At 57.8% G+C, this 57,671-nt stretch carries 38 protein-coding genes and 2 pseudogenes (2 of these 40 only partly in view); 14 read left to right on the top strand and 26 right to left on the bottom strand.

Going from position 1 to position 57,671, the window contains the following annotated elements:
• The 11 genes from BOP93_RS12965 to arnC form a co-directional block, all read right to left on the bottom strand.
• A protein-coding gene (locus tag BOP93_RS12965) for an enoyl-CoA hydratase/isomerase family protein (protein ID WP_104502942.1) crosses the window boundary here: on the bottom strand, positions 1-903 show its 5' portion. The gene continues 201 nt to the left of window position 1, outside the view; 903 of the gene's 1,104 nt are visible here — the first part of the coding sequence; the start codon lies at positions 901-903; its stop codon lies beyond the left edge, outside the window.
• Between the two features lie 131 nt (positions 904-1,034).
• Positions 1,035-1,742, bottom strand: coding sequence for an HPP family protein (locus tag BOP93_RS12960; RefSeq protein WP_104502941.1), 708 nt, complete (start codon positions 1,740-1,742; stop codon positions 1,035-1,037).
• Between the two features lie 167 nt (positions 1,743-1,909).
• Entirely contained in the window at positions 1,910-2,086 is a 177-nt protein-coding gene (locus BOP93_RS27425; RefSeq protein WP_237140417.1) for a hypothetical protein, read from the bottom strand.
• Positions 2,087-2,377: 291 nt separating this feature from the next.
• Positions 2,378-4,000 carry an ArnT family glycosyltransferase gene (locus tag BOP93_RS12955; protein WP_104502940.1) on the bottom strand — a complete coding sequence of 541 codons (1,623 nt, stop codon included), beginning with the start codon at positions 3,998-4,000 and terminating at the stop codon, positions 2,378-2,380.
• Between the two features lie 3 nt (positions 4,001-4,003).
• The gene (locus tag BOP93_RS12950) at positions 4,004-5,383 is read right to left on the bottom strand and encodes a UDP-glucose dehydrogenase family protein (protein ID WP_104502939.1); all 1,380 of its coding nucleotides are present in this window, start codon (positions 5,381-5,383) and stop codon (positions 4,004-4,006) included.
• Entirely contained in the window at positions 5,380-5,793 is a 414-nt protein-coding gene (gene arnF, locus BOP93_RS12945) for a 4-amino-4-deoxy-L-arabinose-phosphoundecaprenol flippase subunit ArnF (protein ID WP_104502938.1), read from the bottom strand. The genes BOP93_RS12950 and arnF overlap by 4 nt, the downstream gene beginning before the upstream one ends.
• On the bottom strand, positions 5,790-6,137 hold the full coding sequence (gene arnE, locus BOP93_RS12940) for a 4-amino-4-deoxy-L-arabinose-phosphoundecaprenol flippase subunit ArnE (RefSeq protein WP_065884306.1): 348 nt from the start codon (positions 6,135-6,137) through the stop codon (positions 5,790-5,792). The genes arnF and arnE overlap by 4 nt, the downstream gene beginning before the upstream one ends.
• Positions 6,134-7,789, bottom strand: a complete 1,656-nt coding sequence (gene arnT, locus BOP93_RS12935) for a lipid IV(A) 4-amino-4-deoxy-L-arabinosyltransferase (protein ID WP_104502937.1) — start codon at positions 7,787-7,789, stop codon at positions 6,134-6,136. Before arnT ends, arnE begins: the two co-directional genes overlap by 4 nt.
• Entirely contained in the window at positions 7,786-8,670 is an 885-nt protein-coding gene (arnD, locus tag BOP93_RS12930) for a 4-deoxy-4-formamido-L-arabinose-phosphoundecaprenol deformylase (RefSeq protein WP_104502936.1), read from the bottom strand. Before arnD ends, arnT begins: the two co-directional genes overlap by 4 nt.
• Positions 8,670-10,661, bottom strand: a complete 1,992-nt coding sequence (gene arnA, locus BOP93_RS12925) for a bifunctional UDP-4-amino-4-deoxy-L-arabinose formyltransferase/UDP-glucuronic acid oxidase ArnA (protein ID WP_104502935.1) — start codon at positions 10,659-10,661, stop codon at positions 8,670-8,672. The genes arnD and arnA overlap by 1 nt, the downstream gene beginning before the upstream one ends.
• The gene (arnC, locus tag BOP93_RS12920) at positions 10,658-11,692 is read right to left on the bottom strand and encodes an undecaprenyl-phosphate 4-deoxy-4-formamido-L-arabinose transferase (RefSeq protein ID WP_057722390.1); all 1,035 of its coding nucleotides are present in this window, start codon (positions 11,690-11,692) and stop codon (positions 10,658-10,660) included. Before arnC ends, arnA begins: the two co-directional genes overlap by 4 nt.
• A 399-nt stretch (positions 11,693-12,091) precedes the next feature.
• Here arnC and BOP93_RS12915 point away from each other — a divergent pair, with 399 nt between their 5' ends.
• Entirely contained in the window at positions 12,092-12,904 is an 813-nt protein-coding gene (locus BOP93_RS12915) for a M949_RS01915 family surface polysaccharide biosynthesis protein (protein WP_104502934.1), read from the top strand.
• A gap of 108 nt (positions 12,905-13,012) precedes the next feature.
• Positions 13,013-13,927, top strand: a complete 915-nt coding sequence (locus BOP93_RS12910; protein ID WP_104502933.1) for a site-specific integrase — start codon at positions 13,013-13,015, stop codon at positions 13,925-13,927.
• Between the two features lie 14 nt (positions 13,928-13,941).
• Here the strand turns inward: BOP93_RS12910 and BOP93_RS12905 are convergent, their stop codons facing one another.
• Positions 13,942-15,138, bottom strand: coding sequence for a multidrug effflux MFS transporter (locus tag BOP93_RS12905; protein ID WP_104502932.1), 1,197 nt, complete (start codon positions 15,136-15,138; stop codon positions 13,942-13,944).
• Between the two features lie 160 nt (positions 15,139-15,298).
• Between BOP93_RS12905 and BOP93_RS28215 the strand changes: the two are divergent.
• The 5 genes and pseudogenes from BOP93_RS28215 to BOP93_RS12885 all read left to right on the top strand — a co-directional run.
• Positions 15,299-16,054 (top strand): annotated as a pseudogene (locus BOP93_RS28215) (MCP four helix bundle domain-containing protein); the annotation flags it as partial.
• Entirely contained in the window at positions 16,049-16,912 is an 864-nt protein-coding gene (locus BOP93_RS28210; protein WP_430758793.1) for a methyl-accepting chemotaxis protein, read from the top strand. The pseudogene BOP93_RS28215 and the gene BOP93_RS28210, both read left to right, overlap by 6 nt.
• Before the next feature lie 241 nt (positions 16,913-17,153).
• Entirely contained in the window at positions 17,154-18,074 is a 921-nt protein-coding gene (rbsK, locus tag BOP93_RS12895) for a ribokinase (protein ID WP_104502930.1), read from the top strand.
• A 28-nt stretch (positions 18,075-18,102) separates the two neighbouring features.
• Entirely contained in the window at positions 18,103-19,434 is a 1,332-nt protein-coding gene (fucP, locus tag BOP93_RS12890) for an L-fucose:H+ symporter permease (RefSeq protein WP_104502929.1), read from the top strand.
• A complete protein-coding gene (locus BOP93_RS12885; RefSeq protein ID WP_104502928.1) occupies positions 19,431-20,477 on the top strand; it encodes an aldose 1-epimerase family protein in 1,047 nt (348 codons plus the stop codon). The genes fucP and BOP93_RS12885 overlap by 4 nt, the downstream gene beginning before the upstream one ends.
• On the opposite strand, the gene deoR is transcribed toward BOP93_RS12885, so the two are convergent.
• Complete coding sequence (deoR, locus tag BOP93_RS12880; RefSeq protein ID WP_104502927.1) at positions 20,474-21,232, bottom strand: DNA-binding transcriptional repressor DeoR; 759 nt, start codon at positions 21,230-21,232, stop codon at positions 20,474-20,476. The genes BOP93_RS12885 and deoR overlap by 4 nt on opposite strands.
• A gap of 128 nt (positions 21,233-21,360) precedes the next feature.
• On the opposite strand from deoR, the gene deoC reads away from it, so the two are divergent.
• Together deoC and BOP93_RS12870 are read left to right on the top strand one after the other, a co-directional pair.
• On the top strand, positions 21,361-22,044 hold the full coding sequence (deoC, locus tag BOP93_RS12875) for a deoxyribose-phosphate aldolase (protein WP_104502926.1): 684 nt from the start codon (positions 21,361-21,363) through the stop codon (positions 22,042-22,044).
• A gap of 99 nt (positions 22,045-22,143) precedes the next feature.
• Complete coding sequence (locus tag BOP93_RS12870) at positions 22,144-22,773, top strand: hypothetical protein (RefSeq protein ID WP_157943500.1); 630 nt, start codon at positions 22,144-22,146, stop codon at positions 22,771-22,773.
• A gap of 323 nt (positions 22,774-23,096) precedes the next feature.
• On the opposite strand, the gene BOP93_RS12865 is transcribed toward BOP93_RS12870, so the two are convergent.
• A protein-coding gene (locus BOP93_RS12865) for an IS3 family transposase (RefSeq protein ID WP_104502081.1) occupies positions 23,097-24,247 on the bottom strand; the annotation gives its coding sequence in 2 pieces (ribosomal slippage) (positions 23,097-24,013 and positions 24,013-24,247; 1,152 coding nt in all).
• Positions 24,248-24,283: 36 nt separating this feature from the next.
• On the opposite strand from BOP93_RS12865, the gene BOP93_RS12860 reads away from it, so the two are divergent.
• Genes BOP93_RS12860 through BOP93_RS12850 form a run of 3 tightly spaced genes read left to right on the top strand, consistent with a single transcriptional unit; the run spans position 24,284 to position 29,164 of the window.
• A complete protein-coding gene (locus BOP93_RS12860) occupies positions 24,284-25,528 on the top strand; it encodes a tyrosine-type recombinase/integrase (RefSeq protein WP_237140416.1) in 1,245 nt (414 codons plus the stop codon).
• Between the two features lie 11 nt (positions 25,529-25,539).
• Positions 25,540-27,060, top strand: a complete 1,521-nt coding sequence (locus tag BOP93_RS12855) for a tyrosine-type recombinase/integrase (RefSeq protein WP_104502924.1) — start codon at positions 25,540-25,542, stop codon at positions 27,058-27,060.
• Complete coding sequence (locus BOP93_RS12850) at positions 27,047-29,164, top strand: hypothetical protein (RefSeq protein ID WP_104502923.1); 2,118 nt, start codon at positions 27,047-27,049, stop codon at positions 29,162-29,164. Before BOP93_RS12855 ends, BOP93_RS12850 begins: the two co-directional genes overlap by 14 nt.
• Positions 29,165-29,981: 817 nt before the next feature.
• Here the strand turns inward: BOP93_RS12850 and BOP93_RS27805 are convergent.
• The 7 genes and pseudogenes from BOP93_RS27805 to BOP93_RS28205 all read right to left on the bottom strand — a co-directional run.
• Positions 29,982-30,965, bottom strand: a complete 984-nt coding sequence (locus BOP93_RS27805) for a hypothetical protein (RefSeq protein WP_237140415.1) — start codon at positions 30,963-30,965, stop codon at positions 29,982-29,984.
• A gap of 165 nt (positions 30,966-31,130) precedes the next feature.
• Positions 31,131-33,158 (bottom strand): UvrD-helicase domain-containing protein, encoded by a 2,028-nt coding sequence (locus tag BOP93_RS12835; RefSeq protein WP_104502921.1) that lies wholly within the window; start codon positions 33,156-33,158, stop codon positions 31,131-31,133.
• A gap of 2 nt (positions 33,159-33,160) precedes the next feature.
• Positions 33,161-35,203: an ATP-dependent nuclease gene (locus tag BOP93_RS12830; RefSeq protein ID WP_047293610.1), complete on the bottom strand. Its 2,043-nt coding sequence runs from the start codon at positions 35,201-35,203 to the stop codon at positions 33,161-33,163.
• Between the two features lie 92 nt (positions 35,204-35,295).
• A complete protein-coding gene (locus BOP93_RS12825; RefSeq protein WP_157943499.1) occupies positions 35,296-39,249 on the bottom strand; it encodes a hypothetical protein in 3,954 nt (1,317 codons plus the stop codon).
• Between the two features lie 507 nt (positions 39,250-39,756).
• The gene (locus BOP93_RS12820; protein WP_157943498.1) at positions 39,757-40,434 is read right to left on the bottom strand and encodes a hypothetical protein; all 678 of its coding nucleotides are present in this window, start codon (positions 40,432-40,434) and stop codon (positions 39,757-39,759) included.
• Between the two features lie 34 nt (positions 40,435-40,468).
• Positions 40,469-46,843: an ATP-binding protein gene (locus BOP93_RS12815; RefSeq protein WP_104502918.1), complete on the bottom strand. Its 6,375-nt coding sequence runs from the start codon at positions 46,841-46,843 to the stop codon at positions 40,469-40,471.
• 328 nt (positions 46,844-47,171) lie between these two features.
• Positions 47,172-47,276, bottom strand: a pseudogene (locus BOP93_RS28205) (DNA/RNA non-specific endonuclease); the annotation flags it as partial.
• Positions 47,277-47,354: 78 nt separating this feature from the next.
• Between BOP93_RS28205 and BOP93_RS12810 the strand changes: the two are divergent.
• A complete protein-coding gene (locus tag BOP93_RS12810; RefSeq protein WP_205885803.1) occupies positions 47,355-47,939 on the top strand; it encodes a hypothetical protein in 585 nt (194 codons plus the stop codon).
• An 848-nt stretch (positions 47,940-48,787) separates the two neighbouring features.
• Here BOP93_RS12810 and BOP93_RS12805 read toward each other — a convergent pair.
• The 4 genes from BOP93_RS12805 to BOP93_RS12790 all read right to left on the bottom strand — a co-directional run bounded on the left by BOP93_RS12805 (position 48,788) and on the right by BOP93_RS12790 (position 55,181).
• On the bottom strand, positions 48,788-49,507 hold the full coding sequence (locus BOP93_RS12805; RefSeq protein WP_104502917.1) for a hypothetical protein: 720 nt from the start codon (positions 49,505-49,507) through the stop codon (positions 48,788-48,790).
• A gap of 160 nt (positions 49,508-49,667) precedes the next feature.
• Entirely contained in the window at positions 49,668-50,954 is a 1,287-nt protein-coding gene (fabF, locus tag BOP93_RS12800; protein WP_104502916.1) for a beta-ketoacyl-ACP synthase II, read from the bottom strand.
• Between the two features lie 10 nt (positions 50,955-50,964).
• Complete coding sequence (locus BOP93_RS12795) at positions 50,965-54,075, bottom strand: efflux RND transporter permease subunit (RefSeq protein WP_104502915.1); 3,111 nt, start codon at positions 54,073-54,075, stop codon at positions 50,965-50,967.
• Positions 54,072-55,181 (bottom strand): efflux RND transporter periplasmic adaptor subunit, encoded by a 1,110-nt coding sequence (locus BOP93_RS12790; protein ID WP_104502914.1) that lies wholly within the window; start codon positions 55,179-55,181, stop codon positions 54,072-54,074. The genes BOP93_RS12795 and BOP93_RS12790 overlap by 4 nt, the downstream gene beginning before the upstream one ends.
• A gap of 185 nt (positions 55,182-55,366) precedes the next feature.
• On the opposite strand from BOP93_RS12790, the gene BOP93_RS12785 reads away from it, so the two are divergent.
• The gene (locus tag BOP93_RS12785) at positions 55,367-56,860 is read left to right on the top strand and encodes an efflux transporter outer membrane subunit (RefSeq protein WP_104502913.1); all 1,494 of its coding nucleotides are present in this window, start codon (positions 55,367-55,369) and stop codon (positions 56,858-56,860) included.
• Between the two features lie 59 nt (positions 56,861-56,919).
• Here the strand turns inward: BOP93_RS12785 and BOP93_RS12780 are convergent, their stop codons facing one another.
• Positions 56,920-57,671 carry the 3' portion of an OmpP1/FadL family transporter gene (locus tag BOP93_RS12780; protein ID WP_104502912.1) on the bottom strand. 520 nt of this gene lie beyond the right edge of the window, so 752 of the gene's 1,272 nt are visible here — the last part of the coding sequence; the start codon falls outside the window, past its right edge; the stop codon is at positions 56,920-56,922.

The raw sequence follows: 57,671 nt of genomic DNA, 5'->3' as shown, positions 1-57,671 counted from the left end.
GCGCCCACGGCGCAGCATCTGCAGCGTCACGGCCATCGCCAGGGGCGAGCGGGTTTGCATCAGGTCGGCGGTGGTCAGGGCCCAGTCGTGGCTGTCGGCGACGGTGACTTGCTGCAGTTGCTCGACGATGCTCGGCACGTCCGGCAACGCGAAGAAATGGTCGATCGCAGGACGCAGGGCTGCCAGCGGCGGATCAGGTAATTGCTGCACGGCCAGCCGGGCGAGCACGCCTTGCAGGTCCTTGAGGGGAGAATCGCGCCATTGCAGGCTGTCGAGCTTTTGCGCAAGCTCGGTCAGTCTGGCGCTGTCCAGGTACCAGTCCGCCAGGCCGCAATACAGGGCGTCCGCCGCACGGATCTGCACCCCGGTGACGCCAAGGTAGACTCCCAGCTCCCCGGGGATGCGCGACAGGAAATAGCTCCCACCCACATCCGGAAAATACCCGATGGCTACTTCCGGCATCGCCAGGCGGCTGCGCTCGGTCACCACGCGCAGGTCGGCGCCTTGTACCAGGCCCATGCCACCGCCGAGTACAAAGCCGTCCATCAATGCCAGGACCGGCTTGGGGTAATGGTGGAGGGCCAGGTCGAGCGCGTATTCCTCCACGAAGAAGTCTTCATGCAGAGTGTCGCCACCTTTGAAACTGTCGTACAGGGAACGGATATCGCCGCCGGCACAAAAGGCCTTGTCGCCGGAGCCGCGCAGCACAACGGCGTATACCAGCGGGTCATCGGCCCAGGCCTGTAGCTCAATAGTCATCAGCCGCACCATGTCCAGGGTGATGGCGTTCAAACCGGCGGGGCGGTTGAGGGTGAGGTAACCGATACGGTTACGCACTTCACTCAGTACGGCTTCCTGCTGAATATGGGGGGGGCTTGCTTCGGAGGTCACCTGAGCAGTCATCACTAACTCCCTGCTTTTATTGTTCTTTATCAGAATGTTCGGGGGCAAACTATCGCGTGATCGTACCAGCGCAAATTTGTCGCGTACAACCCGGAATCATGCAGGTCGTTGTTGCATTTATGCAGCGCGCATCAAACCACCCGGCTGGCCAGGACTTCGCCGATGCTGCGGCGCCGCGCGTGGCCTTCGGCGGTATGAATCAATGCCTCCAGCGCCGTGGGCTCGACGTCGAAAAACTGTTCCATATCGGCCAATGCCAGCTTGAGGTCGGCTGCAGTGATGGCCGGGTCGGTCACGGGCGCACTGCCGATCACCACCGGCACCGGTTCGGCAGGCGCCTTGGGATAGCGCGTGCGGGTGGCATTGTTGTAGGCCAGCGCGCACGTCAGCAGGGCACTTGCGCCGAGCATGACCGGTGCCAGCTCATGCCAGCCCAGGGCAATGGAGGCAGGGTCGGCCAGTACCAGCGTCATGGCCAGGCCACCGGCCGGCGGGTGCAGGCAGCGCAGCCAGCAGATCAGCACGACGGTCATGCCCGCCGCCAGGCAAGCGCTGCCCAAGGTTCGCCCCAATACTCGCGCCACCAGCAAGGCCACGATGCCCGCGCACAGATAACTGCCCATGATCGACCAGGGTTGCGCCAGTGCTCCCGACGACACGGCGAACAGCAGCACCGCCGACGCGCCCAGCGGGCCAAGCAGGTGCAGGGCCACGTCCATGCCAAATACCTGGGCGCACACCCAGACACTGAGCATTGTGCCCAAGGCCATGCCGATTGCGGCACGGCTCCATTCAGAGGGACGGGTATTGATGGCGGCAGGTAACCAGCGAGCGAGCATTGAAAAGGGATCCTGAAACGGGGGCGAAAAAAAGGCTTGCCTGGTTTCCCGGGAAAGCCCTTTGAAGGTTCCAACATTGATTGGGGGAAGGAACAGTTCCAGTTTGCCGAGTACGTCGCAGCGGCGCCAATGCATATTAATGATGTTTGAATGCAAAAATTATGTATTCAAGGCGTGTCGCCAAGCGGAATCCGACCGTTACCCTGATGGCTTGGCAGGCTGATCTTGCCCAGTACGCGGCTGTCGACCTCCTCGTTGAACAGGCGTTTTTGCAGGTTCTCCTGCATGCCTGGCTCGTCGGCCAGCGGGCCCTTCAATGCCACCAGTGCATTGCGTAGCCCCATCAGCCGATCCAGTCTCGGTGCCGCTACAGCTAAGCCATCCTCTCGCATGACATTGCCCTCCTTGTTGTTATGCAGGTTCGCTGACCGCAGCGGTTCAAGACAGCCCCGATGCAGGTGGTAAATAATTAATACACTTGGCAAGCGAGTCTACAGTCGGGTTCCGGGCGCCGGAAGGCAAAGTGCAGCGGCCCTTACGCAAAGCTCTGTAGGTGTTTTCTCGGTGATTTTGATGAAAAACGCCCACTGCTCGATAAGTGGGCGTTATTTCTTACGAAGTCCTTGGAAACACGATCAGGGATAGGTGTTTTTTTCCAGGTGCAGCAACACATACGGGGTCTTATCGAACGCCCCGGTAAGCGTCGGCGTAAGCGAACGCAAGCGCGGGTCAGTCAGGCTTTCGAAGTCAGCCTGGCTCATCACCAGCCAGGCCGGCGCCTGAACAGGCTGGAGCTCGACGGGCAGTTGAGTAAACAGGGGGACCTTGTCGCAATTGAAGTTCACCATGAACTTAATGGCCTTTGCGTCTTTGCCTAACGCATGCAGCACCAACGGCGCCGGTTGTTGCAGGATCAGGTCCTTGGCCGCCAGGGTAAACGTGCGGGTGTCGTAAAGGCTGCGCTCCAGGGGTTCGACTACCAGGATGTAAGTCGACCAGACCGCCACTACTGCGGCGAATGCCGGACCGACCGCGCGCAGTCGAACCTTTAACAGCGCCAGCAACGCCAACCCCTGAAGCACCGCCAGCATGCCGAAGATCAGCCCGAGATCGGCCAGCAATTGCGGGTAACGCCGGCGCGCCGCGATCAGCCCGACCGACAACAGCGCGGGTGCCAGCGTCCACAGCACCAGCATCAAGCCACGTAACCCGCTGAACAGACGGCCCTGGACAACTTGGAACGGATACGCGGCAATGATCGCGGCCATCGGCAGCATCGGCAGGATATAACGCGCCTTTTTTGCCTGGGGCACCGACAAGCCCAGCATCACCAATGCGCCCGCTGCCGCGCAGTACAGCACCAGTTTCAATGCCGGGTCTGGTGCTTGGCGGCCGCGGCTCACTACGGCCAGCAACACCAGAAGCGCCACCGGGTAGGCCAGCGCGTAGTTGCCCAGGGAGCTGGTGAAGTAATACAGCACGCCGCCGGAGCCTTCGCTGCCATCCATGCGCCCGAGAAACTGCATGCGAATCACGTCATGCATGAAGTCCTCGCCACCGCTGAGCTTGGCCAGCAGCAGCAACAGGCCGATACACGCCGCCAGTAACGCCAGCGCCAACAGCCCGAAGCTGAACAATTGCCGCCATTGACGGTTGATCAGGTAGTAGCTGCATAGCACCCCGGTAGGGATTACCAGGCCAATCGGCCCGCGAATCGCAAACCCGAGCATCAACAGCGCAAACACCCAGTGCAGGCGTTTGGCCGCAGAGCAATGATCACGGGCATAACCCAGGTAAAACACCGCCAGGGTCACGGCCGCCAGCATCTGGTCCAGAGAGACGGCCCGGGTTTCGCTGATAAAGGTGCTGCTGAGCAGCAACATGGCGACGCTCAGCAGGCCCCAGCGCAGGGAATAGGGCGCGGTGAGTCGATACACCAGCACCACGATGCACGCCGAGGCGACGGCGCTGGGCAGCCAGGCGGTGAGGCTGGTGACCTGGCCCAATGGCAGGGACAACAGCCAGGTCAGCAGGGTCGAGGTGGCCAGGTAGTCCGCATACGGCTGGCCGTAGGTGGTGGGAAAGAAGCTCGGCCCATGGCGCAGCATCTCCTGGGCAAACACCACGAAGCGCGAGTCGAAACCGATAATCGCCTGGTGCCAGTTGCCGGCGATGAACAACAGCAGTGCCAGGAACCCCAGACCCAGTGACTGTAGACGGATCGTCGGGTTGAGCTGGGGCGGGTGAGCCTTGTTCACGTATCAGCCTGCCTTGGCCTGTGGCACCCAGTTTTGCTGAGGGATCGGCAACTCGCACGAGTCGCCACGACCGATCGGAAAGTACTTGAAGCCTTTACGCGTGAGGCGCTCGCCGTCGTACAGGTTGCGCCCGTCAAAGATCACCGGGGTTTTCAGGCGCTGATGGATCAGGTCGAAGTCCGGCGCCTTGAATTGCTGCCACTCAGTGCAGACGATCAGCGCATCGGCGCCGCCCAGGGTGGACTCCGGCGTGCCCATCAGCATCAACCTGGGGTCGTCGCCATAGATGCGCTGGGTTTCCTGCATGGCTTCAGGGTCGAATGCACGTACATTGGCGCCAGCCTCCCAGAGCGCTTCCATCAGCACGCGGCTCGGCGCGTCGCGCATGTCGTCGGTATTGGGCTTGAAGGCCAGGCCCCACAAGGCGAAGGTCTTGCCGCGCAGGTCACCCTTGAAGAACGCGTTGATGCGCTCGAACAACTTGCCTTTCTGACGCTGGTTGATCGCTTCCACGGCTTCGAGCAGATCGCTGGAACAGTTGGCTTGTTTGGCGCTGTGGATCAGGGCGCGCATGTCTTTGGGAAAGCACGAGCCGCCATAGCCGCAACCCGGGTAAATGAAGTGGTAGCCGATGCGCGAGTCGGCACCAATCCCCAGGCGTACGGCTTCGATGTCGGCGCCCAGGTGTTCGGCCAGCTCGGCGATCTGGTTGATGAAGCTGATCTTGGTGGCAAGCATGCAGTTGGCGGCGTACTTGGTCAGTTCGGCGCTGCGTACGTCCATGAAAATGATACGGTCATGGTTGCGGTTGAACGGCGCGTACAGGTCGCGCATCACCTCGCGTACTTCTTCACGCTCGCAGCCGATGATGATGCGGTCCGGGCGGCGACAGTCGGCCACGGCCGAGCCTTCCTTGAGAAATTCCGGGTTGGAGACGATATCGAATTGCAGCTCACGGCCGGCGGCGCGCAGATTCTTGCGCATATGGTCGCGCAGGGTGTCGCCGGTGCCCACGGGCACGGTGGATTTCTCCACCAGGATCACCGGCGCCACGCGATGGCGGGCGACTGCATCACCCACCGACAGCACGTATTTGAGGTCGGCCGAACCGTCTTCATCCGACGGCGTGCCCACCGCAATGAACAACACTTCACCGTGCTCGACTGCAAGTTTTTCGTCGTAGGTGAAATGCAGGCGTCCGCTTTCCAGGTTTTCCTTGACCATGGCCGCCAGGCCCGGCTCGAAGATGGTCACGTGGCCCTTCTGCAGCGACTCGACCTTGCGCTGGTCAACGTCCATGCAAATAACATCGTGACCGACTTCGGCTAATACCGTGGCCTGTACCAGGCCGACGTAACCACTACCAAATACACTGATTTTCATGGGGTATTCCTGGGACTTGAGGTGCTAGCACGACGAGAGTTGATAACCAGTACGCCGAGGATGACCAACGCCACCCCCAGGGTTTTCGAAAGCGAAAAGTGTTCGTTGAAGACCGGCAGGCTGGCCGCCAGCAGGTACACCAGCGCATAGCTGATGCTGAGCAGCGAATACGCACGCCCGAGGGGCAAGTGCTTCAGCGCGCCGAGCCAGCAGAGCATCGACAGCGCATAGGCGATGATCGCCAGGATCACCACGCCCAGGGCGTTCAGGTCGATGCTGGCGCTGCTCAAGGCATCCAGCCACCGATCCGGCAGCGGCAGACGCGTCATGCTCCAGCGCATGCCCAATTGGGCGGCGCTGACCAGGCCGACGCTGCCCAGGGCCAGGGCGAAACCGCGTGTCCGGCTCATACCTGACGCCCCAACAACACCACACCGGCAATGACCAGCACCACGCCCAGCCAGTGGCGGCCATCGATGGGCTCGGCAAACACAAAGCGTGCCATCAGCGTGACCAGCACAAAATTCAGGCTGAGCATCGGGTAGGCAATGCCCACTTCCAGACGCTGCAGCACCAGCAACCACACCAGCAAGCCAAGGCCCAGGCACACCAGCGCCGACCACAACCAGGGTGAGCGCAACTTCAGCGCCCAACCGTCGGGCACGTCACGCCAGCTTTCCACGGCAAACTTCTGCGATACCTGGCCCATGCAGGTGAGCAGGCAGGCAGTGAGCAATAGAAGCAAGGTGATCATGGCGCGACCTGCGGGAAAATCAGAATCACGATATTGCCTTGGGCATACCGCTGGCCGTCCGGAGGCAGCAGTGCGAGTTCTTCCTTCTCGCCCTGGCTGTTGACGCGCATCACCACGCCCACCGCACCGCTGCGGCGGGTTTGCGCCATCCAGGCCTGGATTTGATTGCGGTCAACCAGGCGCTGGGCGGTATCGGCGTAGGCCAGCCCGTATTTCACCTCGCCGGAGGTGTTGTAGAGGGTGATGTCGGGCCGTTTCAGCCGCCAGGCCAGCGCTGCGGACGCACCCAGGTCGTTGCTCAGCAGCGCAACGGAGGGCTTGAGTTCTTCGGCGTGATCGATGATGAACTGGTCCGGCGTCTTGTTATAAACCACCGAATGGGGCAGGGCGGCGGGCAACAAGACCACCAGCAAACCACTGCCGATCAGCGGCGCGGCCCACAGTTTCACCGGGCGTAACGCCTGCAGCAGGTTGGCCAGGATCCAGCCGAACACGCCGATAAATACCAGTACCAGGCTCAGGGTTTCCTCACCGGGTTCGTACAGCGGCTTTTTCCATTGGAACCAGATGAGCGCCAACAGCACGAGCACACCGATCGCCAGGTTCAACCAACCGTTAATGCGCAATACACGGCCACGGCCTTGAGCGAGCTTGTCACTCAGGGTCGACCCCATCAGCAATGCCAGGGGCAACAGGCACGGCATGATGTAGGAGGGCAGCTTACCCTTGGCCAGGCTGAAGAAGGCCAGGGGCATCAACAGCCACAGCAGCAGGAGCGCGGTTTTCGGCAGGCGCTTGTCCGACCATGCCTGCTTGAGCGTGGACGGCAGCAGGGCGACCCACGGCAACGTGAAGGCGACCAGCAATGGCAAGTAGTACCAGAACGGTTCGGCATGCTGGGCATCCTCACCGGCAAAGCGCTGGATATGCTCATGCCAGAAGAAGAAGTGCCAGTAATCCGGCTCTTGCAGGTGCACGGCCAGTGCCCAGGGCAAGCTGATCAGGATCGCCGCCGCCACCGCCACCGGCCCGAACTTGAACAATTCAACCGAACGTTTCTGCCAGAGGGCGTAGGGCAGGGCGATCAGCACCGGCAGCAACCACGCCAGGAAGCCCTTGGTCATGAAGCCCATGCCGCAGGCCAGGCCCAGCAAGGCCCAGGACCACAGTCGAGCACGGCGGGTAGTGCTGTCGAAGCAGAACCACAAGGCAGCGCCTGTCAGGTTGACCCAAAAGGTGAATTGCGGGTCCAGGTTGGCGTAGCCGCCGAGCATCGCCACGCTGACGAAACTCATATAGAGCACGCAGCTCACCAGGCTTTTCTGCGGGTCGTTCCACAAGCGGCGTGACACCAGATAAACCAGCAGAATGCTCAACCCGGTGCTCAAGGCCGAGGCAAAACGCACACCGAACAGGTTCTGCCCGAAGATCGCCTGGCCCAGCGCGATCATCCAGTAGCCGGCGGCGGGTTTTTCGAAGTAGCGAATGCCCATGAAGTGCGGCGCGGCCCACTTGCCGGTCAGCAGCATTTCCTGGCTGATCTGCGCATAGCGGGTTTCATCGGGAATCCACAGCCCGTGGGTCGCCAGCGGTAACAGGTAAACCACCCCGAACGCCAACAGGAGCAGGGGCAATGCCCAGCGGCGGATCATGCCTGCTGCACTCCGAGCCAACCCTCGCGGCCGCTCAATGCGCCGCGCATCAGCTGTTGCTGGGGCAGGGTGGTCACATCCGCAGGCAACAAGTCGCCCAGAGGCTTGAAATCGATGCCGCGCTGCGCTGCCTGGGCAAGCAACAGGCGAAAATCATTGGCCATCAGAATCCCTTCTACTTCCGCGTGGATCGTGTAGACGTTCAGCTTCGATGCGCTGAACCGGTCCAGGATGAAACGGTTGAAGTCCTTGGCAGCCACCACCGGCCCGACGACTTCGTCGAAGGTCGGCAGGTCTACCGGAATTTGTGGGGTGCCCGCGCTGCCATCGGCCAGGGTCGGTCGAAACAGGCTGGTGCCCCGGCAATCGCTGTTGTAGCGAAAATTGAAGGCTTGTTTGGCTTGCACCACGCGCTCATCGGCGCGCCAACCGGCGGCCGCTGAACAGTCGATACGTTCACCGAGGATGTCGCTCAGGGTGTCCACGCCACGTCGAATCTGCTCGATCAGTTGTGCGTCGCTCCAACGCCCGGTATTGGCCTGCCAGCCGTGGTGATCCCAGGCGTGCAGGCCGACTTCATGCCCGGCGGCCTTGGCCTGGCGCATCAGATGCCCCAGGTCGCGGCCAATCGGTTTGCCCGGCCAGGCGGTGCCGGCCAGCAAAATGTCCCAGCCATACAGGCCGGCGGCATTGGAACGGAGCATTTTCCACAGGAACTGCGGGCGGATCAGGCGCCACAAGTGGCGACCCATGTTGTCCGGCCCGACGCTGAAGAAAAACGTCGCCTTGATCCCGGCCTCGTCCAGGGACTCGAGCAGCCGCGGCACACCTTCACGGGTGCCACGGTAGGTGTCGACGTCGATGCGAAGACCTGCCTGCATTATTTTTTATCCGCTATTTCAAGCATGGCTTCCCGCAGGAAGAAATCCAGCGTGTTACCGATGGTCTCGCTCATTTCCACGCTCGGTTCCCAGTTCAGCAGGCGCTTGGCGTTTTCGATGCTTGGCTTGCGGTGGGCCACGTCCTGGTAACCGGTGCCGTAGAACGCCTTGCTTTCCACATCGCGGAAACCGGCGAACGGTGGAAAGTTGTGGCGCAGCGGGTGGGCTTCGAACTGACGCAGCAGCTCCTCGCCCAACTGGCGGATGCTGGCTTCGTTTTCCGGGTTGCCGATGTTGATGATCTGGCCGTCGCAGACACCGTTTTCGTTATCGATGATGCGCGCCAGGGCTTCGATGCCGTCGGCGATGTCGGTGAAGCAACGCTTCTGCTCACCCCCGTCGAACAGGCGGATCGGCGTGCCTTCCACCAGGTTCAGGATCAACTGGGTGATGGCACGGGAGCTGCCGATACGCGCCGAGTCCAGACGATCAAGGCGCGGGCCCATCCAGTTGAACGGACGGAACAGGGTGAATTTCAGGCCCTTGTCGCCGTAGGCCCAGATCACACGGTCGAGCAGCTGCTTGGAGACCGAGTAGATCCAGCGTTGCTTGTTGACCGGGCCGACGACCAGGTTGGAGGTGTCTTCGTCGAAGTACTGGTCCTGGCACATGCCATAGACTTCGGAGGTCGACGGGAAGATCACGCGCTTGTTGTACTTGACGCAGTAACGCACCAGCTTGAGGTTTTCTTCGAAGTCCAGCTCGAACACGCGCAGCGGGTTGCGGGTGTATTCGATCGGCGTAGCGATGGCTACCAGTGGCAACACCACGTCGCATTTCTTGATGTGGTACTCGATCCACTCGGTGTGGATGCTGATATCACCTTCCACGTAATGGAAGTTGGGGTGGCTGCGCAGGCGCTCGATGGCGTCGGAGCCGATGTCCAGGCCGTAGACTTCGTAACGGTCGTCGCGCAGCAGGCGCTCGGACAGGTGATTACCGATAAAGCCGTTCACCCCCAGGATCAACACACGGGTGCGGCGTGGCTTGCGGCCCGACTCGGCGCCGCGCAGCACGGAACCGTCCACCAGGCCCAGTTCATCGGCCAGGGAAGGGCCGGCCAGGTACAGACCGTTGTCGTTGCGCTGGCCGAACTTGACCACCAGCGAGTCTTCACCACAGGCGACGCGCAGCGGGTTGACGCTGATCACGCGGCCCGGCGCCAAACCTTCGTTGCCTTTGACCACCTCGGCCTGCCATACGATGAGTTTGTGCTCGCCGACCGCGCAAAAGGCGCCGGGGTAAGGCTGCGTCACGGCGCGGACCAGGTTGAACAGTTGTTCGGCGGGGTTTTTCCAGTCGATCTTGCCATCGGCGGCGGTACGGCGACCAAAGCAGGTGGCCTGGCTTTCGTCCTGGACGGTTTCGCTCAGTTTGCCCAGCGCCAGTTGCGGCAGGGCGTCGCGCAGCAGGTTGCTGGCGGCATCACGCAGTTTGGCGTGCAGGCTCAGGCCGGTGTCGCTGCGCTCGATGCTGACTTTCTGCTGGGCCAGGATCGCACCGGCATCGGCACGCTTGACCATGCGGTGCAGGGTCACGCCGGTTTCGGTTTCACCGTTGACCAGCACCCAGTTGGCCGGTGCACGGCCACGGTATTTGGGCAGCAGCGAACCATGCAGGTTGAACGCGCCGTGGCGGGCGGTGGCCAGCAGGGGCTCGCTCAACAGGTTGCGGTAGTAGAAAGAGAAGATGAAATCCGGGTTCAGCTTGGCAATGCGCTCGACCCACAGCGGGTGGTTGGCGTCTTCCGGGGCGTGCACCGGGATACCGTTGCGGGCACACAGCTGGGCGACCGAGCCGTAGAAAGTGTTTTCCTTGGGGTCATCGGCATGGGTGAACACCGCGGCGATGTCGTAACCCGCTTCGAGCAGGGCTTCAATACCGGCACAGCCAATATCGTGGTAGGCGAAGACAACGGCTTTTGAACTCATGACTGGACCTGATCGGAAGAAGAAGTAGAAGTATGGGAAGACACCAGGCCATCAACGACGACCACGGGAGCCGGTGCTGCCGGTTGGTTGCGCAGCACTTTTTCAATGAAGAAACGCGGGCGGGCGCGTACATCGCTGTACATGCGGCCCAGGTATTCGCCCAGCAGGCCCATGCCGATGAACTGGCCACCGGTGAACACGAAGAGCACGGCGAACAGCACAAACAGGCCGTCGCCCGCCCAATCGGCACCGAAGGCCAGGCGCATGACGATCAGCGCAAAGGCAAACAGCACGCCCAACGCCGCCAGACTGAAACCGACGATGGACAGCAGGCGCAACGGCGTGGTGGTCATGCAGGTGAGCAGGTCGAACATCAGGCTGATCAGGCGCATGGCGCTGTATTTGGATTCGCCGTGTTCGCGCTCGGCGTGGTGCACCAGGATTTCCGTGGTGTGACGGGCAAAGCCGTTGGCCAGGATCGGAATAAAGGTGCTGCGCTCGCGGCACGCAAGCATCGCGTCGACAATGGTGCGGCGGTAGGCGCGCAGCATGCAGCCGTAGTCAGTCATGGCCACGCCGGTGGAGCGCTGCACGGCCAGGTTGATCAGGCGCGAAGGCCAGCGGCGGAAGGCGGAATCCTGGCGATTGTTGCGCACCGTGGCGACCACGTCGTAGCCCAGGGCGGCCTGTTCCACCAGGCGCGGGATTTCTTCCGGCGGGTTTTGCAGGTCGGCATCGAGGGTAATCACCACTTCGCCGCGGCATTGTTCGAAACCGGCCATGATTGCGGCATGCTGGCCATAGTTGCGGTTGAGGATCACCGCGACCACGTTGCTGCCATCTTCAGCGGCGGCGTCTTCGAGCAACTGCGCCGAATCGTCGCGGCTACCGTCATCCACCAGGATGATTTCGTATTCGTAGGCCAGCTGTTTGCAGGCTGCCGTGGTGCGCCGCAGCAATTCGGGCAGACTCTCTTGTTCGTTATAGACCGGGATAACGATCGATACGCAATGAATAGGGTAGGGTTTCAAAGATTCATGACCTCGGCTGAAGCAACTTGGAGCGCGAAAACAGCAGCGATTATTGGGCAAAATTACAGCCCGCAGAGTACAAAACGGCGCTAAAGATAAAGCGGAATCAACAGCTTAGTCGATTAACCCCGGATTGCTCTGAAGTGTTGCCTACAAGGTTAAGCGCAAAAATGTTCAACGAATATGAAAGGCGGATGAAAAACTCGTTTATTTGACAGGTAGACAGCCAGGGTTCAGCTATGTCGCCAAGGTGTTAAACCTTGTAATTTTCAGGTGGATAGGAGCGGGCCGCCGGGTATTTGGTTCACATCGACGGCTCCCGTGCATCCATTCAACAAACTTCTCTGCATTGCCCTTCAAGTGCCGGTAAAGTAAGCCATCTCTTGCCAGGGTACTCGGATGAATAGCGTGCAGCTTTTACGCGGCCAGTTACGGCCGGTGTTGATGGGGTTGTTGGTGTGCGTGGCCTGTGTCACGACGGTGCGGGCCGACGAGGCCGTGACACTGGCGAACCTTGATCAGGTACCCGAGGGGGTTGAGGTGCGCGGCAAGCAAGTCGCCGCCTATACCTGGGACGACCGTCAAGGCAAGAACCTGCTGGTGCTGGCCGAACAGGTCGGCGAGCGGGACGACGATGGCACCCAGTCGGCCTTTGTCTACGCAGCCCAGTATCTGCTGACGGGCGAGCATCCCAAGCGCGTATGGATGCTCTACGACGACGTGCGCCAGTGCCAGTTCGACGCCGGCCTGCACTTTGACAAGGCGGCCACCCAGGTCACCGACCTGCTGGGTGACGGCAATACCCAGGCGACTGTTGGCTACTCGCGCACCTGCACCAGCGATGTCAGCCCGAATGAATTCAAGCTGATCATGCATGTCGGCAAGTCAGAGAAGTATCGCCTGCGCGGCGTCGACCGCTACGGCGCAGCCTGGTGGGACGAGGATGCCGGTGCCTTGCGCGGCATGCCGTTGCCGACCGATTGCAGCGTGGCCGCGCAGCAGGCTTTGGTCAGCCAGTACAAGGAGCAGGGCACGGAGTTGCCGTTGCCTGGCTGCTACGGTGACGAGAAGGATTTTGCCAAGGCGCCGGACAGTTACCTGACCTTCATGCGCCGGCACTGGTTCGCACTGATGCAGAAACAGGACGCCGATTGGGGCCAATCCCAGACTCAACCTCAGCCCTCCGCCGAGGAAGAGGATGTGGCGCCCTGATTTGATGGCACGGCCGAAACTGCGCTAGACTCGGTACTCGCCAATTCAATAAATATCAAGATTAATCAATGGATTGCTCGTGATATTTAATCCAAAGGCTGATCTACCTTGACTGAGTCCATTCGCAACCCTCTGACCCTCTATCTCACCCGTCTTGCACCCTCCAGCCAACTGACCATGCGTTACGTGCTGCAGGACGCCGCCGACCGTCTGGGCTTCGAAGACGTCAACCTGGACGACATCGACTGGCACCTGCTGCAACCCGAACAGGTGATTGCCCTGGTCGCCGCGTTGCGCGAGGACGGTTATGCGCCGAACACCTCGTCCCTGTATGTGAATGCCGTGCGCGGGGTGATGAATGAAGCGTGGCGGATGAGCCTGATCAGCCAGGAACATCTGTTGAAGATGCGTTCGGTCAAGGCCGCGTCCGGCACCCGCCTGGGGCAGGGACGCAACCTGCGCCGCACGTTGATCCGCGAAATGATGGAAGTCTGCGCCGCCGACCCACGCCCCCAGGGCCTGCGCGACGCCGCCGTCATCGGCATGCTGTACGGCTCGGGCATGCGCAAATCGGAGTCGGTCAACCTTGACCTGGCGCAGGTCGATTTTGCGCAACGCAGCTTGCGCGTGATCGGCAAGGGCAACAAAGAGCTGGTCAAATACGCGCCGGACTGGGCATTCGCCAAGCTGCAGGCCTGGCTGGAGTTCCGTCGCGGGCAACTCAAGGAAGGCGAAGAGGACGACGCGTTCCTGTTCAACCGCATTCGACGCGGCAGTCATATCACCCGGGAACGTATCACCAAGCACGCGATTTACTACATCGCCCGCCAGCGTGGGGACCAAGTGGGCGTAAAGATCATGCCCCATGACTTCCGTCGCTCATTCATCACGCGGGTGATCGAGGAACATGACCTGTCGATTGCGCAAAAGCTGGCCCATCACACCAATATCCAGACCACCGCCAGCTATGACGTACGTGACGACAACGAGCGGCGGCGGGCGGTGGACCGCTTTGATTTGTAGGCGTGACGCGGCGATCAGACGCTCGCCAGGTGCGGCGGCAAGCGGCGCAGCGTCCACAGCACGGTAAGCATGGCGGCGGTCGCGCACAGCGCGATGCCCACCAGCATCGGCGCGGGCGTATGGTCGGCAAACAGGCCCACCAGGGTCATGGAGACAGCGGCGGTGACCATCTGAATCGCGCCCAGCAGGGCCGATGCCGAACCTGCCACCGCGCCATGGTCTTCCAGCGACAACACGCCGGCGGCGGGTAATAACAGGCCGAGAAAACCGAAGCCGATAAACAGCAGGGTCATCATCAAGACCATGTGATTGCCCCACAGTGTCGTGGCCGCCAGCAGCGCCATCACGGCCGCCACGGCAACCACCGACCAGCGAATCAGCGGTGGCAGGCCAAAGCGCGCACTCAGGCGTGCCGTCAGTTGGCTCATGGCAAAGAATGACGCCGCATTCACTGCAAAGCACAGGCTGAATTGCGTCGGTGTCAGGCCGAAGTATTCGATGTACACGAAGGGCGCGCTGCCGATAAACACGAAGAACGTGGCCAGGCCAAAGCCGCTAACTACCGACAACCCGGTGAACACCGGATCACGGAGGAGGGCGCCGTAGCTGCCGAATGCACTGCCCAGGGTCTTGCCCAGACGCCGCTCCGCCGGATGGGTTTCCGGCAGTTGCACGATCGTCATCACCAGACACAGCAGCGCCACCACCGCCAACGCGGCAAATACCTCGCGCCAGCTCCACAGCGAAATCACCAGGCTGCCGGCCAATGGCGCAAGGATCGGCGAAACGCTCATCACCAGCATCAACAAGGCCATCAAGCGCGCCGCTTCATGGCCGGTGTACAGGTCGCGGACAATCGCCCGTGGAATCACCATCCCCGCGCATGCGCCAAAGGCCTGCACCGCGCGAAAGCCGATCAGCACTTCGATGCTGGGGGCCAACGCACAGCCGATGCTGCCCACGGTAAAGATCACCAACCCTGCATAGATCGGCAATTTACGCCCAAAGACATCGCTGATCGGGCCGTAGAACAGCTGGCATATGCCGATGATCATGAAGAACACGGTCAGGCTCATCTGCACGGCGGCCGGCGACGCGTTGAGACTGGCGCCAAGGGTCGGCAGCGCCGGCAGGTAACTGTCGATGGCAAACGGTCCGACGGCGGTGATCAAGCCCAACAGCAGGGCGAGGCGGGCGATGGTACGAGGCATGGACAGATCCGGGCAGAGCAAAAAAAGACGCCCAGCTTAAGGGATTCGCGCAGATCCGCAAACTTAGGCTTCACTAACGGGTGGCGGTGCCGATAACGGTACTAATGACGCGCTCGAACGGTTGGTTTCCCAACCGGCGGTCCAGGTACGGGGATACCAGATGACGATCAAACTACGCTTGATGCTGTTGATTGCGACCGGGCTGCTCACCGCCTTGATCATGAGTTTGGCCGGCTACCTGGGAAACTCCCGAATGGGTGCTGCGGTGCAGGACAATGAAGTCAGCATGACGGTGCTGCGCAACCATATGGAAGCCGACATGATGCACGACGCCCTGCGTGCCGATGTGTTGTCCGCCATGCTGGTGGGGTTGGGCAAAAGCACCAGCACGCCGGCCGACGTCAGTGCCTCGCTCAAGGAGCATGCCGAGCACTTCCGGCAGATGCTGGCAGATAATTTCAAGCTGCCGTTGGACGACTCCATCAAGGCCAGCCTGGAAAAAATCAAACCCAGCCTGGAAACCTACGTAAGCGCCGGCGAGCGCATCGTCGCGCTGGCTCTGGCCGATCCCGAGGCCGCGCGTGGGGAGCTTGGGACCTTCAATGCGGCGTTCAGCCAGTTGGAGGACCAAATGGCCGCGCTGAGTGAACTGATCGAGACCAATACCCTGCACACCAGCAGCGGCACCCGGCAAGCCATCAGTAACGCCAACTGGATCCTGGGCGTGGTCCTGGGCGCCAGCCTTTTGCTGCTGCTGGCCCAGGGACGCTGGGTGATCCTGAGCATCATGGGACCATTGCGCACCGCCAGCCGCATTGCCGACAGCATCGCCCACGGCAACTTGAGCGAACCGATTGTCGAGCCGCGCAACCAGGACGAAGCCAGTACGCTGATTCGCAGCCTCGCCACCATGCAGCGCGATTTGCGCGGCATGATCGACGTGGTGCGCAGCAATGCCCATGACGTCAACGGTGTAAGCGAACGCCTGAGCCAGGGCTGTCATGAGGTGGCGGGCAGCAGCCAGCAGCAAAGCGAGGCCGCCAGCACCATGGCCGCCGCCGCGAGTGAAATGACCGCCAGCATCGAAGAAATCACCCGTCATGCCGGGCACGCGCTGGACATGGCCAACCAGGCTGAAACCCTGGCCAAGGACGGCGGACGGATCATTCATCAGGTGGTCAGCGATATGGACGGCATCGCACGCTCGGCCCAGCAATCGGCCCAAGTGATCCGCACCCTGGACAAAGAGTCCGAAGCAATCTTCAGCATAATCCAGGTGATCAAGGGCATCGCCGACCAGACCAACTTGCTGGCCCTCAACGCCGCCATCGAAGCCGCCCGCGCCGGTGAGCAAGGCCGCGGCTTTGCGGTGGTCGCCGATGAAGTACGCAGCCTGGCGGGACGCACCAGCGCATCGACCCAGGAAATCGCCAGCATGGTCGGGCGTATCCAGCAGAACACTCGTGAAGCCGTGACCAGCATGGAGGAGGGCGTTGCTCAAGTGGACAAGGGCATGGCCGTCACGGCCGACGTGGAACGCGCGATCCGCGAGATCCTCCAGGCCACGCTCAATACCACTGAGCTGGTGAATGATATCTCCCGCACCATCAGTGAACAGAGCCTGGCCAGCAACGAAATTGCCCATCAGGTGGAGATGATCGCCGGCATGTCGCAAAGCAACAGCCGCGTTATTGGTGATACCGCCTCGACCACCGATGAATTGGCCGGCTTGGCCGGCAAATTGTCGCAGTCCGTGGATCGTTTCAGACTCTAACGCAGGCATATTTCTGGCCGGCTCCTGGTGAGCCGGTTTTTTTTGCGTGAAATGATCATTCAGCAACGGCTCAAGGTCGCGTCCCGGCGCTTGATGCCCGACCATCGTCCGTGCCTGTTCGTACGACGCTTTGAATCGTTCGCGCAAAAAAAAGATTGAATATTCACACCTTATGTTATTTAAATAACAAAACAAGAGCGGCATGGCCTGCCTCGTCCGGTCGTAACAAGGTGGAATAGCAATGAGTAAGATCGCAGTCATCGGCAGCAACATGGTGGATTTGATTACCTATATCGACCGCATGCCGGTTCAGGGCGAAACCCTTGAAGCGCCTGGCTTTGCCATGGGTTGCGGCGGCAAGGGGGCCAACCAGGCGGTGGCTGCCGCCAAGCTTGGGGCTGATGTCCTGATGCTGAGCAAGGTCGGCGACGATATGTTTGCCGACAACACAGTGGCCAACTTCCAGCGCTTTGGTATCGACACCCGTTATGTGCAGCGCGTGCCTGGCGTTTCCAGCGGCGTCGCGCCGATTTTTGTTCGAGCCGACTCTCACAACAGCATTTTGATCGTCAAGGGTGCCAATGCGCATTTGCTGCCAGCGGACATCGAGGCGGCTGCCGCCGACCTTCGCGAATGCACGCTGATTGTGCTGCAGTTGGAGATCAATCTTGACACGGTCTACCACGCCATCGAATTCGCTCACAGGCACGGTATCGCGGTACTCCTCAACCCTGCACCGGCCCTGGCCGGTTTGAGTCGTGAGCACCTGGCGCACCTTGACTTCCTGATCCCCAACGAATCGGAACTGGCGCTGATCAGCGGCCACATTGTGGACTCGCCGCAATCGGCCCAGACCGCCGCCCGTAGCCTGGTGACCCGCGGCATCCGCCACGTGATCGTGACCCTCGGCGAGCACGGGGCGCTGTACGTGGGGGAGGAGGGCGAGTTCCAGGTGCCAGGGGTACGGGTTGAAGCCCGCGATACCACCGGTGCCGGGGATGCCTTTATCGGATGTTTCATTCACCACTGGAACCGCGACCGCCATATTCGTCAGGCCATGGAGCAGGCGGTGGCGTATTCCGCCTGCTCGGTCATGGGGCTGGGTACGCAGAGTTCCTATCCCGACAGTGAAACGTTCAATCGCTTTGAGCAACAGCGCTGACACCCTCACCCCAGCCCGGAGAACAATAATGAACAAACCTGCGCTGCAACAGACACCCGATGGTTTCTACCTGAACCGCACGCCCTGGTTCGCCTTTATCCTGCTGTGCAGCATCTTTGCCCTATGGGCGGCGGCCGCGAGCATGAACGACGTGCTGATCGCCCACTTCAAGAAAGCGTTTTTGCTGAGTGATTTCCAGACGGCCTTCGTGCAATCGGCGTTTTACCTGGGCTACTTTTTTGTGGCGATTCCGGCCGCGATGGTGGTTCGGCGTTTCAGCTACAAGAGCACGATTCTGATCGGACTGTTGCTGTACATGTTGGGTTGCCTGTTGTTTTTCCCGGCCGCGTCCACGGCCAAGTACGGCATGTTCCTGCTGGCGCTGTTTGTGATCGCCGCCGGCCTGTCGTTCCTGGAAACCGCCTGCAACACCTACTCGACACTGATGGGGCCCCGGGAAACCGGGACCCGGCGCTTGAATATTTCGCAGACCTTTCACCCGTTCGGCGCCATGGCCGGGGTGTATGTGGGCAGTTTCGTGATGTTCAAGGACACCGACGCCACCACTGAACAGCTGGCTCGGATGAGCGCTTCCGAGGCAGCGGTGCAGCAGTTGCAAATGATCCAGTCCACGCTGTTGCCCTACAAGTGGATGATTGCAGTGCTGGTGCTGATATTTATCCTGATCGCCATTACGCGGTTCCCTGCGTGCAAGGGCAACAAGCCCGCCGGCAGCAAGCCTGGCAGCCTGGGTCAAAGCCTGGGGCGGCTGTGGCGTAATCCGCGCTTTACCTTTGGCGTATTGGCGCAGTTTCTCTATGTGGGCGCACAGGTTGGCGTATGGAGCTTCACCATTCGCCTGGCCATGCAAATGGGCGGTATGAATGAACGCAGCGCCTCGTGGTTTCTGCTGACCACTTTTGCCGCCTACTTTGTCGGCAAGCTGATCGCCAACCTGTTGATGCGGCGCCTGCACCCCGCCAAGGTACTCGCGATCTACGGGGTGCTGTGCATCGTGCTGCTGGCCTACACCATTCTGGTGCCGAACATTTCGGCGGTGTATGCCGCGGTTGGCGTAAGTATCTTCCTCGGCCCCTGCTGGCCGACCATCTACGGCCTGACCATCGATGGCCTGGGTGAAGACACCGGCGTCGGCGGTTCATTGCTGGTGATGAGCATCGTCGGCGGCGGGGTGATCCCGATCTTCCAGGGCCTGTTGTCCGACGCCAGCGGCGGCAACATGCAACTGGCTTACAGCGTGCCGTTGCTGTGTTTCATTGTGATTGTGATTTATGCGCTCAAGTGCATGCGCCAATCCGACACCTTACCGGTGGGCGCGACCAGGGCGGTGGCCTCATGAATACACGTATCGCGCTGTACCCTGCGGTGTTTGCCGAGCAGGAGAGGATCCTCCTGCAATCGTCGGCCTTCAAGGTCAGTGCCTGGGCCTACCAGTCCGGCGTGCTGGCCGTGAGCCTGAACAATAGCCGTGGGCGACTGGTGATCCTGCCTTTTCAAGGGCAGATGATCTGGTCCGCCGTGTTCGACGGTTGCGACTTGACCATGAGTAACCTGTTCGAGCAACCTCGGCCCAGCCCCACAGTAATCGATACTTACGGCTGCTTCATGTTTCACAGTGGCCTGCTGCGCAACGGCTGCCCGGCGCCGGATGACACGCACGCCTTGCACGGTGAAATGCCCTGCGCGCCCATGGACACGGCCTGGTTGGAGGTGGGCGAGGGCGTTTTACGCCTGGGAGGCTCGTATGAATATGCCAAGGGGTTCGGCGATCGCTACCGAGCGAGCCCCAGCGTGACGCTGCGCGCCGACTCGGCCGTGTTCGATATCGACATGCAGGTGACGAACCTGGCCGGCAAGCCCATGGACCTGATGTACATGGCCCACATGAACTACGCGTACGTGGACGGCGCCCGCTTTGTCGAGCCATTGGGCACGCAGCGCCAGCGTCTGCGCACCAGCGTGCCGGACCATGTCAAGCCGACGCCGGCATGGAGCGCCTACATGGCGCAGTTGGCCGAGCAGCCTGCGCAATTGGCCTGCCTGGAGCGGCCGGCATTGTACGACCCCGAGATCGTGTTTTTCTTCGACGAGGTTGGCACAGACGCCACGGGCCAGGCGCATTTTCTGCTGGATCATCCCAGCGGTGCAGCGTTCTACACCCGCTACCGTCCCGAGCAATTTGCGCATGCCGCACGCTGGATCCTGCACACGCCGGATCAGCAAGTGGCAGCGTTCGTGTTGCCGTCCACCTGCGAGCCAGAGGGCTACAACGCCGAGAAAGCCAAAGGCCATGTGCGTCTGCTGGCGGCCGGAGCCAGCGCTTCATTCAGTGTCAGTACCGGGTATTTGAGTGTGCAGGAACGGCAGCGGTTGTTGGATTAAACCAACAATTGCGCGCCATTGGCCTGAATGACGTCCTTATAGTTGCGGGGGATTTTCTTGTCGCTGACCACGTACTGAAAATCCTCAAGCGCGGCGAAGTGCGCGGTGCGCACTGTGTCGAACTTACTGAAATCGGCGAGCAATACGCGTTGCTGAGCCTGGCGCATGACCTTTTGCTTGACCTCGACTTCATTGAAGTTGAAGCACGTTACGCCAAACGCCTGGCTGACGCCGGCGGCGGTCACAAAGGCCCACGTCAGGCGCACGCTATCGAGGATGCTGCTTTCGGCGCTGCTCTCGAAGACCTGGTTCTTGCGGTGAAAAGTGCCGCCGCACAAGACGATGTGGCAATTGGCTTTGTTCTGCAGCTTGAGCAGCACGTTCAATGAGCTGCAGACCGCCGTGAACTCCAGCGCATCGGGGATGAAATCAACGACAAAAGGCGAGGTGGTGCCACAGTCGAAAAATACCGTATCACCGGCGTGGATCAACGAAGCGGCGAGTTTGCCGATGCGGCGTTTTTCCTCGACGTGGCGCGTGTCCTGCTCGGCTACCCGGTACTCTCCGCTGTCATTGCCGAGCCGGGTGATATAGCCCCCCAGCAGCCGCAGGTGATCGCTGAAGTGGTTGAGATCGCGGCGCAGGGTCATCTCGGAAACGTCCAGCAGCGCGGCCATTTCCTTTAAGTGGATGGCGTTCTGGTCCTGCAGCGCTTGTTGAATAAGCTTCAATCGCTCGGCTTTTCTACTGTCCACGAGTCTTCCTGGGCTTGATTATTGGTGTTAAATAAGTAACATTAATTGTTAATATTGTAACGAAATTATGTGAGTGCTGGAACAAGCGCCTCACAATCATTGGCAACATACAGGCAAGGGCCCATTAAATGAACAGTCTCCCACCCGCCGCATTGGCCAAGTACATCGATCACACGTTATTGGCGCCCGACGCCTCCCATGCACAGATCCGCACCTTGTGCGAGGAAGCCCGCGAGCATGGCTTTTATTCGGTGTGCCTCAATTCCGCGCAGGTGCCTTACGCCGCTTCGTGCCTGACCGACGACAGGGTGGTGATTTGCGCCGTGGTCGGCTTTCCACTGGGCGCCGGATTGAGCGATACCAAGGCTTTCGAAGCCCAACGGGCGATTGCCGCCGGGGCAGGGGAGATCGACATGGTGCTCAATATCGGCTGGTTGAAGGACGGGCTGCTGGACGCCGTGCGCGAAGACATCGCACGGGTCCTCCAGGCTTGCGGCGCCGTGCCGTTGAAGGTCATCCTGGAAACCTGCTTGCTGGACGACAAGCAGAAGGTTCAAGCCTGCGAGATCTGCCGTGACCTGGGTGTGGCCTTCGTCAAGACGTCCACCGGGTTCAGTCGAAGCGGCGCTACGGTCGAAGACGTGGCACTGATGCGTAGAACAGTGGGTACCGGGGTTGGGGTGAAGGCATCCGGCGGCGTGCGCGATTATCCGACGGCATTGAAGATGATTGAAGCCGGGGCCACACGCTTGGGCAGCAGCTCAGGGATTGCGATTGTAGGTGGTGCGATGACGGCAGCGAGTGGTTATTGAAGCGTTTTGTGGTGGGTAAGGACAGGTGCCACATATAATAACTAAACTAAATAGTCATTTAGTTGAGTTATGTTCAAAACTTGGGATGTGAGGGCCGTAGTGAGCGTGGAAGCGATAGTGGGAAACATCAGGGATAAATGGATGAATTTCATAGGGAGCAACACTGAGCTAAACGATTTTTGGCTGCAGTACGTCGCCGCGTTCCTGGTCTGGGTGGCCGTGACAGGGATTATCTACAGGATAATCCGTTCGGAGAAAAATTTCGGTGCCCTCAATATAGCGCGTAAGCATATGATTTACGGCGCGTTTATGGTGGTTTTTTCTGTGGCGCCAGGCACGTATATCTGGTACGCGTTCATCGATTTCAAGCACGACCAGCAGCTTAAAGCTGCGGATACGGTTGCTGCATCGCTGGTAAGTTGGTCGCGTGCTTGTGAAAAAACCAAACAGACCAATGTCCCATGCGCAGAGCCGCCCGACATCCAAAGCATGCTTGAACCAGTCTTCGACACGATAACCCAATCCATGAGTTTTCTTGCAGGCCTGATGGGACTTTTGGGCGGAGCACTAGGCGTTAATCTAATTACCGACGGGCTCTTGCGGCGTGAAAAGCCGATTCTGTGTTCAGGCCAATTCAGTGGGACACGCATCCGCAAAACGATAACGCTGGAAGTGAACGGGAAGGTCCTTCAGCACGAAACCATAGTGGATTATCCGGACAAGCGTTAACCACAAGGGGGGCCACGTGCACGACGGCGAATTTCTCGCCTCAGAGAAATTCGGCCTGGCCGTTTTGAGTGAAAGGCAGCTGCAGGGATAGCCATGAGTGGCACATGTTAGTACGCATAATGTATATTATGTTAAACGAGGTGCTATGTCAGATATGTTCATAAGCTACGTAAGTCACTGATTCGACCAATTCGTATTTGACGCCTACTCTCTCAACGGGCCATGTCCATAGTGTTCATGACGAGTCCTTGAATGAGGTGGCTTTCGATGAAACTGATTCAGTGCAGGTTCTCTTCAGGTCAAAGTGAATCGCCCCGGGTTTTCTAGACACTCTCAAGGCTCGCTGCGTAACGCTTTTCAAACTCTACCGGTGACAGCTGATTGTTGAAACTGTGGCGTCGTTTTGGGTTGTAAAACATCTCGATGTAATCGAACACATCATCTCGAGCATCCTGGCGTGTAGTGTAGATTTTACGCTTGATCCGTTCCCGCTTCAGCAACTGGAAAAAGCTCTCCGCCACAGCGTTGTCGTGGCAATTACCTCGACGACTCATGCTGGCTACCAGGTTGTTAGCTTTCAAGAAGCTTCGCCAGTCTGAGCTGCTGTACTGACTGCCTTGATCCGAGTGGATCATCACCTCTTGCTTCGGCTTACGTCTCCAAACCGCCATCAGCAGTGCATCAATGGCTACGTCGCTGGTCATCTGCGACTTCATTGACCAACCAATGATCTGGCGTGAAAACAGATCGAGCACCACGGCCAAATACAGCCAGCCTTCATATGTTCGGATGTAGGTAATGTCTGTGACCCAAACTTTGTTGGGTTCTCTGACATCGAATTGGCGCTTCAGTAAGTTCGGTGAGGCAACGGCTGGCTTACCGCCGTATTTTCCAGGCCTCCGTCGATACCCAGTCTGAGAACGTAAACCTTCAAGGCGCATCAACCTAGCCACCCGGTGACGGCCACAGCTCTCACCAACCTCTCGCAGGTCATCATGGATCTTTCGATAGCCATAAACGCCACCGCTTTCCAGCCAGGAGTGTTTGATCAATCCAAGCAGTCGCTGATCGTCCTTGGCTCGCGCAGATTTTGGTTCTGATAGCCACGCGTAGTAGCCGCTGGGATGAACCTTGAGCGTCAGGCAAAGCCGTCGAATCGCGTAATGACCCGCTTGCTGCTTAATAAAGGCGTACTTCAGCCGCACTCCTTGGCAAAGTACGCGGCGGCCTTTTTTAAGATGTCTCGCTCCTCCGTCACCCGTTTCAGCTCGGCACGTAGACGACGAACCTCAGCGCTCTGATCATCCTCCTCAACGCGCTGTTCCTGAGGCTTGGTGTAGCGCTTAACCCAGGCATAGAGGCTGTGCACAGACACACCCAATCGTGCAGCCACCTCCGAGACAGGAAGCTGCTTTTCGGTCACTTGCTTGACCGCCTGGATTTTGAATTCTTCGGGATAACGCTGGTTGCTCATGGCACCTCCTAATGGGCCTCATTTTAAGGCTTGGAGGTGTCTACGAAACTAGGGGCGATTCAAAGACTACCGCTGCTTGTACAAGCTGGTGATGCGACGCCGTTGCCCATACTCATTCCGTTCATCTACGTCCAACTCAAACTCAGGCACCGCGCTTACAACACGGCTGCGGCGCACCTGCGCGCGATCCAGGCTTTCTACGCTTATGCCAAAAGCCGAGATCTGGATATCGATGAGACCATCTTGGCCTGCGACTTTGAAGCGATTCTGGCTTTGCTGGACGGTTACGCTATTTGGCTCCAAAGTGGCCGTCATGCCGATAATCTGATCGCCCGAATCGGCAAAGCTGGCACTGTACTTTGTCAGCAGATCAGTTCACGAACACGTGACCAGTACCTGCGCCTGCTGAAAAAATACTTGTCTTGGTGCGTCACCCGTTACATCCCGCGCGTCCGTCAGAATTCAGCCACACAGGCTGACATCAACGTGGTATTTGCCGATGTTGCCGACGTCATTGAGCGACGCTTTGAGAGCCATATCATCAATGCTCGTCCCGATCGCACTCGTTACCGCAGCCTGACAGATACACAACTACAGATCGTTCGCACACTGATTCGCCCTGGCGCTGCGGCGAATCCGTTCCCGGAACGTTTGCAACTGCGTAACTGGCTAATGATTGAATTGCTCTTGGAGACCGGCATCCGTCGCGGAGAGCTTCTGAAGCTCTACACCACGGATATCAATAAAGGTTCTCAGCACGCCTATGTCAGCATCAATGATCGCGAAAATGATCCCCGCGACCCGCGCGTTGAAGAGCCTGCGCTCAAAACACATGGGCGGACCGTAGGCATCTCCGCACAGTTGTATGAGGTCTACGAGCGCTATATCCAGCGCGACCGGCGCCCTCTGCGTGACGGTAAACCGATGAAATTGCTGTATCACTATTTGTTCATCTCGGATCGTGGCCGCCCGCTGTCGATCCGCGCGTTGTCTAACGTTCTTGATCGGCTGTTTCTGACTATTGAGCTGGCTCATCCAGGATTGTTGCCTACACTTTCTGCGCATGACTTTCGCCACACCTTTGCAGACCACTTTTTGGCTTACCTGGTCGAAAAGCGTGGGCATGACCTCGAGCGGGCCACGGACGAACTACGGCGAGTCTGCGGTTGGTCTGAGACCTCGACTATGCCACGCCGTTATGCAGGTCGTTATCTAGCCGAGTCGGCCAACCTCCACAATGCCCAGCGCACCTCGGCAGCCTGGAGCCGACTTGACAGTTAAGGAGGTTCGCCGTGACCAAATCAGCCGATCAAGAACACGCGTCACCGCCCTCCTCTTTGCCAGCTTACGTGTTCAGGGGGCCCGCTCACGTTGCGATTCGAACTCGCACTAATGACCAACCACGCTACGTCGATACCCGGCTAAAGGTGTGGACATGGTACGACGGTGGAGTCGCGCTGAAAATTGATTGGGTCGAGCTAGCCTTAGCTCCAGAGCTTACTGAAATAGCCAAAGGCTTTATGGCTTATTCGTTAGAGAAGTATGCTCCCCAAACAGCATTCATGTTTGCTAGGTTTCTTGTCTACTTATCAAGCACCAACCTCGCCCAACACTTTCCTTGGGGTCAGCAAAACTTTATTGCCAAATTAGAAGACTTTAAACAAGTTAGGCACAACCTAATTGGGCTTCGCAGATTTTATCGCTGGGCAATGGATAGAGGAATTAATGGATTCGATCCAATTACATATTTAAAAATCAAGGAGGTAAAATCAGATCGGGTTGACCCCTATGCTCGAATTTTTCTCTCGCAGTCTGGGTTAGAACTTGACGAGGAAGTTCGATTGCTCAAACGCATTGAACGAGAACCTAAATCTGACTCTTGGGAGGATGTTCAGCTTAATATAGTGCTTCACTTGGGTTTCGAACTCGCACCTCGGTCGATTCAATTTCATTCACTTGACATTGCTGACTTTGAGTTTATTGAGAACGCAGGTCACGAGAAGTATTATACCCTGTGGTTACCCATGGCCAAAAAAGTCGGCCAGCGCAGACCTGAGCGGCGCCCCCGCAAGATAACCACCCGCCTGGGTGAGAAAATCTCACGCCACGTTTTAGAAATTCAACGCCGTTTTGGTAGCGACTGTGAACCATTATTTGTCAATCCTTGTGGAAGGCGTCTCTCGGTTATTGAAATCGGTACAGGCCTCAAATACGAGCTGCGTGAAGCTGGGATAGATAGGCCGAATCAGGTATCCATGTTGTTGCGCCATCACCTCGGGCAAGGCTTGGCGGATCAGGGTACTCCAGCAGACATGATTGCCGAACTGCTCGGTCACAACAGCACGGTTGCAGCGCGTGCTTACGTAACGGCCACCCCTAACATTGCCCGGATCAAAGAGAAAGCACTGGGTAAGAGCCCGGCCTATCAACGCATCATGCGCAGCTTATTAACTGGGAAAATCGTCCAACGCCGCGATGCAACTCCTGAAGCAGCCGTCCGCGGCGTCATTGATACGCAATACATAGGCGATATTGGTGCATGCGCCCTGCCCGTTCATACCCACTGTCCCTACAACCCTATATACGCGTGCTACACCTGCAAGAAGTTCCACCCCTTTGCTGACGGCCGCCACGAGCAGGTAAAGGATGCGCTCCAGCGGGAGGCCCAACGGTTCATTGATATGGCAGAACAAGCCGGTGATCTGAGTCACAACCGGCCCCTCGCCCAGCATCAGACAACCATCCTGGCAGTAAGCGCTACGATCGAACGCTGCCGGCAGCACACGGAGGGTGCCGAAGATGACGCTGTCTAGGGCAAGGCTGAGCCTCGAAAGCTTTGTTGCACAGGAGCAAGCGATTTTTCGGTCATTACCGATTTCAACACCATGGGCGGAATCATTCTGGGGTATCGGAAATTGGTTGCCGCAAAGGGATGTTAACAAACATGCACTTACGTTTGAGACGCACCGACAAGCCCTGGAAAAGACAGGTTATCCTGCACCGCCGAAGGGCCCACTCCCCTTTGCTTTCCAAGACTTTAGCAAGGCTCTAATTGTGTATTTACAACGCACCAGAAGCCTGAAGTTTTCGATGGTGGCTGCATACAATATTGCTGTTCGACGGCTGTACAACACCCTGTTTGAGCGCGGTGTATCCGACCCCACACTCCTGACGCGAGGCGATTTCGACCGCGTCGTAGGCTTTCTCCGTGAGAGCGGCTACAAGAATATCTACGACGCGATCTCTCACCTCCAAGTAATAGCGAATACGATTGATAATCTCCAATTAACCGAGTTCGCCATCCACTTTGAGCATGATGCAAAACCAGAAAAACGCCGACACGATTACATTTCATTGCACGACCCTGATCGTGCGGTAAAACAGCGTAAATCTGATGATAGATTACCTTCTCGTGAGGCGATGGAGGCATATGCACTATGTTCGAACAACCCACTTAGTGACGGCGAAGAAATTTTGCTGCGAGTGATCGACTTATTGATAGCGACTGGGCAACGAGGTAACGAAGTAGCCGTAATACCCTATGATTGTTGGGTCGAAAGGCCGATCAAAGGGACGACAGGAGAAGTAGTTGTCGATGCACATGGCAAGCCTCTGGTCGAATGCGGGATTAGGTACTTCGCGGAAAAGCAATTTCAGTCCCGTGTTCATTGGCTGGCTGAAAGCGACATTCCTCTAGCCAGGCGCGCAGTAGAGCGATTAAAAACGCTAACCAATGAACAACGAGAAATTGCCGCCTGGCAAGAACTCCACCCAGGACGTATTTGGAGCTACCCCCCTCAGTCAGTGATCTCCGATGCAAAGGTCTTGGACTGGCTAGGTTTTAGCGAAGCAAGAAGCGCAAGCAGAAATCTATACCTTTTCCTCACACGCAACGGTGTCCATCCATTTGACGATGAACCGGATGAAAAGCAAGGAAGGTCGTTAAAGCGACGTTACGTCGCCGGGGAGATTGAGCGACTGATCGTCCCGAGGATCCGTGGGCACGCGGCATTGACAGAAAATGTCGGGGGACAAGTTCGTATCGTACTTAGAACCAGCGAAACGCTTGCGATCGCTTTCGACGGCCAATTTCGTTTCGGTGGACGTGAGGCGAATGTGTTTCGTGCGGTCCCGCGTCGGGTCACCCTCGGGGATATCAATCACGCATTAGGTGACGATGAAAAATATACGTCCATTTTTTCGCGTCGTTCATTAACCGAATCCGATGGAACTCCGATTAGGCTAACAAGCCACCAACCTAGACACTGGCGGAACACAATTTACCACTTGACCGGTATGAGCGATGTTCAGCAAGCATTGGCTCTGGGGCGAAAACGCCTCGACCAGAATGTTTATTACCAACACACGAGCATTGAAGAAAACACCGCTGCCCATCATGAGTTTCTGGCGTTCAATAGCTATCACGAGCGCCTCGACTTTCTACATACAGCCATAAGAGGTAAGCGAATTCATGGCGCTTTGACCGATAGTTACCATGCTTTGCTATCAGATAAAGGTACAACAACTGCGGAAGCATTCCTCACCGTACACGCCACGGCGCTGCATGTGACCCCTTTCGGAGGTTGTATCCACGATTTCTCCCAGGCCCCCTGCCCTAAGCATCTTCAATGCTGGAATGGCTGCTCGCATCTACATCTGATGGGCACTCCATCGGAGCGGGTCAACCTTGAAAAACAAGCCAAGAATCTGACGAAGGCAATATCCATCATGCGCGACGCAGGCACCGGGGAGGCAGGCAGCGATGTATGGCTAGCAGACCAGGAAAACAAGCTCAAGAATTTAAAATCTGTCCTTGCACGCGATACCAATGGAGGTGTGCAACGCGTGTTTCCAAACGGGCGTCCAATCACGGTTGTGGACTCGGACAAACGACACAGTTCGGTATCAGATGACTAGGGGCAACTATGGCACGACGACAGACATTGAGGGGCGGCACTCTTGACGAAGCAATAGACGCTCTCCTCGCCCAGATGATTAGCTCAGGAGTGGAGATCGCTCCCATTTCCCGACCGGAGGTGCAGCGCCGGTTGGGCCTGACAAGCCGAGCTACGCTAGGAGGTGACCGTGGAGAAAGAATTGAGGCCGCCCGTATTGTTCAAATGAGAGAAAGCGGGAGGGATCCGGATGGTGCCCGCCGGCGCAGGAGTCTAGAAGAGCGTATTGCAAGTCTTCAAGCGGAAAACGCAGCGTTGGCAAGACAGCGAGACAACCTTTTCGAGGCTCTGTCAGTAATAGCACACAACTGCCTTATGAGCGGTTTGGACGTAGAGTCAGTAATGGCACCTTTGAGAAACACCCGATAAATCAGACTCAATAGTCTTCATAACGACTACAAATTACGGCATGGTAGTCTGCCTAGAGCGCTAGACAGGGCTGCGTCAGCTCTGACGACTACACATTACGGTAAATGTCTCCTGACTACTTCGTATCAGACGCGAAGCGTTGACATGTGCGCCAACCGCTCGTAGAGTTTGGCCGTTAGCCCCTGAGGCACTTGAGTTTTATCTCCCCTTGAGGGATCTGCAAAGCCCGGTTAGTGACCGGGCTTTTGCCTTTGTGTGTCTGTTCTGCGGGCTGCGTACTGGCGTGATCAACAGGCGTAAGTTTGAAGGAAGAGCATTCAGGCGACCGTTTGTCCCCCAAGATGTATTGGCGCTTTACTGGTTAATGCCTGTTGACTGGGCCTTATCGCTGGCGTGTATTCGATGGCCTACTACTCGCTTTTTATTAGGACTCTACCGTCGACCAAAGACACAAGCCCCACCTCGGTGGTCACCCTAAGAAACTCGTAAATCGTCCGGACCTTGTCCACAAAAACTTCGTCTGCGCTGAGCAGGATGTGAGCGCGGGATCCGATTGCCGCATGAGCAGCATCGCTGATGGCGGCAACATATCTGGATCCACGCTTGAGCTTGCTGTCGGTCTTGTAGCCAATGACGTTCAGCAAGTTGTAAATGGCCGTAACTTTTTCATGCACGTGCATGTCTCGGCTGTACAGAGGCGTGGCGGCGATGCCGAGGAAGTTTTCGATCGAGTAGCCCCGATCGCGGTAGCCATCAAGGTCCTGATAGGCCTGCCATATTTTCTCAATGACGCGGGGAGGCTTTATGTTGTTGAGTTCCTTCGGACCCAATCCAACCGAGGCCCGGTAATTTTTCACTCCCGATTGATCTCTCTCATCGCTGATGTGTTTCCTCATCTCGGCGGCGGCCATCACAGAAACTTGTTCGTACTGGGACTTTAGGATTTTGAGGTATTGCTCGATGGGCGCGCGCAGATGAGGGTGGGTATGGTCGAGTTGGGCAAGAGGGGCAGACAGACTTTTGATTAAGCCATCGAACGCGTCGATCTGCTCAGAGGCTATTTCGGTGAAAGTCGAGTCGCTGCGGCCCCCGTAGAGCTTGAGTGTGGTTTGATGAGCTGCCGCCAACATGATGTCGTAGACCGGCTCCGCCTGGAGATAATTGTCATAGGCTTGGACGGGAGGAACCTCATGGAGGATCATTTCCCCGGTAGGCTCGAAGCTATCGTTGACCTGATACCTGAAGTGCATTGCGTTCAGGAAGTCGAGGGCTGCCAGGAATTTATCAGGCTGGCCGCTGCGCTTGATCTCACGCAGCGTCTCGTCCGAGTAGATGACCTGAAACCGGTCAAGTAACGATGTAAAGAATGCAGGGTCGTGGCCTTTGACAGCCATGGTCAGTACGTTTTGATCTATATAAACGGTTGTCTTGCCCACATAGGGTGGCAGACAGGGGCTTGCATTCATTCTCATTGTCTCTGAGGTTGCGCAGGAGATGAGTGCCAAAAATTCAAGACGAATAACTTCCACCTTATCGGAGGCTAACAAAAGCGCGAGTTTTCACGGAGTTGGATCAACACTATCGACGGTGTCTCTGGGTACTATCTGATGAACGTTCCAGCCTTGATCGATCAACATCTGGCGACTCTGCTCAAACGCTTCACCTTCTCCCAGTGATCGCCTGCTAATCGCCAAACACAGCAGGTGTGTTGGCCTGGTCATGGCGACATACATCGCCAGAAGGCGCCTCCTCTGGCGAATCTTCACAGACTTGCCGCCATGACACTGTTGCCCCAGCATCCAGGGCATCAGGCTGTTGAGTACATGGCCATAGTTATACGTTTCCAGAACCAGTGTCGCGGTATGTGTTTGGCCCTTAGCCGAATGAACGGAGCCAAGCTTGATGTCGACCGTTCTTTGCTCGTGCACGCATCGATACGTATTTATTGACGGCGCGACGGTTTCCTCTTGGATAGTCTCCTGAGCGTCTTCTACCCAACCCAGATAGTCCTTTCCAGCCTCCGATAGCTCGTTGGTAGCCGCGAGTACCTTCGCAAGTGATGAGAAGCGATGTCCCAGTACCTTCCAGTGACGCTGGCTGATCGTTTCGGAGCTGAACAAAACCTCGACTACCAGGTGTTGGTACTGTTGCAGATCATCAGGCTTGATCAATAGCTGTTGTACCTGGACGTGCTGCCGCGCTCCAGGCTTGATCCTCATACGAGGATCAGACAGGTTCGCCAGGTGGATCAACGCACGAGCCATCTCCTCCACCGCCTGATGCGCCGTTTCCCCTTTAGTAAGGTGATGCCTGGCTAAACGTAGTCGCTCCACAAGTGTGGGTGGCTTGTAACCTGAGCCACCGGCGTTGCGGTCGTACTTCCCCCAGTAATGCGCCACTGTTTTGGGGTAATGCTCGTCCTGGTCTTCCGGGTCTATGCCCTTGTGCGTAAAGCCTAGAGCAGTGATGGTCGCTTTCTGAAGCAGATCTATAGGAAGGTGCTGCAGTACGTGGCGACCATAAGCATCGAGCACCTCGCCGCAATCTCCATCCGGGAAAACGAAAATGGTATGAGGTAGCCGTTGCTCATTCCCCTTCGCGCGAAGCCCTCTAAGGCGCTGCGCGACGGGATGAAACGCAAAAGGATTAGCGAGCAGCGCGATTGATTCGTCGAATCGAAAACTGCTGGCGATGTCCAGCGATTGTTTGACATCTGGGAAATCGTTGCCTTTGGAGCTTGCTTCAGAGTCGAAAATTGCCTGGTTAGGATCGCCCACTCGTGTCACGCAGATGCCCCCATCTTCCCGTGGAAAAATGGTACTGAGGTATTCGTTCTGAAGATCAGACGTGTCCTGCATTTCGTCAACAAGTACACAGGGGAAACGGTGCCGGAGGGATGCGCCAACGCCCGGTCGTTCGGTTAGTTGTGCCTTGCCCAGAACGAAGATCTCGTCATAGCAAAAGTAACCACGCTTGGCGGCCTCACCCATCGCAGCTGCCATGATTTTATAGCTGTCAGCATCCGGACCACAGGGAAAGTTATTGCCTGTGAGCGGGTCGGTGAAGTCGGTGCTGGTCAGCCTGAGACTCTCAGCTTTGAATTTGCTACGCTCGAAATATCCACGGACTTTTTTTCTATCAGCGAGCGTCATGCAATTGAAGCGCATGCGATGCGTCAGCTCATCATCGATGGCTGTGAACCGAAACCCGGCAGATAGCAGCCATGGCGTGGCGAGAAATCGGCTGACAAAACCGTGGATCGTATCTATGTAGTGTGGGTAGCTGAGCAGCCGCTGTCCCATTTCGGTGTTCCCGAGCCGGTGCTCAATTTCGTGACGCGCAACATTCGTATGGGATAGGACACAGATACCGCGGGTACGGCTAGTCCACTTGCGCGCGAGAATAGCAAGCTTCGCGACGACCATCGTCGTTTTGCCGCTCCCAGGACATGCGGAGACATCCAGCGTCTCACGCGATCGTAGGAACTCGATTCGAGGCGCATCGAGCTCCTTGAGCTTCATGAGTTCAACGACCCAGGCAACGTCATCCTCCGTAATCTCGGACACCAAATCTCGAAACGCGGTCATGATCAATCTCCGGACGGTTCTTGAGTTAACTCGAGACGCGTTGTCACGTAGGTAATCGCCTCGGTTAGATACCCTGGCAGCCAACCCATAATCTGCTCGTGGCTGAGCACTTGGCGCTGCAGGCAATCCTCCAACAAGTCGACCAGATATTGTGCAGTGATGGCTTTGGATGCAGTCCTAGACGTGAACAGGCTGTAAATGTGTGAGCAGAGATGGGCATGGGTGTCCGTTGACTGGCGAAGCTGCTCAAACTCTGCTTCTGCCGCCTCGACGACCTCCTTAACTTTTTTCCGCTCCATGTTCAGCGCGTCATCATTTGCCGCGAGCCTGGCGGCTACTAAAAGCTCCTTCGCAAGGCCCGCGTATGCCAGGTCGTATTCGAGTGTCCAGTGATTCGCGATGAAGGTTTGAACGTTCTGGGCATCGTCGCTTTTGAGGTTTGTGCGACGAGCCGCTAGGGCTTCATCACGGGTTTTCTCATCATCCCCGAAATGCCTCATGGCTTTCCACCGACGGTGCTTCCCGTTCCACCTGGGATCGTTGTCATCGTCCACCAGTCCCAGGATTGCCGGAGCGCAGTCAGGCATCACATCCATGTCTGCGACTCTGGCGACAGGGATATTGAGCGTACCCTCCTCCGGTATCGCCCGTTGCAGTATGCGAGAGTATCGACCGAGCCCGGTGCCGCCCACATTCACCACGGAAACCCCGTGCCGGGTGAAATCCCGGCCCATGATCTTCGCCAGTGCCGGCAGCAGGATAGCCTCCCCATCCCCCTCAACGATGAGCACACCTCGTGCAAAGAACAGGTTGGCTTTGGTGACGTCCAGGAACCGCGCCAGAAACCGGTAATCGGTTGCATCGAGGTTAGTTTGCTTCTCCGCGAGCGAGTAGGCCTTGTGCCGATGCATGAGCACGAGGTTATTCAATGCGATCTTGGAACTCAGATTGGGGCTGTGAGTGGTCAGGATGATCTGCACGGGGCGCTGCTGATTGATCTCTTCCAGGTTGGGCTCTTCCAGCTTGCATGCCATTGGTTTGGCCGCAGCTTCCAAAAATTCCATAAGCCGCAGTTGCCGCTGAGGATGCAGGTGCGCCTCCGGTTCCTCGATCAGCAGCAAAGGCAGCCCGTCAGGCTCTCTACCCAGAAGTAGCAGCTCGCAGGCCATGAACAGCAGGTTGTTGGAACCAAGTCCGTAGGAACCCTTCGTATCACCAGATTGCTGATCTAGTAGCCCGAGTTCCAGGCGCTCAAGGATCTGGCGCAAGCGCGATGACTCCGACCCGCCCTCTACAAAGTTGATGTGGCTGTGCAGATCATCGCCCTCCAACCCTAGGTGGGAGAGGTAGTTATCGTTGATCGTGTCCTGGGCCTTCTTCACGCCCCCGTGCAGGTTGACCAGGTGACGCAGATACTCCGCCAAACCCGCAAGGCTCAGGCTGGCAGGATTGAGGTCTGCAAGAGGTTGGTCAGCGTTAAAATCAGCACCGTGCTTGATGTGAGGAAAGTTTTTCAGAACCTGGGACAGTCGAGACCCACGGCCAGGCGACATCTCGCGCTCAGCATCGCGCAGCGGTCGCAGATACGCGGCGGCTAGCAACTGACGCACATTGACGTCTAAGCTTGGCCCTCCTCCGCCATGGCCGCTACGGACCGCGATATCAACCCAGCGACGAGCCAACTGATCGTCATTCAGTCGGCGTGCAGTCCAGTGCACATACACCGCAGCTTCTTGCTTGTTAAACGTGACGTACTCCGATAACGCGCCTTGCTCGGCAGTCGAGAGAGCGGAGAACTTTGCTACGATCTTGATCTGATGGGCTTGTTGACCATTCTCAGGGAAATGGAAGTCGTCAGGCTGCAAGCGTACGTACTCCCCATCCCGGGTCTGCAGCACCAACCGCAATGCGTCAATTACGGACGACTTGCCCGCATCATTCTCGCCTACCAGCGCTGTGACGCCATTGTTGAAGCGAATTACCAACCCCTGCCGTCCAGCTCCAAACTGCCGGAAATTCTGAATCGTGAGCGCTGACAAATACATCCGTGTTTTCCTGTCGCAAAAGGTTTTGGCACGATACGCGCATGCAATAGCACGCGGGCTTTAGCGAGTGGCCTCAGCATGGTGGGCACCTCTTAGGTGCCTTTGCCTTCACTTCCTTGGGGGAGTTCTGCCACAGCTTTCGATTTTTTTGGGGGCCGAGGCTTGGCTGCTTTCGCCTTGTTGAACTCGATGTCCTTTCGCACTTTCGCTGCCTGCGAGGCATTGGAGACATCCAGTACCACCACTGACGTTGTAGCAGCTAGTTCGGCTGGCAGCAGATCTTTCAGTGCCGCCTTCAACGCTTCAGGTTTTTCGGGTTTTATGCCTGCTGGAGGCGGCGTCACACCAAGCGCATTACCGAACCAGAAGATCACATAAATGCCTTGACCTTCGGTACTGTTCGCCAAGGTGTAGGTCTGAAGCTGACCGATATGCCCATACCAGAGATGTGTATGACTCGTCCGTTTCGCTTCGACCGGCACGGTAAATGGGCCGTGGGTAACAAGCAGGTCCGCCCGCGTTCCGCCGGATGACGCCGCTTCAGGGGACACCTCGAAGCTACCAAAAAAGCCAAGTTTGTCTCTGAGCTTGCCGGCCAGCACGTCTCGGCAATCGTTCTCGACCTTGGGCTTGTTGTTGTCCCAAAAAAGCCTCCACAGGTTATGTGGAGAAGGCTGCAACTCGGCAGCGACTTCCTCAAGGATCAACAGCACCAAGGCCTTCAGGTCCTGCGCATTGATAGGGCCTCTGCCGCTGAGCACCTTTGCCAGATCTGTCGGGGAGAGTAGCTTCTGTGTTTGCGATCGGACATCTCGCCTGTAGAGCTCAAGCTCGTGCCTGATGGTATCAATCCAACGTGTACCTTCAGCATCAGTGAGCAGTTCCAAAAGGATCGTCTCGACGCCTGGCTCATACGACGACGAAACGGCTTTCAATACTTTCACGGTGTCCGGCCACACGCGCTCAAAGTGCCCCTGCATCAAAGGGGTGCGCTGGAACAGGAACTGCAACAGGAGGCGGCTGACGGCCAGCGTGGACGTCGGCGTCCGCCAATAGCTGCAGTTGGGGTATCCGTCGAAGATCACCCGGTGAATGGCAGCGTCCTCCGCCTCGTTTAGGGCAAGTGTGAATTCATTGCTGAAAACACCCGACTGCAGGCAGACGGCAAAGTATGCCCAGCGCAGGCGGTCAGCGCCGCGCCGATCGCTACCCGTGATCAAAGCATCAGTACCGTCGCCCTGGTTCGACCAATGGGACAGCACATCAGTCAACAGCGGCGTCAGTGCTGTTGCTTCAATATTCAGCTCAGCCAGCCGAAGCACGCTGTCTAGAAGACTTCCACTCAGCGTATCAGGCTGCTCCAATGCCACCTGAGCGGCCCACAAATGTAACGGGGACTGCGCTCGATGCTCTCGCAGCTTGTACAAAAGCGTATTCCAACTGGCGTCTCGCTTATGGGCGAGCTGACAAAAATAAGCAGTATCGTTTATAAGCGATCGATTGAGTTGATCAATGCAGCACGCCTCTAAGCATTCCTTTAGATAGGCATCCCGCATCGACACTGTGGCGGAAAGGACCTGGAGAATTCGTCCCGCAGGTTCCTCGGAGAAATCCTGCCCGCCCGCCAGGTGTATGGACGCAGATGCGGCTGTGATGGCCCCGCTAGCCCCTCGGTCATCTTCATGCTCGCCATTCGACCAAACACGGGCGAGCCCCTCAAGGATGGACTGAGCCAGCGGCCCACCGAACACCTCCCGGAGCGCTTCGACCCCGCTTGCATGACGGCCCGTGATCGGGCGACTACCGCAATAGACTTCTGCTCCCCAATACAAGGCCGCGTCGACCTCGCCTGCGACCACCGAGGGTAACTGCGACTGCCATTCGGCTATTTGACGGACTAACCACTGCTCGACGCTATCCTGTTGGTGCGCTTGCCGCTCAGATTCTTCTTCGACGTGTAGCCGCACGTATTGCATGCCGGCGTCAGCAGCAGCACCCGGGCTCTCGTGGAGTACCGGGATCAGCCAGTCCGGTACAGGCTCCCCTCGTTCCAGCGACCAGATACCCACCTGTCTGCCGACGTATGCTGAACCGACGCTGGACATCAGTGGATCGGAGTTCAGCATCAGGCGCACCAGCGTCTCGCTAGGCTTCAAGCCAATCGCTCGCAGTCCGAGGGCAAGCGACCCGCTATCGGCTACGTCCTGGTCCGCAATCAAAAGCAACGCGTGCAATACCTCCTCGGAGGTGGGTCGAGCGATCAACCATTCTCCGGCAGCCTTCTTGAAGGTTGACTCGGCCCCAGTGATCAAACCGGTAGCGACCATCATGTGCGCGAATTCTTTCGCGGTTACGCCCTCGTGCGACAAGGCCGCGAGGCACAGCACCGAGGCGAATTTGTGCTCTAAGGCACCCATGCCAGCCTGAAGCCGCCAGCGCTTCGGTGTATCCAAAATCAGGGGGCGCCACAAATCTGCAGCCACATGCCAGGCGATGTCCCTGATCGCGTAGGTGCTCTCCATGCGTCCATCTTCCGGCGCAGCTCGCGGAAGAAGTGCATTATTGGCTCTTTGCAGGCTAGCCAGAACCCGCTCCACGTCGCCGACCGCCAACTGTTGCGCAGGGATCGCACAAAAAAGTTGTGCGATGCTGCGCAAGTGACCGCGCGACGCTTCCCCGGGGCTACAGAGCTCGTCGATCCGCCCCCAAATGTCATCCACTGAGGTCACTGCATTATGTAACCAGGCATCAATGGCCTGCTCGCGGCACCATTGCACGTCACTCTGGCGTAACGCGACGCTCCAGCAGGCATCAGCGGTGGAGGCGAGCGCCGGCCCGGTCGACAAAGTCTCCAGCAACATGCTGAGTCGGTGTGTGGACACCTCTGTTTGCAGCAGCTCAATCACGAGCGGCGCAAGGTCCGGGGTAACAAGTCCCACGGAGCAGATACGCGCCGGTCCCCACTGCTCCGGAGTCCAGCGAAAAAACGGATCGCGTTCCCCAACCTCCTGCAGTACGGTGACGCGGGAGGCAACGGGAAGTGTGGCCGCATCGCCATGCAGTAACAGCGTTTCCGGGTCGCGCTGGACCAGCCGTTGGGCGTGGTGTAGTGCGCCCTCGTTGACCAGGTGACAGGTGAACCAGGCATACAGCGCCTTCAGACCCTCGGATGGCAATCCATCGACCGACACCAACAGTGCAACCGCGCGTTCGATATGTAGTCTTACGCCCCCGAGGGCGCCTGTCACCAAGCGAGCCAGGTAGCGCGCGGCCAAAAACTCCTGGATGCTGCGATGAAAGGGCAGGAAGTCTTCGCCCTTCTTCATGAACAGCGCGGTGTCCAGGACGGTCTCGCGAGCGATCGGGTCAAGCCCCGCGTCATGCACCGACAGCATGGTGTCTGGGACAGGAGCAGATCGCTGCAAGCCATGCTTTCCGGCCAGGAGCAGGGTCAGAAAGACGCGCCCGGCATGGTCTAGGACGACATCGGGCGCAGGTTCGCCGTCTTGCCGGTCTTCTGCCTTGGAGGGGTTGTGTTCGGTAGCGAAATGGCGTGCACCGGACTCGTACAGTTCGAAACGGGTGAGCGACGGCAACCGTTCGGGCTTCACACTCATGAGAAACTTCAGCCCCAGCGGGGATAGCACGAAGGGCGTCGATCGCAGCGTCTGCAGCGTGGAGAGGAGCGTGATGGGCTCTGAGCAGCCAAACGCTGTGAGCACTGCGACTGCTTCCTCCTCACTGAGAGGCTGCAACTGAGCCACGACGGGGGCCTCGTCAAGGGCTGCCAGCCCCTGACCGAACGCTCTGCTGAGCTTTCCACCCTCGTTCCAGTCCTCCGCTCGACAACTCACTCGCCATCGCATCGACGGTAGCTCTTCTAAGCACTTTGCAATCTCAATGGCGTTCTGTATGGGGACTTCATCGAGAGCATCGATAAACACCGCCGTGGCATCGGAAAGATCTTTGCGGCGAAACCAAAAGGCAGAAATGCACGATTCACCCGCTCGCTCCGCAAAATGCTCGAACGCCACAGTCTTGCCCATGCCAGGCGCGCCCAACAATACAACATAGGGGGCCTCGGCCAGATCACTTAGACGCTGGGCGCCTGCGTACTCGTCAGGGCCTGATGATATAGAGATGAGCCGATCAAGCGGGGCGATTGACATTACGAAGCAGCACCGAGCGACAAGGGGGTGGCCATCATACGGGATGGCCAGATGACTCCACTACTCTTGACTAGCGGGGTTTGGCTGCAATCCTTAATGTACAAGCCACGAAGAAACAGCCTTACAACGTTTCGCCCTATGGCAGTAAATGGTAGATGTATAGCTGATGTCGGCTTCTGGCTGTTCTCTACTGGTCACGGCAGGCGGAAGGCGGCAAGAACTGAGCGCGTGCGCTCATGCTCCTCCGACATCAAGAGCGCGGCAGCCTTTTTTAAATTTCAGTCCTCTTGTAGCTGTTCGCGACATTTGTTTTCGTACAGAGCCTGGAGCTATGAATCGAGATGAGCTGACTTGTGGAGAACGCGTCGCTCAGTTCATCTACCCTTACCGTAATTCAGATTCGTCCACATCGTCCACATCATCCGCCTCAACTACATCATCGGAATCCAGGGAATTACGGCACTGATCAACGAGTGCTGCAAGCTTTGACTGAAAGGTCTCGAGGTTGGATAGGATCACGCGCAGCTCGTCCTTAGGAGCAGGCCCGTCTTTCTCTTCCTCAGCTAACGGTCCTGTTGGCTCTTCCAGTTCAGTGTCAACGTCATCGTCGATAAATTTTGAATAGAAGGCTTCTAGGTCGAAGCCTTCTGAAGCTGGGATGACTAACAGTTTCTTCCACCGTCCCAATTGGTCAGCCAGGAATCGTTCATCTTCCGTTAGTGCATCCCATTCAGCATCCTCGATGGATCGAACCTCTACTGGACGGGCCAACAAGAGTCCGCTCATGACGATCTGTGTGAGCACACCGAACATTTCATGAAGCAGGTCATCTTTCGAACGAGTGCGTCGAAACCGTGCCCAAGGATTTGCCGTAGGCCGCATTGCAGTCAGCAATTCTATCGCGGCCATCTGACCACCCATTGGGTCAACCGATGCCGGTAGAGAGCGGCGGTTTGCCCAAAGCTTGATTATCAATTCCGCAGCTTGCTTTTTTGCTGTCTGTCGAACCTCCCCTTCACCGTTCTCAGCGAGATCCATAAGTTCTGCAAGATGATGAGCCATCCAGCGAGACGCCAACTCACTACGCGTTTCGTTTTCAAGCTGATGGACAATCGCTCTCCCAAGATCCAATACGCCCTTCGGCGGTATAGAGCTGCCCTTCTCCGTCGAGTCTGTAGACCCGAGCGTACGTGGCCTCGGGATTCTGCTCTTCCGAGTCAGAGCCTCGTCGACTGCTGCGTCCTTCACGTCTGACCTCCATCACGATGACAAGCTCTAGCCCCTCATTCTGTAGGAGCGCTACTAACTGATTACGCTCGGTCAGCAATCTGCCTCCCGAGCTCGAAGGGTACGATTGGTAGTGGTCTTCGTCCGATTCACGGTCACCCCAAACTTCGTAGCGAAACATTGCTGCCTGACCGGGTAACGACCAGGCATTCCCGCCATCCGGATCGCATTCCAGTCCGTATTCGCCGATTATCCAGCTCGCTGGCATCCAGCCCACGAGCGTTGCGTTGCCTCGCAAAGGATCTTGACTATCGATTCCGCCATCTGAATACGGTCGGCTTAGCCAGGGAATCATCTGATAATCGCCGTCATCGCCGTCGTAAGCGTCCTCACTCTCGGTCGGGATCGAATAATCCCACGTGCTCTCCATCGTCTGTAAGGCGCGTACCAAAGATCCGCCAAGTTCCTTCTCAACCAGAGCGCTTGAAATAGAAAGTGACTCAACGCGATCGGCATTAACAAGCCGCCATTCACCGCCGACAAGGATGTGGCCAGGGCAATCGGTCGCTATCAACTCTCCCCGCATGCTGAGCTCGTAGACCTGCTCCACCCAAACAGCTAGCGATTCCTCGGATTTCCGCCAGAAGTCAGACCGCAGTGGAACAGGCCCCAAGAGGTCTGCCGACCAGCACGGCGGTTGGGTTAGCATTTGACGTTCGACGCGATTAGGCAGCGAACTCCAGTCCGAGTGTTCTCCCTCAGCGAGCGGCTCGGTTTGTAGCAGCTCGCCAAGGGAACACCATAGCGCGTGCCATTCGAGATGGGTGCTCAAGTGCTCGAGTGTCGGACTCGCACCATGATCATTGCGCGTGAGAGCCCAGTCATGAGATGAGATACGTCCCTGCTGACGTTCTGCCTCGTACGATCGAATTTCGCCAGGATAACCCCAGCGATCAATAATCCAGTTCTCTGCCGTAGTCAGCAGCAGATCTTGGGAAACATTGGCAAAGCTATCAAGCATCGGATCGTACCAATAAGGCACCGTATCCATAGGGTCGAACTGAAAGCGGCGTTCGGGTTCCCCGGAGCCGTTACGGACCCGAGATGGCCTGCGGCTCGTCCCCGGCAGAGGTGTCAACGCTGATCGCCCGATAGCATTCAATTGTTCTATTTGGGAAGGATCAAGCGCAAGGGCGCCCGCGTCTACCAGTTTGAGGCAAGCATCGCGCGCAAATGAGACAAGAAGAAGATGTGGAAAAGTCTGATCCAACGCGATGGCGAGCAGTAGTGCTCCCGCCTGAGCACCTATTTCTGACAGCTCAGCTGCAATTCGATCCCAGGCAATCACAAACCACAGCCGCGCGGCAATCCAGAAGAAGTCGAGACGAGATGACCGAAAGATTGACTCATCCCGACGGCCGTATTCATCGATTAACGCTTTCAGCTCTTCGACAGCATCAAGTCTGGCCAAACGCCGTATCCCGTGAGCTGCGCGCCATCGCACTCGCATATCATGGTCGCCCAAGCATGCATAGAGGAAACGCGCCACCGATGCGGGAACGTTTACAGGTACATCCCGCGGTTGCCAGGTTTGGTCTCGATCTTCGGGCGAGACACGTTCGGCAAGACGGTTTGCGTACCATACGCCAATGACTGACGATGAGTGCGGATCCAGATGCCCTGCAATTAGCCCCGCCAGAGCAAAGACTTGTTCTCCGTCGAACATTTGCCCATGCTGCTCCACACCACGCAAAAGCAAATTTGCTACTCCATCAGGGGCCAAACCAGTCCACTTCAATGCTTTTGGGAGAGACGTTTCGCTGTGTCCGATGTATCTGGCAAAATCGGGAAGGCGCTCAACGATAACTTCGGGCAATTCCGATGCAGCCCATCTTCGAATGGCCGGTGTATTCCATCGATCAAGCATCAGCAGCATCGTTTCGACCACGCTCGCACCATCTCGAACCTTTAGGTCTCGTAAGACCTTGAGAAAAGCCAAGCGGTCACGTATCTCAACGCGTTCCGCAGCAGTTGCAATCAGATCCGATAGCGAAACATATCTATCTGCAGTACGTGCAGTCTGAAGCGCAGATTTCAATGCATTGGCAAAGTCCTCGCCGTTGAGCAGGTTCTCCCGGGTCCAAGTCGTTGTGGAGCGAACTTCACACTCTGTTGCCGCTACTTTCGTGATAACGGGCAGAGAAGAGGCTGTCTCCTCCAGACTTTCAAGAAATGCCTGTCGCTCACGGAGTGCCCTGCTCCATTGCCCCGACCACTTCACCATCCCACGGCTATTGAGCAGCTTGCTGTTATCACGTTCGTTGTGGCGGACTAATGCGTTCCACGCCGCTTCCTCAAGATAAGATCCTGAGTTAACGCAGTTGGCGACGTGGTCCAATGCTGCATCAGCGATTGCATGATTGCCGTGCAGCATCAACTCCAATGCCATTGCCGAAGCTGGGGCTAGTGTCCCCTGGGTGAGTCCAGAGTTGAGGACCGGCGCCAGTGTTTGTGAAAAGTCGACGAGATTGGCATCTTGCCACTTCGCCGTGTTTGCGAGCGCGAGAGGAAGGTCTAAAGCCGCAACAGTTTCCATGACCTCTTTCCAGGGCAGGTTCTCATCGCCGTCTAGACGGACGGCAGCATCAACCAGCACCTCACAAAGATCACGGGCGGCGACTCTCCTGTCCTCGACGTCACCAGTGCCTCGCTTGAAAAGCTGGCCGAGCAAGCGTAGTTGCGCCACGATTTCCCGATCGAGTTGGCTGGCGGCCTCAATTGCATCATGAAAAACAGCATTAGCATCGTCGGGACTGAACGGCAGGAGCAGGCGTGAGTAGGTTAGAAGCGCTTGGGATTTGTCTCGGGCGCCAATGCGTTGAGTGCACATAACAGAAGCCGCTGTGTCAATATCCACGACAAGTGCGGTCTGCAGTTCTGGGCGCAGCATCATACGCTCAGCAAACTCTATATCCGGCTGTAAATCGGAGGCTCCCCACCTACCATGAATTCGCTTGGCGATGCGTAGAACGAACTCCGCGTCTAATTTACGGCCCACGAGCAATAGCGCGCCACGAGCGGCTGCCATGGCAAGCGCGCTGGCACTGTGATCGCGCGCGAGACGCCATGTGTTGCTCTCTTTGCGCCTCGTCGCTTGTTCCAGAACATTAGCGATTGTGTCGTCATTCTTCCCGGACATCGCTAATGCGGTCGCCGCATAGACGGGATACAGCATATTGGTCAGCTCGTTTAGCTTACGATCTGCCTCTTCTTGGTGATAGGTGTCACGGCCGCGCTCCTTTTTCTCCGCGGGCTCGGGCCTGGATTCGTAGAGGTCGTCAGGTTTCAACTTCCCGCCGGTCCGGGCCGCTCGGAGTGCGTGCGCTCGAAAGAGCAGATCCATATGACTTGTGTTACTGATATGAACCTTGTCGATTCTCCGGTTGTCAGGCAAGAGCACTACATCCAAGAAACCATCTACAGCAGTCGCAGATAGCGGGTCCGCAGCAAGAAGCTCACAAGATGTCATGGCAACATCCATCATCCATGACCACAAGCTTTCCAGCAGACTGCGTGCATCCTGACGCTTGGGAGATAACATCCAGCGCTTGCAAAAGGCTCTCAGGCTGCTCGCGAGCCTTGTGGTATCCAAGGGAGCACCGGACACCACCAAGGGTACGAGTACAAAAAGCTCTTCCCAGGGTTTGAGATGACGTGTGTCCAGTATTCCCTGAAGCAGACCCGAGCCATCTTGCGCAATCAGCCGCGGGATCAGGCAGCGCGCCACCAGCAGCCGAACCCGCTTCGGCTTCCATTTCCACAGCGACTGCAAAGCAGACTCTGGCCCATTACTGCGAAGCGCTGTTTCGATGCTGGCCGCAACGTCTGCAACTTCAAGCCGCCAGTCGCAATGCTGGGCCTTTTGAATGAGGGCTTTACGTGCAGCCATCCAAGCTTCGATCAATCGCTGCCCCTCATGCAACGAAATTCGATCACCGTTGAGCGAGTCAATCACTTGTTTGTGAAGCAGGAAAGCGCCGTGGTAGCCGATTTGTTTCGGATCGGTAAGGACGAGCCTCCCTGCAGTGTCAGAAGCGAATCGCACCGCAAGGTCTGGATTATTAGACAGGAGTGCCCGTAGCGCACGCTCAGTCTTGAGCCCTTCGCCTCCGATGAGCATGAAACGCAGCGCGCGTTCACTATCGCCCGCCTTCCGACAGAAGGAGATAGCTAACCGTAAGCGCGTAAGTTCCGCTTCTCGCCGCTTCACCGGATCATCAATTGCAGCCGGCGAAGGCTCGCGCTCAACGAGATCAAGCAGCTTATTGCCCAAGCCAGACGCAGCGAGTAGACCTGCCACGTGCTGCGCAGCGTAAGAATCGCTTTCGCAGCGGCTCATCAGCCAATCAGCAGCGTTCTGGGTTACTTCGCTTAGCATTGACTCCCCCGCTTCGCGGACGAAGTGCTCGAAGTCTTCGTCCGCAAAGGCGACAGTGTTTTCAGTGAGCCGAATCGCTGGCGCCATGTCGGTGCAGATGTCAATCAGCGCTGGCACCTGGATACCAATAATCGCGCTGAGATCTTCTATCGGTACCGGCCGCGCAAGAGCAATGAGCCCCGCACAAAACCTTGGAAGGTCTGTTGCGATTCCGCTTTTCCCCAGGGCTCGCTCAAACTGCTCGCGAAATACTTGGTCCAGAGACCGGCCTGCGGGCAAGAGGCGGTCAATCGCTTTTTCGGGAGGGGCATCGCCCAGATCCATAGCATAAGCTTGGACTCTGGGTACTCCCATGGTCAGCCTGTGAAACGCATCGATCCAATCATCTGTTGCAGCCCACTTCCGCCGTACATTGATTTCAGTTTCACCACGGGTAAACGGCTCGATCTCTGAAAGGCTATAACTAGACGGTAGGGCAAGTTCAGCGAGACGGCCTGTCCTTGCCGTAACGATGAACCGGACATTGGGCGGCAAGTCGCCGAGTTCTAAGAAGTCGTGTACAAAGCAAGCCTCAGGCGGCTTGCGTGTTGTCGCAGCCGTAACGGCATTGTCGGCGGCGTCAACGGCAATGACGATCAGCGCGTCTGGATATTCAGACGCGTGCGCCTGGGCTGCGTGGCCTAGGCGATTCGAGAACAGGCGCGGAGGGTCTGATAGCTGGTGACGGCTAAGCAAAATGGGCAGCCGCAGCCTCGTGGCAAGCTCATTGGATAGCTGTAAAAACGCGTCCACATGTCGATGACGCAAAGTAGCGGCATCTAGATAGGTGCCACCTCCATAACAATCGTAAGTCACCATGATTGAATGAGGCGGGAGCACCGCCTCAATTTGCTGGAGCGCAGTCGTCTTGCCGACCCCTCCAGGACCATGTAGACAGACTCGCTGTTTGCCGGCAGCGATCTCGCTCGCAATGTCAGCGACGCTGCTCCGTGGCACCGGTGCATCAACTCGTTCAAGGACAGGTGGGCAAGGGAACAATGCGCCCATCGTAGAGACACCGAGTTCGAGTAAAACTGACTCCTTCGTTATTAACTCGCCCGCGAATTCGGGACGCATGCGCTGACGAATGAACTGGCGAAGATTAGAGACTGGCGCTTGTAACTCGAGATCGGTCCATCCAGAAATATCAGCGAGCAACTTTTTCTCAATCGCGAAGCGCGATCCTGCTCCACCATTGAATCGAAGCGCCTTTGCAAATTCGGGCAGCACAGATTTGGACAGTCCGGCGGCGAACGCCATTTTTCGCTCGTCTGGCTCATCCTTTCCAGGTCGTTTTCGTGGAGCAGATACGCTACCTGTTGCGAGCTTTGCTGTAACAGTTTTTAACTCAGCCGCGATCGGCTGGTTGGTTACCAGTGATACTTCAACTGTTCCTTTTGGCTCCAGGACTTGTATCCCAGCCCAGGCTTTTGCCAAGCGATTCAGGACGCTGTCCTCGCGCTTATCGCCGCTCACCATACGTGCGACGGTCCACGAACTGCGAGGATTCGCGGCGGAATACTTCAGTTGCTCCAGCAATATACGATCAGCTTCCTTTGCGTCGCTGCCGCCTTCGTACAACGCGCAATCCACGCCATCCCACGTAGAAGGGGATGACCCAGCTTCGTCACTTGGAGCAATCCCTTCTACAGTTAACGCTTGAAGCGGATCACGGTCGTCTAGAAGGCGGATAGCATGCCGGGCGGCCCATAACTCGTGGAAGTCGTCGCCGGTGTTGGAACCTCGAGCTCCTCTGAAATCACTCACTTGCGTTCCTTGCATCCATCAGTTGATCGCCCAACACCCACAACCGGTGCGGTCGCAGATGGGTAGTTTGTTGATCAGCATTTTCCTCACACGCTTGAGCAACCGTCAATGCCTCACAGCACTGTGACATCATTGCAGAGCCCCCCTACACGGCAAAATGCCCAGCCACGGAGTACTTCTTACGAGTCGCAGGTGTTCATACCCAGAGTACAGCGCGCGGCCTTGATCCGCGCATCGGGTATTTCGGTGATTTGCGCCATTACGCCTGGAGCCATTGCTGCTAGTGTGTTAATCGCCACCCTGCCCGCTGCCGCTGTCTATCGGAAACCAGGGGCGATTCAGACGTACCTCCTTTGGAGATCACCTTCCAGTACCCGCTGGGTATCGTATGAACCTTATTCGCCCCAGGCAACCAACCCATATTCCGCTCGTAGGCTATCGAAAAGGCGGGAGGCCATCACTATGATGGGCATTAGGCTTTTGAGCTCAACAGCACGTATGGGGGCATGGTATGGAAGAATTCATCAAGCAACACCAGGACGTTTGGGGTGACGATCCCAGCGTGCTCTTGGATCAGTATGATTACCAGCCTGAGCTCACCAAAAAGCTCGATGGCCTTGACGCGAGGCAGTTGACCGAGCAGACACTGCTGGAAATCGTGTTATGGAAACTGGATCGCTATCCGCAACTCGATACTTCACTGCTGAAAGAGCTCAAGGCTGTAGGCCACCTTAAAGCGAAGCAGCACAGAGAAGCCAAGGATGTGCTCGGCAAGCTACTCGTATCCTCAGGGATCCGCCTGCCCATGGCTTCCACTATCCTTCGATTCGTTAACCCAGATGTGTTCCAGATCATTGACGAGCGAGCCTTTCGGATGCTCCGTCCTACTCACAAAAGCTACCCAGATAAGCCCGTCGTAAAGACAAGGCTCAGCGCCTACGTTGAAAAATCGTCAGCGATCTATTTCGACTACTTGGACGCCATGCATGAGGTCGTTTGCGAAAGGCTGCCATTTCGCCTGGCTGACCGAATCTTGTACCAACTGGATATCGAGCGCGACAACAAGATCCGTCAGAAGAAGTCGCCTGTGAAGTGACAGGATTGCCACTTCGCACATTGGTCGCACTAGATGCTGAATCAGTGACCGGTCAGCTGCCCATGTAGGTGGCTACCCTTCAAAACCTTCAGGAAACACACCACCAATCATGTGTTATGTCAGATATCTTCTTGAGCAGCTTAAAGGGGGGATTCGACTGCGACGTTTTTTGCGATGTTTCCTCGCATAAACTCTTGCCGATTAACCCGTCTAATCCCCTCTCTTGCGTTCGCTTACTGTCCTCCCAACGACAAACAACGGGAGATCAGAATGCATGAGCGAACACTCGGAAACAGCTCGCTCACAGTGTCGGCCCAACAATCATGAACACACATCGATGAACACATCTTTCTACTCATCGACCGCTTAGCTAGCTCTGACAGCTTTTTGTGGACTCATGAACATCTGACATCGCCCACTTGTTAATCATGTGCTATGTCAGATATGTTCATAAGCCACGTAGTGCGTTCACAAGCGCTGGGTTCCTGATTGACACGTCAGACAATTCTGACCGCCCCATCACCAGCACTATCGCCCTGGAGTCGACTGCGAACGCTGGAGCAACCGAAATTGGATTTTTCGCACTCGCCTTTGTAGCCGGCTTCGCTGGCCGGTGCGATACTGATCCACCTGTCGCGCGCCCCGGGCGAACTTGACGATCAAGATCGATTCCTTGCCATCCTACGCTCGTTTACATGACGGTTGAGGTGATCGAGCCTATGATCGCCTCTGCATCGCATCCGCAACGGGCTGGAGGATATTGGCGCCAGCCCAGCGCAGGCCAAAGACGTTGATCAGTTCATTGCTCAAAAGGGAGTTAGACCATGTCCACTACGTCGATGACTACCCTAGACCGCACTTCGAGATGTTGCGCGTCGACGCTCTTTCAATACTAGGACTACACCGGGGTAATGGCGGCCTCGCATTACATAATCTGTGTTGCCCAAGTTAGGGAAAACGAACGCGAAATCCTGATATTTCGCGTCTTTCCCTAAGCACCCCATTGTCTTTTCCAGCCAGGGTTTCAGGAAACCTTCAACTTTCTTTGCGCAGATATCACCTAGCGTACCTCCCTCGGGAGTTATCTCGCCGAGCGGGATCATGGGGACCACAAAAGTTGCCGCAAAGCGGTAATCCGCCTCCCCGACCTGCACATCACCAATATCTTTCCAAGCGGCGTCCATCGCTTTGTAGGCGTATGAATAGCCATCGGATCGTGCCCCGATCGGCTGGTTGGCTTGTTTCGCTTCGAAGACGAAACTCGCTTCGGGCGAACTGACAAACAAGTCGCAACGTCCATTTCTGAGTTTGTCGCCGTGATCTACTCCCGGCTCCAGTTTCCTTAAGCGTTTCGATGTGGCGAATTCTTCCATCGCGACCCATCCATCCATAGTCCAGGCGGCACCGGCCAATGTGCTGAGAATGGCGCGCTCGTTGTAGCTCCAAGGGTTATCCGGAAACTGACTCGTGTAGCGCTCGACCGCAGAGATCCATGCATTGAGCAAATCGACCAACTGTGGGGATTGCAGGTAAGTGTTAACTCGCTTCCATGTTTTACTTTTTTTCACTACAGCCTCATTGCCAATCCTTGGAATAAAAAATCTGAGCGTTAAATCTGCATGATGGCGCGTGGCACGGCCTTCCTGCAGAGGCCTCAAGATAGCGCGGCCCCAAATCAGGGTCCACTGCTGCCGAGCTCAAATTAGCGCCGCTCGCCATTACCCCAAACTAAGACTCCCAGCGACGAAACAACACGCTCGCGTTAACCCCACCAAAACCGAACCCGTTTGAGAGTGCATTCATGATTGGCATCTCCCGGGACTTGAGGCTGACCAGGTCAAGCCCATCAGCCGCTTCATCGGCATGATCCAGGTTCAGCGTGGGAGGCACGATCTGGTCACGAAGCGCCAAGACGGTAAAGATCGCTTCAATCCCTCCGGCCGCGCCCAGAAGATGCCCGGTGGCAGACTTGGTCGAGCTGATTGCCACGCCAGAGCCACTCCCGAACACCGAGCGAATGGCTGCCAGCTCACCCTTGTCTCCGACTTGCGTGGAAGTCGCATGCGCATTGATATGTTGCACGTCGCCAGGACTGACAGCCGCCTGACGCAGTGCCTGTTCCATGGCGCGGCGTGCGCCGCTGCCATCTTCCGGGCCCGCCGTTAGGTGGTAGGCATCGGCACTGGTGCCATAACCCACCAGCTCGGCCAGGGGCTTGGCGCCACGCGCCAGGGCATGTTCCAGTGACTCGATCACCAGCAACCCCGCGCCTTCGGACATCACGAAGCCGTCGCGCTCCCGATCAAAAGGCCGTGAAGCCTGCTGCGGATGTTCGGCAAAACCGGTGGACAGCGCACGGGCCGCGGCAAAACAGCCCAGGGTCACACGGTCGATCGCCGCTTCGGTACCACCGCACAGGGCGATGTCCGCCTCGCCACTTCTGATGAGCCTGGCCGCATCGCCGATGGCCTGTACGCCGGCGGCACAGGCCGTTACCGGGGCGCCGAGCGGCCCTTTGAAACCGTATCGGATGGACACGTGCCCCGCCGCCATGTTGGCCAGAAAAGACGGTGCGGTGAATGGCGATAATCTGCGCGGGCCACGCGTGTCGGTGGTCCGTACCGCATCGGCAATCGCACCAAACCCGCCCACTCCGGATGAGATGACTGTAGCGGTCCTTTCCTGGTCTGCCTCATCGGTCGGGCGCCAGCCGGCCTGCTCAAGCGCCTCGTGCGCCGCCACAAGCGCAAACTCGATGAAGCGATCCATCTTCTTGCGGTCCTTGGCCGAAATAATGCGCTCCGGGTCATACCCCGCGATAGCGTCTTCCTGCAGGGACGGCACCTGACCGCCGACTGCAACACCGGTGCCCTCGGTAACCTCGCCCGGTAACTGGCGGATGCCGGAACGCCCCGCCAACAACCGCTTCCAGACCTCCTCAACGCCGCACCCCAGGGGCCCGACAATGCCGACGCCCGTGACTACGATTCGCTTTTGTCCGTTGAGATTATCCATTGACCCCTCTTCATTTATCAGTCGAAAGTGCTTGGGTGGGTTTCGCTGCCTGAGTGCTGCTTTCAGGCTCAGGGCGGATCTTGAACCAGATGGCGTACATCGCCGGCAGGAACACCAGCGTCATGATGGTTCCGACCAACGTGCCTCCAATCAGTGTGTAGGCCAAAGTCCCCCAGAAAACGGAATGGGTCAGCGGTATGAACGCCAGGATGGCCGCCATCGCTGTCAGCAAGACCGGGCGGGCCCGTTGTACCGTGGCTTCGACCACCGCATGAAAAGGATCCAGCCCTTCTTGTTCGTTGTGATGAATTTGCCCGATCAGAATCAGCGTATTGCGCATCAGGATGCCTGACAGCGCGATCAGTCCGACCAGTGCGTTGATACCGAAGGGTTGTTGGAAGATTAATAATATTGGCACTACGCCAATCAACCCCAGCGGTGAGGTGAGGAACACCATGATCATCGCGGAGATTGAACGAACCTGCAAAATGATGACCAGCAACGTCATGGCAATCATGATCGGGAATAGCGGCAACATTGCTTTACCGGCCTTGCCTGACTCCTCGATTGCACCCGCTTGCTCGATCCGATACCCATCAGGCAGTTTGTCGATGATCGGTTGCAGCTCCTTCACAATCGCGCTCGACACATCCGGCGGCTGCAGCTCCTCGGCAATGTCGCCGCGTACGGTGATGGTCGGCGTACGGTCACGACGCCGAAGGATCGGGTCCTCCATGCGTACATCGACTTTCCCCACCTGAGACAATGGAATCCGCTGCCCCGCCGTGCCTGCCAGCGTAAAGCCTTCTATCTTGGCGGGATCGAGGCGGATATTGCCTGCCGCGCGCCCGACCACCTGCACTGAACGGATGTCCTCGCGAACTGCCGTAATCGGTACGCCCGCCAGCAGGAACTGCAGTTGCTGCGCCACCGCGCTTGACGTCAACCCCACGGCCTGCAAGCGGTCCTGGTCCAGGTTGAAGTGCAACGTCGGCGTCAGCGGCCCCCAGTCGGTGTTGACGGTTCTCATCATCGGACTGGCCTGCAACACATCCTGAACCTGGCCGGCGATTTCGCGAAGTCTTACCGGATCAGGCCCCATCACTCGATACGCAACCGGAAATGGCGAGTACGGACCAAACACCAGTTGCGTGACCCGGACCCGCGCTTCTGGCGCAAGGCCTTCGGCAGCCGCCTCGCGCAGACGCAACTTGAGGGCTTCACGAGCCTCCTGACTGTCCGTCAGCACCACGATTTTCGCGAACGACGGATCCGGCAGTTCCGGCGCCATCGCCAGATAGAAGCGCGGCGCTCCTTGCCCGATATAGGCCGTGACAATTTTTGCTTCATCCTGCTTTTGTAGCCAAGCTTCTATCTTGGCGCTGGTGGCGCTGGTCTGCTCAATGGAGGTTCCATAGGGCATTTGCACCTCAATCAGCACCTCGGGACGGTCCGAGGTCGGGAAGAACTGCTTCTTGACCAGCCCCATACCGAGGATCGACACCACAAACAATATGATGACGGTACCGGCCACCAGCCATTTGCGCGCAATGACCTGCGTCAACACCCGGCGAAAGCGATTGTAATGACGGGTGTTGTAGATGGCGGCATGACCACCTTCGACCGTCTTGATGTCCGGCAGCATCTTCACGCCCAGATACGGGGTGAAGACCACGGCCACCACCCACGAGGCGATGAGCGCGATGCCGACAATCCAGAACATGTTGCTGGTGTACTCCCCGGCTGTCGACTGCGCGAAGCCGTTGGGCATAAAGCCGATCGCCGTCACCAGGGTGCCGGACAGCATCGGCGCGGCCGTATGGCTCCAGGCATACGCGGACGCCTTGATGCGGTCATAGCCCTCCTCCATTTTCACCACCATCATTTCGATAGCGATGATGGCGTCGTCCACCAGCAGGCCGAGCGCCAGAATCAACGAGCCGAGGGTAATCCGGTCAAAGTTCTTTCCGGTGGCTTCCATCACCACAAACACCACGGCCAGGGTCAACGGCACGGCGGCCGCCACGACAACGCCGACACGCCAGCCCATGCTGAGAAAGCACACCAGCATTACCACAAGCAGTGCGACGAAAAACTTGACCATGAACTCGCCGACGGCCGAGTCGATATTCACCGATTGATCGGTGACTTTCGAAAGCGCCATGCCCAGCGGCATGCCTTCGTTGATCTTGGCGGTTTCCGCGTCCAGGGCTTTGCCGAGATCAAGACCGTTCCAGCCCTCGCGCATCACGATGCCCAATAGCAAGGCGTCTTCACCGTTGTTACGTACGAGAAACGTCCGGGGATCTTCATATCCACGTTCAATTGTCGCCACATCCGAGAGCTTGAGCGTGCGTTCCTGGAGCGTAATGGGCGTGTCCCGTATTTTCTGCAGCTTGTCGAAGGCGCCATCCAGGCGAAGAAAGATTTCGGGACCTTGCGTTTCAATGGAGCCTGCTGGCGTAAGCACATTTTGATTGTTCAGCGCGGCAAAGATGTCCTGAGGGGACACGCCCAGAGTGGCCAGCCGATCATGGGAAAACGAGACAAAGATACGCTCGGGCTGCTCCCCGATAATATTGACCTTCTTCACACCCGGCACATGCAACAGGCGCTGGCGCAGCGACTCGGCATCACGCACCAGCAGGCGCTGTGGCTCACCTTTGGCCTTCAGGGCAAACAGGGCGAATGTCACGTCCGAGAATTCATCGTTGACCATCGGCCCGATGACACCGGCCGGCAACTTGATTGCCTCATCATCGAGCTTTTTACGCGCCTGATAGAACTCTTCCTGCACCTGCGAGGGTGGCGTGCCATCGAGCAACGACAGCATCGTGAACGCCAGGCCCGGCCGCGTATAGGTTTCCGAACGGTCGTACCACTTCAGTTCCTGCAGGCGTTTTTCAAGGGGTTCTGCAACCTGATCCTGCATCTCCTGCGCGGTCGCCCCCGGCCAGGCGGTGATGACCGTCAACTGCTTGACCGTAAAGGGAGGGTCCTCCGCACGCCCCAACTGAAAGAACGACAGGATGCCCGCAATGGCTATCAGGAAGATCAAAAATACAGTGATCGAACGCTCGCGCACGGCGAGCGCCGACAGGTTGAAACGACCCTCGCTCATGGACGCGTCCCCGCAACCGTGGCGTCATCCTGTTGAGCCAGCCGCACCGCTTCGCCATCGCGCAGCAGGTGTGCGCCCAAGGCAACCACAGGCTCACCGACCTTGAGATCGCCTGCAACGCTGGCCGAATCGTCGCTCAAACCCAGGACCTGGACAGGTCGCCAGGTCACCTTTGCGGGTGTCCCGGCGATAACCCACACCCCTGCCCCCTTGCCTGGGTTGTAAATGGCCGCGACGGGCACTTGCAACACCGGCCCTTGCGCCGCGTCTTCGGCAATCCTGAGGGTGACGGTCGAACCAATCGGTGCGTTCGCCAGCGCGCCCTCCAGCACATACCGCGCCTCGAAGGTGCGAGTCATGCGGTCCGCCGAGTCCGAAAGCAGCCTGAGCTTTGCGGTCACAGCACCGCTGGCGTTGCCATAAAGTGTCGCCTGGGCGGTCGACCCGGCTGCCGGGCGTAACGTTTCAGGCAAGTGCACGATAGCCTCGCGCTGCCCTGCCCTCGCCAGCCGCACCACCGGTTGCCCCGGGCTGACGACTTGCCCAGGCTCGGCGAGCGTCTCCACCACGACGCCGTCGGTATCGGCGACCAACACCGCGTAACCCGAAGCATTGCGGGCGACGTCAGCCTGCGCTTGCGCGGCGCCCAGTTGCGCCTTCGCGGTATCGGCCGCCGCTTTGATCTGGTCATAGGCCGATGCAGAGATCGCGCCTGCAGCGACCAGGTCACGGTAGCGCGCTTCGTCATCCGCGGTCTGCTTGGCTCGGGCTTTCGCGGCAATGACTGACTCTTGTTGTGCCCGCGCCTGTAAACCCAGGTCAATCGGGTCGAGGCGCATGAGCGGCTGGCCACGCTTGACGGTCTGGCCGGTGTCAACCAGACGCTCAAGGATCTTGCCGGACACCCGAAAGCCCAAATCGCCCTGAGTACGGGCAGCGACCACCCCGGTGAATGAACGCGAGATCGCGGAGGAACCCTGAACGGCTGCCGACCTCACCAGCGGGGCTTGCGTGCGCGGATCTTCAGCGGTGGATGAGTCGCCACATGCCGTCAGGACAAGAGGCAACAAGCAAGCGGCAATAGGGACAGGTCGAAGCCGGCGCATAGATTCCCGTGACTCAATAATAGAATGGAAATCATAGTTTTCAGCTTGTGACTATTTTTGTCAATCGTCACAGTCTGCGGATGACACTTCTGTATAAGCCCTGTTGACCTTGTTGATTAGCGTGAATTGACAAGTAGTGACTATAAAGTACGATGGTCACAAGACATTTGACTCAAGGAATCTCAATGCCCTCCCCTCGCCCCCTCGTTTTTTTGGTGAGCGCCAGCCTGATCGCCGGTTGCGCGGTCGGTCCGGACTACCAACGTCCGAACCCTGCGCTTCCCGAGCGATATATGGGCCAGGCCGCTATTGAACACAGGCCGGGTGCCACGCAGGCCAGCCTGGTCGCATGGTGGAGAAGCTTTGGGGATCCCCAGCTAGCCGACTTCGTCTCTAGAGCACTTGCGCAGAACCTGGACCTGGCACAAGCGGCGGCGCGCGTCACGCAAGCGCGGGCAGGACTGGGCGCTGCCAATGCCGCTTTACTGCCCTCGGGAAACATCAGTGGTCAGGCCGCGCGTTCCTATCAGTCCGTCGAGACGCCACTGGGCCAGGTATTGAATTCAACCCCTGGCTTTGATCGATACGCAAGCGCCTACGAGCTCAACTTTGATGCAAGCTGGGAGGTGGATGTGTTTGGCGGCCTGCGACGCGGGCGCGAGGCCGCACTGGCCGAGTACCAGGCCTCCGAGGCCGGCGCTGCCGCCACACGCCTGGCCATCGCGGCGCAGACGGCTGATATCTATATCACGGTCCGGGGATTGCAGGCCCGGCTGGACATTGCCAACCGACAAGTGAAAACCCAGGAGCACCTGTTGGAAAAAGTCCAACTGCTCTACGGCAAAGGCCTCGCCGCCAGCTATGAGGTTCGCCAAACGGAGGGCGCGCTGGCGCAAGTCCAGGCGACCGTACCGGCCCTGCAGACCGGCCTGGATGCCGCCATGAACGCGCTCGATGTGATCCTCGGCACACCTCCAGGCACGCATCGAACGCAGCTGGCGAACCAGGGCGCGATCCCTCTGGCGCCACAAGTGAACGACACGGGAACACCCGCCGATTTGCTGCGCCGCCGGCCAGATCTGATTGTGGCGGAGCGCCGCCTTGCGGCCTCCAACGCACGCATTGGAGAGGCCACCGCGGAGTATTACCCGAAGTTTTCACTTGGCGCATTGCTCGGCAGCGCCACGGCCATATCCGGCGGCAACCTGTTTACCGGCGATGCCAGCCAGTCGGCCGGCGTCCTGGGGCTGCGCTGGAGGCTCTTCGATTTCGGTCGCATAAACGCCCGGATTGATCAAACCAAGGGGCAGGAAGCTGAAGCGCTCGCCGCTTACCGTCAGTCGGTACTGCGCGCCACCGAGGATGTCGAAAACGCCTTCTCCGCCCTGGTGAATCGGGAAGCTCAGGCAACCACCCTCACCACAGGCGAGGACGCTCTGACACAGGCCCGCCAATCGTCGTTCACGGCCTACGAAAAGGGTACAGCCAGCCTGATCGATGTTCTGCACGCCGACGAGACCCTGCTACGGGCATCCGACGCACGCGCGCAAGCTCAAACAGAATCGGCGCGGGCGGCGGTCGCCGCCTTCAGAGCGCTCGGCGGTGGCTGGCAAGAAGCGCCTGAGCGCCAGCCTGTGGCGACTCGACAAGGCGGACTCATTCCTCCTGATGTCGGGTAGCGCTCAAAACAACCGGAAGCAGTGCCCCACTTCCGGCCGATGTATGGAACAGCCGCCAATCAGAACCGATAACTGACCGATGCCCCAAGACCACTTGCGCTGTTTTTATACTTGGAACTGTATGCGCCCCTGGTCGCAGAGACGTGGTTGATCTGGACACTCTCTTCCCACAGGTAAGAATAAGCGACATCGATCGTAACGTTATCTGCCGGAGTCCAGCCTGCCCCGACGCTGAACACCTTACGGTCACCCGTAGGGATGCGCGGCCCACGATCGGTGTTATTGGTGGGTGACTGATCGACCGAAAAGCCGGAACGAAGCACCCACTGGTCATTGAGCTTGTACGCCGCGCCGATCGCGTGAGCCCAGGTATCGTGCCAGTTCTGCTGTTCGGTGACGGAACCCAGTTGAGCATTCAACACAGCAGGCAATCCCCTGGTCTCGCTGGTCAATTCCTTGAAACGACTCCACCGAGTCCAGGTGCTCCCTGCGTACAGGGTCCAGTCGTCATCCAGTTGATGAGTCAACGACATATCCACGGATTCTGGCGTGTCCACTTCCAACGAGGCGTCATAGCTGCGGCCGTTCACCCCCAGCACACTGAAGAGCCCGTCAGTGACCTTGGTCCTGGCATCCAGGCGGTAGCTGACCTTGGAATGGTAGGTCACCCCCAGACGTGTTCGGTCCGTAGCCTGCACCAAAATACCGACGTTGAAACCCAGAGCCGTGTCATCACCCGTACTTTTGAGCTTCCCATCATTGCGGCCGGGGCTAAGCGAGTTGGGCACCATTGCAGACAGCTCGCCGCTGA

Source organism: Pseudomonas orientalis, from assembly GCF_002934065.1.
Classification (GTDB): domain Bacteria; phylum Pseudomonadota; class Gammaproteobacteria; order Pseudomonadales; family Pseudomonadaceae; genus Aquipseudomonas; species Aquipseudomonas orientalis_A.
This window is presented reverse-complemented; position numbering and strand designations above follow the sequence as displayed.

Coding starts and splice junctions, on each gene's coding strand:
- BOP93_RS12960 (WP_104502941.1), bottom strand. CDS start 1,742: ATGCTCGCTCGCTGGTTACCTGCCGCCATCAATACCCGTCCCTCTGAA.
- BOP93_RS27425 (WP_237140417.1), bottom strand. CDS start 2,086: ATGGGGCTACGCAATGCACTGGTGGCATTGAAGGGCCCGCTGGCCGAC.
- BOP93_RS12950 (WP_104502939.1), bottom strand. CDS start 5,383: ATGAAAATCAGTGTATTTGGTAGTGGTTACGTCGGCCTGGTACAGGCC.
- arnF (WP_104502938.1), bottom strand. CDS start 5,793: ATGAGCCGGACACGCGGTTTCGCCCTGGCCCTGGGCAGCGTCGGCCTG.
- arnE (WP_065884306.1), bottom strand. CDS start 6,137: ATGATCACCTTGCTTCTATTGCTCACTGCCTGCCTGCTCACCTGCATG.
- arnT (WP_104502937.1), bottom strand. CDS start 7,789: ATGATCCGCCGCTGGGCATTGCCCCTGCTCCTGTTGGCGTTCGGGGTG.
- arnD (WP_104502936.1), bottom strand. CDS start 8,670: ATGCAGGCAGGTCTTCGCATCGACGTCGACACCTACCGTGGCACCCGT.
- arnA (WP_104502935.1), bottom strand. CDS start 10,661: ATGAGTTCAAAAGCCGTTGTCTTCGCCTACCACGATATTGGCTGTGCC.
- BOP93_RS12915 (WP_104502934.1), top strand. CDS start 12,092: ATGAATAGCGTGCAGCTTTTACGCGGCCAGTTACGGCCGGTGTTGATG.
- BOP93_RS12905 (WP_104502932.1), bottom strand. CDS start 15,138: ATGCCTCGTACCATCGCCCGCCTCGCCCTGCTGTTGGGCTTGATCACC.
- BOP93_RS28210 (WP_430758793.1), top strand. CDS start 16,049: ATGCAGCGCGATTTGCGCGGCATGATCGACGTGGTGCGCAGCAATGCC.
- rbsK (WP_104502930.1), top strand. CDS start 17,154: ATGAGTAAGATCGCAGTCATCGGCAGCAACATGGTGGATTTGATTACC.
- fucP (WP_104502929.1), top strand. CDS start 18,103: ATGAACAAACCTGCGCTGCAACAGACACCCGATGGTTTCTACCTGAAC.
- BOP93_RS12885 (WP_104502928.1), top strand. CDS start 19,431: ATGAATACACGTATCGCGCTGTACCCTGCGGTGTTTGCCGAGCAGGAG.
- deoC (WP_104502926.1), top strand. CDS start 21,361: ATGAACAGTCTCCCACCCGCCGCATTGGCCAAGTACATCGATCACACG.
- BOP93_RS12850 (WP_104502923.1), top strand. CDS start 27,047: ATGACGCTGTCTAGGGCAAGGCTGAGCCTCGAAAGCTTTGTTGCACAG.
- BOP93_RS27805 (WP_237140415.1), bottom strand. CDS start 30,965: ATGGCTGTCAAAGGCCACGACCCTGCATTCTTTACATCGTTACTTGAC.
- BOP93_RS12835 (WP_104502921.1), bottom strand. CDS start 33,158: ATGACCGCGTTTCGAGATTTGGTGTCCGAGATTACGGAGGATGACGTT.
- BOP93_RS12830 (WP_047293610.1), bottom strand. CDS start 35,203: ATGTATTTGTCAGCGCTCACGATTCAGAATTTCCGGCAGTTTGGAGCT.
- BOP93_RS12825 (WP_157943499.1), bottom strand. CDS start 39,249: ATGGGCAAGACTGTGGCGTTCGAGCATTTTGCGGAGCGAGCGGGTGAA.
- BOP93_RS12820 (WP_157943498.1), bottom strand. CDS start 40,434: ATGGCTCATCATCTTGCAGAACTTATGGATCTCGCTGAGAACGGTGAA.
- BOP93_RS12810 (WP_205885803.1), top strand. CDS start 47,355: ATGGAAGAATTCATCAAGCAACACCAGGACGTTTGGGGTGACGATCCC.
- fabF (WP_104502916.1), bottom strand. CDS start 50,954: ATGGATAATCTCAACGGACAAAAGCGAATCGTAGTCACGGGCGTCGGC.
- BOP93_RS12795 (WP_104502915.1), bottom strand. CDS start 54,075: ATGAGCGAGGGTCGTTTCAACCTGTCGGCGCTCGCCGTGCGCGAGCGT.
- BOP93_RS12790 (WP_104502914.1), bottom strand. CDS start 55,181: ATGCGCCGGCTTCGACCTGTCCCTATTGCCGCTTGCTTGTTGCCTCTT.
- BOP93_RS12785 (WP_104502913.1), top strand. CDS start 55,367: ATGCCCTCCCCTCGCCCCCTCGTTTTTTTGGTGAGCGCCAGCCTGATC.